General features: G+C 70.1%; 53 protein-coding genes and 1 tRNA gene (1 of these 54 running past the window's edge). 27 read left to right on the top strand and 27 right to left on the bottom strand.

Going from position 1 to position 56,480, the window contains the following annotated elements; genetic code table 11:
* The 6 genes in view from clpB to BLV57_RS39125 are tightly spaced (at most 13 nt apart) and all read left to right on the top strand, a layout consistent with a single transcriptional unit that may run on beyond the window.
* On the top strand, positions 1-1,998 hold the 3' portion of the coding sequence (gene clpB, locus BLV57_RS39150; protein WP_091298828.1) for an ATP-dependent chaperone ClpB. The gene continues 633 nt to the left of window position 1, outside the view; 1,998 of the gene's 2,631 nt are visible here — the last part of the coding sequence; its start codon lies off the left edge, out of view; its stop codon occupies positions 1,996-1,998.
* Positions 1,995-2,468, top strand: a complete 474-nt coding sequence (gene trxA, locus BLV57_RS39145; protein ID WP_091298824.1) for a thioredoxin — start codon at positions 1,995-1,997, stop codon at positions 2,466-2,468. Before clpB ends, trxA begins: the two co-directional genes overlap by 4 nt.
* Positions 2,465-2,728, top strand: coding sequence for a ubiquitin carboxyl-terminal hydrolase 14 (locus BLV57_RS39140; RefSeq protein WP_091298822.1), 264 nt, complete (start codon positions 2,465-2,467; stop codon positions 2,726-2,728). The genes trxA and BLV57_RS39140 overlap by 4 nt, the downstream gene beginning before the upstream one ends.
* Positions 2,725-4,416, top strand: coding sequence for an FAD-dependent oxidoreductase (locus BLV57_RS39135; protein WP_091298819.1), 1,692 nt, complete (start codon positions 2,725-2,727; stop codon positions 4,414-4,416). Before BLV57_RS39140 ends, BLV57_RS39135 begins: the two co-directional genes overlap by 4 nt.
* A complete protein-coding gene (locus BLV57_RS39130) occupies positions 4,416-4,865 on the top strand; it encodes a DUF1931 family protein (RefSeq protein WP_091298816.1) in 450 nt (149 codons plus the stop codon). Before BLV57_RS39135 ends, BLV57_RS39130 begins: the two co-directional genes overlap by 1 nt.
* A 13-nt stretch (positions 4,866-4,878) precedes the next feature.
* Positions 4,879-5,838, top strand: a complete 960-nt coding sequence (locus BLV57_RS39125) for a PrsW family intramembrane metalloprotease (RefSeq protein WP_245757706.1) — start codon at positions 4,879-4,881, stop codon at positions 5,836-5,838.
* A 14-nt stretch (positions 5,839-5,852) separates the two neighbouring features.
* Here the strand turns inward: BLV57_RS39125 and selD are convergent, their stop codons facing one another.
* Positions 5,853-6,845: a selenide, water dikinase SelD gene (gene selD / locus BLV57_RS39120; protein WP_091298813.1), complete on the bottom strand. Its 993-nt coding sequence runs from the start codon at positions 6,843-6,845 to the stop codon at positions 5,853-5,855.
* A 63-nt stretch (positions 6,846-6,908) separates the two neighbouring features.
* Between selD and BLV57_RS39115 the strand changes: the two genes are divergently transcribed.
* From BLV57_RS39115 to nrfD, 6 genes are all read left to right on the top strand, one after another.
* Positions 6,909-7,003, top strand: a tRNA-Sec gene (locus BLV57_RS39115).
* A 12-nt stretch (positions 7,004-7,015) separates the two neighbouring features.
* On the top strand, positions 7,016-8,305 hold the full coding sequence (gene selA, locus BLV57_RS39110) for an L-seryl-tRNA(Sec) selenium transferase (protein ID WP_091298810.1): 1,290 nt from the start codon (positions 7,016-7,018) through the stop codon (positions 8,303-8,305).
* Complete coding sequence (gene selB, locus BLV57_RS39105; RefSeq protein WP_091298809.1) at positions 8,296-10,023, top strand: selenocysteine-specific translation elongation factor; 1,728 nt, start codon at positions 8,296-8,298, stop codon at positions 10,021-10,023. Before selA ends, selB begins: the two co-directional genes overlap by 10 nt.
* Positions 10,024-10,378: 355 nt before the next feature.
* Entirely contained in the window at positions 10,379-13,603 is a 3,225-nt protein-coding gene (fdh, locus tag BLV57_RS39095) for a formate dehydrogenase (RefSeq protein ID WP_176969006.1), read from the top strand.
* Positions 13,596-14,366, top strand: a complete 771-nt coding sequence (locus BLV57_RS39090; protein ID WP_091298802.1) for a 4Fe-4S dicluster domain-containing protein — start codon at positions 13,596-13,598, stop codon at positions 14,364-14,366. The genes fdh and BLV57_RS39090 overlap by 8 nt, the downstream gene beginning before the upstream one ends.
* The gene (gene nrfD / locus BLV57_RS39085) at positions 14,363-15,298 is read left to right on the top strand and encodes an NrfD/PsrC family molybdoenzyme membrane anchor subunit (protein WP_091298799.1); all 936 of its coding nucleotides are present in this window, start codon (positions 14,363-14,365) and stop codon (positions 15,296-15,298) included. Before BLV57_RS39090 ends, nrfD begins: the two co-directional genes overlap by 4 nt.
* Positions 15,299-15,307: 9 nt before the next feature.
* On the opposite strand, the gene BLV57_RS39080 is transcribed toward nrfD, so the two are convergent.
* Entirely contained in the window at positions 15,308-16,801 is a 1,494-nt protein-coding gene (locus BLV57_RS39080) for an FAD-dependent oxidoreductase (protein ID WP_091298797.1), read from the bottom strand.
* A gap of 72 nt (positions 16,802-16,873) precedes the next feature.
* On the opposite strand from BLV57_RS39080, the gene BLV57_RS39075 reads away from it, so the two are divergent.
* A complete protein-coding gene (locus tag BLV57_RS39075) occupies positions 16,874-17,323 on the top strand; it encodes an SRPBCC family protein (RefSeq protein ID WP_091298795.1) in 450 nt (149 codons plus the stop codon).
* Here the strand turns inward: BLV57_RS39075 and BLV57_RS39070 are convergent.
* The 3 genes from BLV57_RS39070 to BLV57_RS39060 are packed head-to-tail and all read right to left on the bottom strand — an operon-like array spanning position 17,320 to position 21,150.
* On the bottom strand, positions 17,320-18,915 hold the full coding sequence (locus BLV57_RS39070) for a phytoene desaturase family protein (protein WP_091298793.1): 1,596 nt from the start codon (positions 18,913-18,915) through the stop codon (positions 17,320-17,322). The two genes, BLV57_RS39075 and BLV57_RS39070, sit on opposite strands and share 4 nt — an antisense overlap.
* Positions 18,912-19,985: an NAD-dependent epimerase/dehydratase family protein gene (locus BLV57_RS39065; protein ID WP_091298790.1), complete on the bottom strand. Its 1,074-nt coding sequence runs from the start codon at positions 19,983-19,985 to the stop codon at positions 18,912-18,914. The genes BLV57_RS39070 and BLV57_RS39065 overlap by 4 nt, the downstream gene beginning before the upstream one ends.
* A gap of 34 nt (positions 19,986-20,019) precedes the next feature.
* Complete coding sequence (locus BLV57_RS39060) at positions 20,020-21,150, bottom strand: hypothetical protein (protein ID WP_091298789.1); 1,131 nt, start codon at positions 21,148-21,150, stop codon at positions 20,020-20,022.
* Between the two features lie 248 nt (positions 21,151-21,398).
* Here BLV57_RS39060 and BLV57_RS39055 point away from each other — a divergent pair, with 248 nt between their 5' ends.
* Positions 21,399-21,623, top strand: a complete 225-nt coding sequence (locus tag BLV57_RS39055; protein ID WP_245757705.1) for a CDGSH iron-sulfur domain-containing protein — start codon at positions 21,399-21,401, stop codon at positions 21,621-21,623.
* A gap of 5 nt (positions 21,624-21,628) precedes the next feature.
* Here the strand turns inward: BLV57_RS39055 and BLV57_RS39050 are convergent, their stop codons facing one another.
* Entirely contained in the window at positions 21,629-22,636 is a 1,008-nt protein-coding gene (locus BLV57_RS39050) for an iron-containing redox enzyme family protein (protein WP_091298785.1), read from the bottom strand.
* Positions 22,637-22,779: 143 nt separating this feature from the next.
* Between BLV57_RS39050 and BLV57_RS39045 the strand changes: the two genes are divergently transcribed.
* Complete coding sequence (locus BLV57_RS39045) at positions 22,780-23,676, top strand: SDR family oxidoreductase (RefSeq protein WP_091298782.1); 897 nt, start codon at positions 22,780-22,782, stop codon at positions 23,674-23,676.
* A 46-nt stretch (positions 23,677-23,722) separates the two neighbouring features.
* Here BLV57_RS39045 and BLV57_RS39040 read toward each other — a convergent pair whose 3' ends face one another.
* From BLV57_RS39040 to BLV57_RS38995, 10 genes are all read right to left on the bottom strand, one after another.
* Positions 23,723-25,201 (bottom strand): GH25 family lysozyme, encoded by a 1,479-nt coding sequence (locus tag BLV57_RS39040; RefSeq protein ID WP_091298781.1) that lies wholly within the window; start codon positions 25,199-25,201, stop codon positions 23,723-23,725.
* A 10-nt stretch (positions 25,202-25,211) separates the two neighbouring features.
* A complete protein-coding gene (locus BLV57_RS39035) occupies positions 25,212-26,534 on the bottom strand; it encodes an FG-GAP repeat domain-containing protein (protein WP_091298778.1) in 1,323 nt (440 codons plus the stop codon).
* Positions 26,535-26,546: 12 nt separating this feature from the next.
* Positions 26,547-27,833 carry a VCBS repeat domain-containing M23 family metallopeptidase gene (locus tag BLV57_RS39030; protein ID WP_091298777.1) on the bottom strand — a complete coding sequence of 429 codons (1,287 nt, stop codon included), beginning with the start codon at positions 27,831-27,833 and terminating at the stop codon, positions 26,547-26,549.
* A gap of 69 nt (positions 27,834-27,902) precedes the next feature.
* Positions 27,903-28,412 carry a C39 family peptidase gene (locus BLV57_RS39025; protein ID WP_091298774.1) on the bottom strand — a complete coding sequence of 170 codons (510 nt, stop codon included), beginning with the start codon at positions 28,410-28,412 and terminating at the stop codon, positions 27,903-27,905.
* 95 nt (positions 28,413-28,507) lie between these two features.
* Positions 28,508-31,366, bottom strand: a complete 2,859-nt coding sequence (locus BLV57_RS39020; protein WP_091298771.1) for an AfsR/SARP family transcriptional regulator — start codon at positions 31,364-31,366, stop codon at positions 28,508-28,510.
* 66 nt (positions 31,367-31,432) lie between these two features.
* Positions 31,433-31,729 (bottom strand): DUF1330 domain-containing protein, encoded by a 297-nt coding sequence (locus tag BLV57_RS39015; protein ID WP_091298768.1) that lies wholly within the window; start codon positions 31,727-31,729, stop codon positions 31,433-31,435.
* A gap of 47 nt (positions 31,730-31,776) precedes the next feature.
* Positions 31,777-32,556, bottom strand: coding sequence for an inositol monophosphatase family protein (locus BLV57_RS39010; protein ID WP_091298765.1), 780 nt, complete (start codon positions 32,554-32,556; stop codon positions 31,777-31,779).
* A gap of 27 nt (positions 32,557-32,583) precedes the next feature.
* A complete protein-coding gene (locus BLV57_RS39005; RefSeq protein WP_091298761.1) occupies positions 32,584-33,579 on the bottom strand; it encodes an NAD-dependent epimerase/dehydratase family protein in 996 nt (331 codons plus the stop codon).
* A gap of 311 nt (positions 33,580-33,890) precedes the next feature.
* Complete coding sequence (cysC, locus tag BLV57_RS39000) at positions 33,891-34,448, bottom strand: adenylyl-sulfate kinase (RefSeq protein ID WP_091298758.1); 558 nt, start codon at positions 34,446-34,448, stop codon at positions 33,891-33,893.
* 1 nt (position 34,449) lies between these two features.
* Positions 34,450-35,382, bottom strand: a complete 933-nt coding sequence (locus tag BLV57_RS38995) for an ATP-grasp domain-containing protein (RefSeq protein ID WP_143047272.1) — start codon at positions 35,380-35,382, stop codon at positions 34,450-34,452.
* A gap of 197 nt (positions 35,383-35,579) precedes the next feature.
* Here BLV57_RS38995 and BLV57_RS38990 point away from each other — a divergent pair, with 197 nt between their 5' ends.
* The 7 genes from BLV57_RS38990 (at position 35,580) to BLV57_RS38960 (ending at position 43,811) form a co-directional block, all read left to right on the top strand.
* Positions 35,580-37,229, top strand: a complete 1,650-nt coding sequence (locus BLV57_RS38990; RefSeq protein ID WP_143047271.1) for an AMP-binding protein — start codon at positions 35,580-35,582, stop codon at positions 37,227-37,229.
* Positions 37,226-38,677 carry an MFS transporter gene (locus BLV57_RS38985; protein WP_091298750.1) on the top strand — a complete coding sequence of 484 codons (1,452 nt, stop codon included), beginning with the start codon at positions 37,226-37,228 and terminating at the stop codon, positions 38,675-38,677. Before BLV57_RS38990 ends, BLV57_RS38985 begins: the two co-directional genes overlap by 4 nt.
* A 195-nt stretch (positions 38,678-38,872) precedes the next feature.
* Entirely contained in the window at positions 38,873-40,057 is a 1,185-nt protein-coding gene (locus BLV57_RS38980) for a radical SAM protein (RefSeq protein WP_091298747.1), read from the top strand.
* 26 nt (positions 40,058-40,083) lie between these two features.
* Entirely contained in the window at positions 40,084-40,965 is an 882-nt protein-coding gene (locus BLV57_RS38975) for a sulfotransferase (RefSeq protein WP_218134979.1), read from the top strand.
* Positions 40,965-41,735 (top strand): SDR family oxidoreductase, encoded by a 771-nt coding sequence (locus BLV57_RS38970; RefSeq protein ID WP_091298739.1) that lies wholly within the window; start codon positions 40,965-40,967, stop codon positions 41,733-41,735. The genes BLV57_RS38975 and BLV57_RS38970 overlap by 1 nt, the downstream gene beginning before the upstream one ends.
* A gap of 25 nt (positions 41,736-41,760) precedes the next feature.
* The gene (locus BLV57_RS38965) at positions 41,761-43,005 is read left to right on the top strand and encodes a DegT/DnrJ/EryC1/StrS family aminotransferase (protein WP_218134978.1); all 1,245 of its coding nucleotides are present in this window, start codon (positions 41,761-41,763) and stop codon (positions 43,003-43,005) included.
* Positions 43,002-43,811 (top strand): family 3 encapsulin nanocompartment shell protein, encoded by an 810-nt coding sequence (locus tag BLV57_RS38960; RefSeq protein ID WP_218134977.1) that lies wholly within the window; start codon positions 43,002-43,004, stop codon positions 43,809-43,811. The genes BLV57_RS38965 and BLV57_RS38960 overlap by 4 nt, the downstream gene beginning before the upstream one ends.
* 39 nt (positions 43,812-43,850) lie before the next feature.
* Here the strand turns inward: BLV57_RS38960 and BLV57_RS38955 are convergent, their stop codons facing one another.
* The 3 genes from BLV57_RS38955 to BLV57_RS38945 form a co-directional block, all read right to left on the bottom strand.
* Positions 43,851-44,507, bottom strand: a complete 657-nt coding sequence (locus BLV57_RS38955; RefSeq protein ID WP_143047270.1) for a G1 family glutamic endopeptidase — start codon at positions 44,505-44,507, stop codon at positions 43,851-43,853.
* A gap of 147 nt (positions 44,508-44,654) precedes the next feature.
* The gene (locus tag BLV57_RS38950; RefSeq protein WP_091298730.1) at positions 44,655-45,122 is read right to left on the bottom strand and encodes a TspO/MBR family protein; all 468 of its coding nucleotides are present in this window, start codon (positions 45,120-45,122) and stop codon (positions 44,655-44,657) included.
* A 466-nt stretch (positions 45,123-45,588) separates the two neighbouring features.
* Positions 45,589-46,185 carry a helix-turn-helix domain-containing protein gene (locus tag BLV57_RS38945; RefSeq protein WP_176969005.1) on the bottom strand — a complete coding sequence of 199 codons (597 nt, stop codon included), beginning with the start codon at positions 46,183-46,185 and terminating at the stop codon, positions 45,589-45,591.
* Between the two features lie 100 nt (positions 46,186-46,285).
* Here BLV57_RS38945 and BLV57_RS38940 point away from each other — a divergent pair, with 100 nt between their 5' ends.
* Positions 46,286-47,131: an MBL fold metallo-hydrolase gene (locus tag BLV57_RS38940; RefSeq protein WP_091298724.1), complete on the top strand. Its 846-nt coding sequence runs from the start codon at positions 46,286-46,288 to the stop codon at positions 47,129-47,131.
* On the opposite strand, the gene BLV57_RS38935 is transcribed toward BLV57_RS38940, so the two are convergent.
* From BLV57_RS38935 to BLV57_RS38915, 5 genes are read right to left on the bottom strand one after another with little or no spacing between them, the layout of a single operon-like run.
* Complete coding sequence (locus BLV57_RS38935; protein WP_091298721.1) at positions 47,121-47,807, bottom strand: lysoplasmalogenase; 687 nt, start codon at positions 47,805-47,807, stop codon at positions 47,121-47,123. The two genes, BLV57_RS38940 and BLV57_RS38935, sit on opposite strands and share 11 nt — an antisense overlap.
* A 44-nt stretch (positions 47,808-47,851) precedes the next feature.
* Positions 47,852-49,039 carry an amidohydrolase gene (locus tag BLV57_RS38930; protein WP_091298718.1) on the bottom strand — a complete coding sequence of 396 codons (1,188 nt, stop codon included), beginning with the start codon at positions 49,037-49,039 and terminating at the stop codon, positions 47,852-47,854.
* Positions 49,036-49,368, bottom strand: a complete 333-nt coding sequence (locus BLV57_RS38925) for an antibiotic biosynthesis monooxygenase family protein (protein ID WP_091298715.1) — start codon at positions 49,366-49,368, stop codon at positions 49,036-49,038. Before BLV57_RS38925 ends, BLV57_RS38930 begins: the two co-directional genes overlap by 4 nt.
* Entirely contained in the window at positions 49,365-50,351 is a 987-nt protein-coding gene (locus BLV57_RS38920) for an ornithine cyclodeaminase family protein (RefSeq protein WP_091298712.1), read from the bottom strand. Before BLV57_RS38920 ends, BLV57_RS38925 begins: the two co-directional genes overlap by 4 nt.
* Complete coding sequence (locus BLV57_RS38915) at positions 50,348-51,265, bottom strand: PhzF family phenazine biosynthesis protein (RefSeq protein WP_091298708.1); 918 nt, start codon at positions 51,263-51,265, stop codon at positions 50,348-50,350. Before BLV57_RS38915 ends, BLV57_RS38920 begins: the two co-directional genes overlap by 4 nt.
* A gap of 70 nt (positions 51,266-51,335) precedes the next feature.
* On the opposite strand from BLV57_RS38915, the gene BLV57_RS38910 reads away from it, so the two are divergent.
* On the top strand, positions 51,336-52,217 hold the full coding sequence (locus BLV57_RS38910; protein WP_091298704.1) for a LysR family transcriptional regulator: 882 nt from the start codon (positions 51,336-51,338) through the stop codon (positions 52,215-52,217).
* On the opposite strand, the gene BLV57_RS38905 is transcribed toward BLV57_RS38910, so the two are convergent.
* Positions 52,189-53,238, bottom strand: a complete 1,050-nt coding sequence (locus BLV57_RS38905; RefSeq protein ID WP_091298699.1) for an LLM class flavin-dependent oxidoreductase — start codon at positions 53,236-53,238, stop codon at positions 52,189-52,191. The genes BLV57_RS38910 and BLV57_RS38905 overlap by 29 nt on opposite strands.
* Positions 53,235-53,591: a VOC family protein gene (locus BLV57_RS38900; RefSeq protein ID WP_245757704.1), complete on the bottom strand. Its 357-nt coding sequence runs from the start codon at positions 53,589-53,591 to the stop codon at positions 53,235-53,237. The genes BLV57_RS38905 and BLV57_RS38900 overlap by 4 nt, the downstream gene beginning before the upstream one ends.
* A gap of 59 nt (positions 53,592-53,650) precedes the next feature.
* Here BLV57_RS38900 and BLV57_RS38895 point away from each other — a divergent pair, with 59 nt between their 5' ends.
* Complete coding sequence (locus BLV57_RS38895) at positions 53,651-54,253, top strand: TetR/AcrR family transcriptional regulator (protein ID WP_245757703.1); 603 nt, start codon at positions 53,651-53,653, stop codon at positions 54,251-54,253.
* An 87-nt stretch (positions 54,254-54,340) separates the two neighbouring features.
* Here BLV57_RS38895 and BLV57_RS38890 read toward each other — a convergent pair whose 3' ends face one another.
* Positions 54,341-54,925 (bottom strand): DUF3885 domain-containing protein, encoded by a 585-nt coding sequence (locus BLV57_RS38890; RefSeq protein ID WP_091298689.1) that lies wholly within the window; start codon positions 54,923-54,925, stop codon positions 54,341-54,343.
* 186 nt (positions 54,926-55,111) lie between these two features.
* Between BLV57_RS38890 and BLV57_RS38885 the strand changes: the two genes are divergently transcribed.
* Entirely contained in the window at positions 55,112-56,116 is a 1,005-nt protein-coding gene (locus BLV57_RS38885) for a hypothetical protein (RefSeq protein ID WP_091298687.1), read from the top strand.
* Positions 56,117-56,289: 173 nt separating this feature from the next.
* The coding region (locus BLV57_RS38880; RefSeq protein WP_218134942.1) for a helix-turn-helix domain-containing protein at positions 56,290-56,480 on the top strand (191 nt) is incomplete at its 3' end.

Below are 56,480 nucleotides of genomic sequence, written 5' to 3'. Positions count from 1 at the left end.
GATCCGGGCGTCGGCAAGACCGCGATCGTCGAGGGCCTCGCCCAGCGGGTCGTGCGCGGCGACGTGCCGGAAGGCTTGCGGGACAAGACGATCTTCTCGCTCGACATGGGCGCGCTCGTCGCGGGCGCCAAGTACCGCGGCGAGTTCGAGGAGCGGCTCAAGGCCGTGCTGGCCGAGGTCAAAGCCGAAGAGGGACGCATCCTGCTCTTCGTCGACGAGCTGCACACGGTCGTCGGCGCGGGCGCCACCGAAGGCGCGATGGACGCCGGGAACATGCTCAAGCCGATGCTGGCCCGCGGCGAGCTCCACATGATCGGGGCGACGACGCTCGACGAGTACCGCAAGCACATCGAGAAGGACGCCGCGCTGGAGCGCCGGTTCCAGCCGATCGTGGTCGACGAACCGTCCGTCGAGGACACCATCTCGATCCTGCGCGGGCTGCGGGAGCGGCTCGAGGTGTTCCACGGGGTCAAGATCCAGGACGGCGCGCTGGTCGCCGCCGCGACCCTGTCCCACCGCTACATCACCGACCGGTTCCTGCCGGACAAGGCGATCGACCTGGTCGACGAGGCGTGCGCGCGGCTGCGCACGGAGATCGACTCCATGCCCGCCGAACTCGACGAGCTCACCCGGCGCGTGACGCGGCTGGAGATCGAGCAAGCCGCGCTGTCCAAGGAATCCGACCCGGCCAGCAAGGCGCGGCTGGCGGACCTCGAGCGGGAACTCGCCGATCTCCGCGCCGAAGCGGACTCGAAGAAGGCGCAGTGGGATGCCGAGCGGCAGGGGATCCGGCGGGTCCAGGAACTGCGGTCCCGGCTGGAGCAGCTGCGCCACGAAGCCGAAGAGGCGGAACGGAACTACGACCTCAACCGCGCGGCCGAGCTGCGCTACGGGGAGATCACCGAAGCCGAACGGCGGCTCGCCGCGGAGGAGGAACAGCTGGCGGGCAAGCAGGGCCGGAAACGGCTGCTGCACGAGGTCGTCACCGAGGAGGAGATCGCCGAGATCGTGGCGGCGTGGACCGGAATCCCGGTTTCCCGGCTGCAGGAAGGCGAGCGGGAAAAGCTGCTGCGGCTCGACGAGATCCTGCACGAGCGGGTGATCGGCCAGGACGAGGCCGTCCGGCTGGTCGCCGACGCGGTCATCAGGGCGCGGTCGGGGATCCGCGATCCGCGCAAGCCGATCGGGTCGTTCATCTTCCTCGGCCCGACCGGGGTCGGGAAGACCGAATTGGCCAAGACCCTCGCGTCGGCCTTGTTCGACAGCGAGGAGAACATGGTCCGGCTCGACATGAGCGAATACCAGGAGCGGCACACCGTCTCGAGGCTGCTGGGCGCCCCGCCGGGATACGTCGGCTACGACGAGGGCGGGCAGCTCACCGAAGCCGTGCGGCGCAAGCCTTACTCGGTCGTGCTGTTCGACGAGATCGAGAAGGCGCACCCGGACGTGTTCAACACGCTGCTCCAGGTCCTCGACGACGGGCGGATCACCGACGCGCAGGGCCGGACGGTCGACTTCCGCAACACGGTGATCATCATGACCTCGAACATCGGCTCGCAGCACCTGCTCGACGGGGTCACCTCCACCGGCGAGATCAAGCCGGACGCCCGTGACGCCGTGCTCGGTGAGCTGCGGCACCACTTCCGGCCGGAGTTCCTCAACCGCGTCGACGACATCGTGCTGTTCACCCCGCTCGGGCGGTCCGAGATCGAGCGGATCGTCGAGCTGCAGTTCGACGAACTGCGCCACCGGCTGGCCGAGCAGGGCATCACGGTCGAGCTGACCGCGGAAGCGAGGAAACTCATCGCCCAGCACGGGTTCGACCCCGTGTACGGCGCCCGGCCGCTGCGCCGCTACATCTCCCACGAGGTCGAGACCAAGATCGGCCGCACGCTGCTGCGCGGTGAACCGACCGAGGGACTGGTGATCACCGTCGACGCCAAGGACGGCGAACTCACCGTCACCTACGCCGGGAGCGAAGGAAGGTCCGCGGCATGAGCACCACCACCGGAACCGCCGGCGTGGTCGTCTGCGCGCACTGCGGCCACAAGAACCGCGTCCCGGCTGCCGCCGCGGGCACACCGAAATGCGGGCACTGCCACGAGCCGCTGCCCTGGATCGTCGACGCAGGCGACCACGACTTCGCGGAAGTCGCGGAGCGGGCGACGATGCCGGTGCTGGTCGATCTCTGGGCCACCTGGTGCGGGCCCTGCCGCCAGGTCAGCCCCGCGCTGGCTCAGCTGGCGAAGGAGCGGGCCGGGAAGGTCAAGCTCGTGAAAGTCGACGTGGACCAGGCACCCCGGCTGTCCCAGCGGTTCGACGTGAAAGCCGTGCCGACGCTCATGGTGCTGCGCGACGGCGAGGTCGTCGCGCGGCAACCGGGCGCGGCGCCCGTGCACGTGCTGCGCGAGTGGCTCGATCAGGCGCTGGCCCGGCCGAATCCGACCAGGGAAGGTGAACTGCGATGACCAGTGTCGTCGACCGGCATCTCGCGCTCGTCCGGGACGTGGTGCCGCGAACCCCGCAAGGCTGTGAGGAGTGCCTGGTCGCCGGCACGCCGTGGGTGCACCTGCGGCTGTGCCTGACCTGCGGGCACATCGGCTGCTGCGACTCGTCGCCGATGAAGCACGCCAGCAAGCACGCCCACGCCATCGGGCACCCGATCGTGCGCTCGTTCGAGCCGGGGGAGACCTGGCGCTGGTGCTACGTCGACCAGGCCTTCGTATGACCGCCACGGCCGGCATCGACCTCGGCGCGCCGCTGACCGAGACCCCGGACACCTCGGGCGCGTTCCCCCGGCTCACCGACGAGCAGATCCGCGCGCTCGGCGAAGCGGGGGAACGCCGTCCGGTCCGGGCCGGTGAGGTGCTGTACGAGCAGGGCGACCGGCCGTCCGAGTTCTTCGTGATCTTGAGCGGCAAGGTCGCCGTCACCGAAGGGACCGGGGACGACGTGAAGGTCGTCCGCGTGCACGGGCCCCGCCGGTTCCTGGGCGAGCTCGGACTGCTCGAAGGACAGCCCGCGTTCGTCGGCGCCGTGGCCGCAGGCCCCGGCGAGATGCTCGCCATCCCGGTGAGCGCGGTGCTGCGCCTGGTGCGCGGCGACCCGGTGCTCGGCGACCTGATCCTGCGTGCCTACCTCGTCCGCCGGACGCTGCTCATCGGCGCGGGCAACGGGCTGCGGATCGTCGGCTCGTGCTATTCCCCGGACACCAGGCGGCTGCTGGACTTCGTCGCGCGCAACCGGCTTCCTTACCGGCTTGTCGACGTCGACAAGGACCAGCAGGCCGAGGCGCTGCTGAAGCGCTTCGCCGTCGCCGTCGCGGACACGCCGGTGGTCGTGGTGAACGGCGCCGAAGTGCTGCGGAACCCGAGCACCGCCGAGCTGGCCGAGAAAATCGGGCTGCGGGCGCCGGAACCGGACAGCGGTGTGCGGGACCTGGTCGTGATCGGCGCCGGGCCCGGCGGGCTGGCCGCCGTGGTCTACGGCGCGTCCGACGGGGTGCGGCTGTCGGCGTTCGACGCGCTGGCACCGGGCGGCCAGGCCGGGACGACGTCGCGCATCGAGAACTACCTCGGCTTCCCGCCGGGGATCTCCGGCGCGGAACTGGCCGAGCGGTCGGTGATCCAGGCGGCCAAGTTCGGAGCCAGGGTCGCCGTGCCGGCGCGGGCGCACACCCTCGAAGTACGCGATGGCCACTACGCTGTCGGGTTCGAATACGGCATCGAGATCGTTTCCCGGACCGTCGTGATCGCGTCAGGTGCCCACTACCGCAGGCTCGTCGTGCCCGGCATCGAGAGGTTCGAACCGACCAGCGTGTATTACGCCGCGACGGTGCACGAAGCGCGTCGCTGCCTGGCTTCCCCGGTGGCCGTGGTCGGCGGCGGCAACTCGGCGGGCCAGGCGGCGGTGTTCCTCGCGGAGGGCTCGCCGGAGGTCCATCTGCTGGTGCGCGGCGGCGACCTCGCCGCGAACATGTCCCGCTATCTCGTCGACCAGGTCGAACGGCATCCGCGGATCACCGTGCGCACCCACACCGAAGTCCGTGAGCTCGTCGGCGGCGACGACCTCGAAGCGGTGGTCGCCGAGAACAACCGCACCGGCGAGCGCCGCGTGCTCAGCGCCCGCGCGTTGTTCGTCTTCATCGGAGCTTCCCCGCACACCGCCTGGCTTTCGGGGCTGGTCGCACTCGACGAGGACGGGTTCGTGCTCACCGGGGCCGACGCCGCGCGCTTCCGGGACGCCGAGGTGTGGCGCGGGGTGCATCGCGCGCCGCAGGTGCTGGAAACGAGCAGACCCGGCGTGTTCGCGGTGGGGGACGTCCGCCGCGGCTCGGTCAAACGGGTGGCCTCGGCGATCGGGGAAGGCGCCATGGCCGTCCGGTTCGTCCACGAACATCTCACACAGGAGGCCTGATGCCGGTCATGGGTGCGGCGCGGTTCGAACGGTTCTTCCGGATGGCCGCGAGCCTGGACGTCGACAAGAGCGATCTGAAACGGTACGACGAATTCCTGGACGCCAAGATCCACGATCTCTTCGTGGTCGCCAAGGCCACGGCCAAAGCGAACGGGCGGGATGTCATCGAGCCGAGCGACCTGCCGGTCACCAAGGGCCTGCAGGAGCGCATGCACGAGTTCCACAAGCTCGACGAGGACCTGGACGTGGCGCCGCTGATCGAGCAGCTGCTGGCGCGTCCCGCGCTCGAGATCACGATCTCCGAAGACACCGAGGCTCGGCTCCCGGCCATCGCGGGCGGTCTCAGCGTGGCGCTCGCCCAGGCGTTCAAGATCATCGACCCGCGCGTGAAGAACCCGGGCTCGGCCGAATGGGACCACGTCTTCCGGATGTTCGAACTGCTCCTCTGAAAGGACGTCAGGTATGGCCGACAGACTCTCACCCTCGATCGCCGAACGCCCGAAACGCCGCATGTGGCTCAGGATGTTCGGAGCGGGCCTGGTCCTGTGGATCCTGTCCGTGCTCGTCACTTATCTGACCGGGAACCCGAACCTCCTCCCCACGCTGGTGCTGCTCGGCAGCTTCCTGGTGCCGGTGACCTTCGTGGCGTGGGCGTTCGAGCGCCGCGACTCCGGCGAGATCACCGCCGAGCTCGTGTTCCGCACGTTCATCGTCGGCGGGGTGCTCGGCGTGCTCGGCGCGTCGGTGCTGGAAACCTATCTGCTGCACCCCTCGGCGTGGCTCTATGTCGGCGTCGGACTCATCGAGGAAGCGGTCAAGCTGGGCGCGCTGGCCCTGCTGACCAGGCGCCTGGCCGTGAAGTCGATGCGCGATGGCTTGATACTGGGCGCCGCGGTCGGATTCGGGTTCGCCGCCTTCGAGTCGGCGGGGTACGCGTTGACCGCGCTGTTCACCCCTCAGGGACTGTCACTGGCGGACCTGGTGACCACCGAGTTGCTGCGCGGGCTTCTCGCCCCGGTGGGGCATGGACTGTGGACCGCCGTGCTCGGCGGGCTCCTGTTCGCGTGGAGCACCCGCGACCACTTCGTCCTCACCGCCCGGCTCGCACTGGCCTACCTCGGCATTTCGCTGCTGCACGCGCTGTGGGACTCGATGTCCGTGATTTCGCTGTACGTCACGCTGCTGCTCACCGGCAGGCCGTGGCAGTACGAACTGCTGCTGCGCGGCCTGCCAGCCGAGCCGACCGGCGCCCAAGTTGGGCTGTACACGACGCTGACCTGGGTGGGCCAGGGGCTGATCGCGGCGATCGGGGTGGCGTGGCTGCTGGTGCTCCTCGCGCGGGCACGCCGGGAGCGTCACGGCACGCCACCGGCGCGGGCCTACCGCGTCGCGACGTCCCGGCATCCGGCTTTCCCGCACTGACCGGCTGTCCGGCCCTAGCCGACGACGATCGTGTGGTGCCCGCGCGGGAGCAGTTCGCCGATGACCGGGTGGCCGGGTATCTCGCCCGCGATGAGGAGCCCGCCGGAGGTCTGGGCGTCGGCGAGCAGGAGCGCTTCGTCTTCGGAGATCCGGGTGAGGTCGGCGTGCGGGCGGACCCAGTCGAGGTTGCGCCGGGTGCCGCCACTGACGTGGCCGTCGCGGAGCGCCTCCCGCGCGCCGTCGAGGTAGGGCACCGCCGACGGGTCGAGCCGCGCGGTCACGCCACTGGCCCTGGCGAGCTTGTGCAGGTGACCGAGCAGGCCGAAGCCGGTGACGTCGGTGGCGCAGACGGCGCCCGCGGCGAGGGTTGCGCGGGCCGCGCCGGCGTTCAAGGTGGTCATCGACTCGATGGCGTGGGCGAACCGCTCGCCGGTCGCCTTGTGGCGCGAGTTCAGCACGCCGACGCCGAGCGGTTTCGTCAGCGTCAACGGCATGCCGGGGCGGCCGGAGTCGTTGCGCAGCAAGCGTTCCGGGTCGGCGATGCCGGTGACCGCGAGGCCGTACTTGGGCTCGGGGTCGTCGACGCTGTGCCCGCCCGCGAGGTGGCAGCCCGCCTTGCCGCAGACGTCCAGGCCGCCGCGCAGCACCTCGGCGGCCAGCTCGAACGGGAGCTTCCCGCGTGGCCAGCCCAGCAGATTGACCGCGACCACCGGCGTGCCGCCCATGGCGTAGACGTCGGAGAGCGCGTTGGCGGCGGCGATGCGGCCCCAGTCGTAGGCGTCGTCGACCACCGGGGTGAAGAAGTCCGTCGTGGCGATCAGCGCGACGTCGCCGGAGATGCGCACCGCGGCGGCGTCGTCGCCGTCGTCCAGCCCGACCAGCAGCTCGCCGGGCGGGTCGGCTGGCGCGGCGCCGGTGAGGCCGCGCACGACCTCCTCGAGCTCGCCTGGCGGGATCTTGCACGCGCAGCCACCGCCGTGCGCGTACTGCGTCAGCCGGTAGTCCATCCACCTCATCTTGCCCGCGCTGCGTGCGGGCCGCGACCTTGGCAGGATGACGGCATGGTGCAGGGAGGCGTATCCGGCCTGGTGACCGGCGCGGTCTTCAAAACCGTGGAACGGCAGGCACTGCCGCTGGCGGGTTCGATTCCCGTCCGCCTCCGCCACCGGGGCCCGCGATGACCGACCCGCGCCGGGCCATCCCGCGCACCGACGCGGTGCTGGCCGAGCCACGGTTGGCGAAGGCGGCCGAGTCGCTCGGCCGTGAGCTGGTCAAGTCGCTCACGCTGGCCGCGCAGGAGCGCGCGAGGGCGGGCGAGATCGGCGGTGCGGACGTCGTCGACGAGGTGCTGAGGACGCTGCCCGAGACCGGCGCTTCGCTGCGGCCGGTGCTCAACGCGACCGGCGTGGTCGTGCACACCAACCTCGGCCGCGCGCCGCTGTCCGGCGCCGCGCTCGACGCGGTGGTCGCGGCGGGTGCCGCGACCGACGTCGAATTCGACCTGGCCACCGGCGGCAGGGCCCGGCGAGGACGGGGCGCGCTGGCGGCGCTGGCGGCCGCCGTGCCTCGCGCGGGCGGCGTGCACGTCGTCAACAACAACGCGGCAGCGTTGCTGCTGGCGGCCTTGGTTTTGGCGCAGGGCAAGGAGATCGTGGTCAGCCGCGGCGAGCTGGTCGAGATCGGCGACGGGTTCCGCATCCCGGACCTGCTCACCTCGGCCGGGGCGCGGCTGCGTGAGGTCGGCACCACCAACCGGACTGCGCTCCGCGACTACGCCGACGCGATCGGGCCCGACACCGGCTTCGTGCTGAAGGTGCATCCGTCGAACTACCGGGTCACCGGGTTCACGTCGGAGGCGGCCGTGGCCGAGCTGGCCGGGCTCGGCGTGCCGCTGATCGTCGACATCGGCTCCGGGCTGCTGACGCCCCATGAGCTGTTGCCCGCGGAGCCGGACGCGGCGAGTGCGCTCGCGGCGGGCGCGACCGTGGTGACCGCGAGCGGCGACAAGCTGCTCGGCGGACCGCAGGCCGGGCTCATCCTTGGCGACGCGGCGGTCGTCGAGCGGCTGCGACGCCATCCCGCGGCCAGGGCGTTGCGGGTCGACAAGCTGACGCTCGCCGCGCTCGAGGCCACCCTGCGCGGACCTGAACCGCCTGTGCGCCAAGCACTCTCGGCCACGGCAGGCGGGCTCTCGGCGCGCGCCGAGGCGCTGTCGGACGCCTTGCGGGCGGACGGGGTGGACGCGCGGGCGGTCGAGTCGGCGGCCGCGGTCGGCGGCGGGGGAGCGCCCGGTGTCGAGCTGCCGAGCGCGGCGGTCAGCCTGCCCGCGCGCTACGCGGAGGCGTTGCGGCTCGGTGACCCCGCGGTCGTCGGCCGGATCGCGCGGGACCGGTGCCTGCTCGACCTGCGGACCGTCCGCCCGGACGAGGACACGCGGCTGCTGGAGGCCGTCCGCCGATGCGGGTGATCGCCACCGCCGGGCATTTCGACCATGGCAAGTCCACCCTGATCCGCCGGTTGACCGGGATGGAGCCGGACCGCTGGGCCGAGGAACGCCGCCGTGGGCTGACCATCGATCTCGGGTTCGCGTGGACCCGGATCGGCGGCGAGGAGTTCGCGTTCGTCGACGTGCCTGGCCACGAACGGTTCGTGCCGAACATGCTGGCCGGCGCCGGTCCGGTGCCCGCGGTGCTGTTCGTGGTCGCCGCCGACGAGGGCTGGATGCCGCAGTCCGCCGAGCACCTGGCGGCGCTGGACGCCTTCGGTGTCGAGCACGGGCTGCTGGTGGTGACCAAGGCGGACCGCGCGGATCCGGCCGCCGCGACCGCTCAGGCGTCGCGGGAGATCGCGGCGACCTCGCTCGGCGAGGTGGCCTCGGTGCACGTCAGCGGCACCACCGGGCAGGGCTTGGACGAGTTGCGCGCGGCGCTGGAGGCGGTCACCGCGACCATGCCTAGGCCGGACACCGGCGCCGACGTCCGGCTGTGGATCGACCGGGCGTTCACCGTGCGGGGCGCGGGCACGGTCGTCACCGGCACGCTGGCCGAGGGCACGATCGCCACGGGCGACGAACTCGACCTCGGCGGCACGCGGGTCAAAGTCCGTGGCTTACAGGCACTCGGGCAGGCCCGTGACCGCGTCGAAGGGGTGGCGCGGGTGGCCGTGAACCTGCGTGGCACCCCGCGCGGCGATGCCGGCCGCGGCGACGTGCTGCTGACACCGGGGGCATGGCTCGGCACGGCCGAGATCGACGTGCGTCTGCGTCCGGCGGCGGAGTTGCCCCGGGAACTGGTGCTCCACCTCGGCGCGGCGGCGGTCCCGGCGCGGGTCCGCCCGCTCGGGAAGGACGCCGCGCGGCTGACGCTCGCACGGCCGTTGCCGGTGCGCGTCGGGGACCGGGGACTGCTGCGCGACCCCGGCGCGCACCGGATCTCCGCGGGGATCTCCGTGCTGGACGTCCGCCCGCCGTCGTTGACCCGCCGCGGCGCGGCGAAAGCGCGCGCCGAGGAGCTGGCCGAGCCCGATCTCCCCAGGGATTACCTACGCCGCAACGGCTTTGTGCCGGTCACCGAGTTCCGTGCGATGGGCTTGCCCGAGGTGGGCGAGCGGATCGGGGACTGGCTCGCCGACCCTGGACGGGTGGCCCGGCTGCGTGCGGAGGTTCCTGGCGTGGTCGCCGCTTGGAGCCGGGACCACGCCGTCGCGGCGGGCATGCCGGTCGAGACGCTCAGGCGGCTTCTGGACCTGCCGTCGCTCGACCTCGTCGCCCCGCTGCTGCGCGACACCGGCCTCGAGCTGGCGGGCGGCCTCGTGAGCGCGCCGGGCGCCGGGCTCGGCCCCGCGGTCGACCGGGCGGTGCGGGCGCTCGAAGAGCGGTTCGGCACACGGCCGTTCCACGCGCCCGAAGCGGATGAACTACGCGAACTCGGCTTGGGCAGAAAGGAACTCGCCGCCGCGGTCCGGCTCGGCAGGCTGACCGCGATCGCCGACGGCGTCGTGCTGGGCCCGCGCGCCGAAGAGCGGGCCGCGGCGGCGTTGGCTGGCGTCGACCAGCCGTTCACGGTCTCGCAGGCCCGCCGTGCGCTCGACAGCACCCGCCGCGTGATGATCCCGCTGCTGGAACGCCTCGACGCACTCGGCCTGACCGAACCCCGCCCCGACGGCACCCGCCACACCACCTCGTGAGTGTTTTGACCGGTTAGAACCGGCCATACCACTCACGACCCCTTGCCCTGGACGACATGAACGGGGCGTTCGCAACGTTGAACGTAATGAACGTGGCGTTCATGCGGATCGATCGCCCGGCCCGGTGCCACGCGAGCCTCAGGAGTCACACCTGCCCCTGCAGCAACTCCGGCATCACGCGCGGGTCGCGCATCGGGGGTCGTGCGCGTTGCGGGCGGTTCTAACCGCCCGCAACGCGCACGACCCAGGTCCCCAGCGCAGGGGGTCGTGAGTGTTCCGGCCGGTTAGAACCGGCCGGAACACTCACGAGTCGTTTGCTCTGCGAAGCGGGGCGGGCGGGACTACCTTGGCTGGTATGGGTGTGCGGCGGTGGATCGAAGGCTGGCCGGTGTACCGGCAGCTGACCGGTCCTGACCGGCTCGCCCGCGGGCAGGCCGCCAAATCGCGGGAGTGGCACGCGCGCACCGAGGACGCGGACAAGGTGGTCCGGTCGATCTGTCCCTATTGCGCCGTCGGCTGCGGGCAGAAGGTGTACGTCAAGGACGGCAAGGTCACGCAGATCGAGGGTGACCCGGATTCGCCGATCTCCCGTGGCCGCCTGTGTCCCAAGGGCTCGGCCAGCAAACAGCTGGTGACCAGCCCGACCCGGGTGACCGAGGTGCTCTACCGGCGCCCGTTCGGCAAGGACTGGGAACGCCTGCCGCTCGACCGGGCGATGGACATGATCGCCGATCGCGTGCTGAAGACGCGCCGCGAGACCTGGCAGGACGTCGACGACGAGGGCAGGCGGCTCAACCGGACACTCGGGATCGCCAGCCTCGGCGGCGCGACGCTGGACAACGAAGAGAACTACCTGATGAAGAAGCTGTACACCGCGCTCGGCGCGATACAGATCGAGAATCAGGCCCGTATTTGACACTCCGCCACGGTTCCCGGTCTGGGGACCTCCTTCGGTCGTGGAGGCGCCACGACGTTCCAGCAAGATCTCGCCAACGCCGACTGCATCGTCATCCAGGGCTCCAACATGGCCGAATGTCACCCGGTCGGATTCCAGTGGGTGATGGAGGCGAAGGCACGCGGGGCGAAGATCATTCACGTCGACCCGCGGTTCACCAGGACCAGCGCGGTCTCGCACGTTCACGCGGCGCTGCGGGCGGGCACCGACATCGCGTTCCTCGGCGGGCTGATCAACTACGTGCTGGAGAACGAAAAGGATTTCCGCGAGTACGTGCTGGCGTACACCAACGCTTCGGCGATCCTGCAGGACGGGTTCGCCGACACGGAGGATCTCGACGGCCTGTTCTCGGGCTTTGACAAGGAAAAGCGTCAGTACGACGTCTCGAGCTGGGCCTACGAAGGGGTGGACGCGACGCCTTCCGCGGGCTCCGGCGAGCCCGAACAGACCGGCGAGCACCACCACGGCGGCGAGGAGCACCGGAGCACGGCGCGAGCGGAGTCCTACGGCAGCGGAGGCGCCTCGGTCGACGCCAAGCCGAAGACCGACGAGACCCTGCGTCATCCGCGCTGTGTCTACCAGGTCCTCAAGCGGCACTTCTCGCGCTATACCCCGGAAGTGGTCGCCGACGTCTGCGGCATGCCGGTGGAGCAGTTCGCCGAGATCGCCGAGGCGATCACCGCGAACTCCGGGCGCGAGCGGACGACGGCCTGGGTGTACTCCGTCGGCTGGACGCAGCACACGGTGGGCGCGCAGTACATCCGCGCCGCGTCGATCCTGCAGACGCTGCTGGGCAACATCGGCAGGCCGGGCGGTGGCATCCTCGCCCTGCGCGGGCACGCGAGCATCCAGGGCTCGACCGACATCCCGACGCTGTTCAACATCCTGCCCGGCTACATCCCGATGCCGCACGCGCACCAGCATCTGGACCTGGACGGCTTCGTCGCGGCGGACGCCGGGAAGACCGGCTTCTGGGGCAACATGCGGTCCTATGTGGTCAGTCTGCTCAAGGCGTACTGGGGTGAAAGCGCCCAGGCGGGCAACGACTTCCGGTTCGACTACCTGCCACGGCTGACCGGAGACCACGGCACGTACGCCACGGTGCAGAAGCAGATCGAGGGTGAGTGCAAGGGCTACTTCCTGGTGGGCGAGAACCCCGCGGTCGGCTCGGCCAACGGGAAGTTCCAGCGGCTCGGCCTCGCCAACCTCGACTGGCTCGTCGTGCGCGACTTCCAGCTGATCGAAAGCGCGACGTTCTGGAAGGACGGTCCCGAGATCGAGACCGGGGAACTGGCCACCGAAGAGATCGGCACCGAGGTCTTCTTCCTGCCCGCCGCCGCGCACACCGAGAAGGACGGCAGCTTCACCAACACCCAGCGGCTGCTGCAGTGGCACCACAAGGCCGTCGAACCACCCGGCGAGGCACGCAGCGACCTGTGGTTCTACTACCACCTCGGCAGGCTGATCCGGGAGCGGATCGGCGACGACCCGCGCGATGCCCCACTTCGCGACCTCACCTGGAGCTATCCGGCCGAAGGCGCGATCGCCGAACCGCGGGCGGAGTCCGTGCTGGCCGAGATCAACGGGCACGGCCCCCGAGGACCGCTTTCGGCGTACACCGAGCTGAAGGACGACGGCTCGACGTCGTGCGGCTGCTGGATTTACTGCGGGGTCCGCGCGGACGGGCACAACCACGCCGCCGACCGGAAACCGGGCTCCGAACAGGACTGGGTGGCGAGCGGCTGGGCCTGGGCGTGGCCCGCGAACCGGCGGATACTCTACAACCGCGCGTCGGCGGATCCGGACGGAAAACCGTGGAGTGACCGCAAGAAGCTGCTCAGCTGGGACCCGGAGCAGGGCAAGTGGGTCGGCCCGGACGTGCCGGACTTCGAGCCAACGAAGCCGCCCGACTACGAGCCGCCCGACGGAGCCAAGGCGCAGGACGCGCTGGGCGGCCGGGATCCGTTCGTCATGCAGACCGACGGCAAGGCGTGGCTGTTCGTGCCCGCTGGGCTGGCCGACGGTCCGCTGCCCACGCACTACGAGCCGTTCGAAAGTCCGGTCAGCAACGCGCTTTACGGTGTGCAGGAGTCGCCGGTCCGGCAGACGCTGGACGCCCCGTCGAACCCGTACAACCCGGCGCGCAGCCCCGTTTTCCCTTACGTGTTCACGACTTACCGCCTGACCGAGCATCACACGGCCGGGGGCATGAGCCGGACGCTGCCGTATCTGTCCGAGCTGCAGCCGGAGTTCTTCTGCGAGGTGTCCCCGGCTCTCGCCGCCGAGCGTGGCCTCGAGCATCTGGGCTGGGCGACGATCATCTCGGCGCGCACGGCGATCGAGGCCAGGGTGCTCGTCACCGAGCGCGTCAAACCGCTGAAGGTGCGTGGCCGGGTCATCCATCAGATCGGCCTGCCGTATCACTGGGGCCCCAACGGGCTGAGCCGCGGCGACGCGGCCAACGACCTGCTCTCCGTGGTGATGGACCCGAACGTGCACATCCAGGAGGCCAAGGCCGCCACCTGCGACATCCGGCCGGGCAGGCGCCCGCGCGGGCGCGACCTGCCGGCACTGGTGGCGGAGTACCGGACGAAGGCCGAGGAAGGGAAACCGACCGATGGATGACCAGCCGCGGATGGGGTTCTTCACCGACACCTCGGTGTGCATCGGCTGCAAGGCGTGCGAGGTCGCGTGCAAGGAGTGGAACGGCGTGCCCGAAGCGGGCGGGCTGGACCTGCTCGGCATGTCCTACGACAACACCGGGGACCTGGGCGCGAACACCTGGCGGCACGTGGCCTTCATCGAGCAGCCCGAAGACTCGGGTGTGCGCTGGCTGATGTCGAGTGACGTCTGCAAGCACTGCACGCACGCCGCCTGTCTCGACGTCTGCCCGACGGGTTCGTTGTTCCGCACCGAGTTCGGCACGGTGGTGGTGCAGGAGGACATCTGCAACGGGTGCGGCTATTGCGTCCCGGCCTGCCCGTACGGGGTGATCGAGAAGCGGGAAAGTGACGGCAGGGCCTTCAAGTGCACGCTCTGCTACGACCGGCTCGGCACCGGGCTCGAACCGGCCTGCGCGAAAGCCTGCCCGACCGATTCGATCCAATTCGGCGAGCTCGGCGAACTACGCGAGCGCGCGGACGCGCGCGTGACGGAGTTGCACGACACCGGCGTTGAGGAGGCCCGGCTCTACGGCCACGATCCCGGTGACGGTGTCGGCGGCGACGGCGCGTTCTTCCTGCTGCTGGACGAACCCGAGGTCTATGGCCTGCCACCGGATCCGGTGGTCACGACCAGGGACCTGCCCGGGATGTGGAAGCGCGCGGCGGCCACGGCGGCGGGTGTCGCGGCGGCGCTCGCGGTCTCCTTCCTGGGGCGGCGCCGATGAGCCCGCGCCGCGAGCGGGCGATGGTCGACCCCGCGGAATTCGAGTCTTACTACGGAAAACCCATCCTCAAAGAGCCCGCGTGGAAGCAGCCGGACGTGCCGCTGTACCTGTTCCTCGGCGGTGCGGCCGGCGCTTCGGCGTCGATGGCCGCGCTGGCCGAGCTGACCGGACGGCCGCACTTGGCCAGGGCAGGCAGGCTGGTCGCCTCGGGCGGCTCGATCGCCAGTGTCGTCGCGCTGATCCACGATCTCGGGAAACCGACGCGGTTCCTGCACATGCTCCGGGTGTTCAAGCCGACGTCGCCGCTATCGGTCGGTTCCTGGATCCTCGCGCCGTTCTCGGGGCTGGCCGCGGTGGCCGCCGGTTCCGAGCTGACCGGGATCCTGCCGCGCGTGGGCAGACTGGCGGGTGCGGCGGCGGGACTGCTCGGGCCCGCGATGTGCACCTACACGGCGGTTCTCCTGTCCGACACCGCGACGCCATCGTGGCACGAGGGCCGTGAGGTGCTGCCGATCCTGTTCGCCGGGAGCGCGGTGACCAGTGGCGCGGGCGCGGCGTTGCTCGTGATCCCGGCGGGGGAGACCGGTCCCGTCGTCCGGGCGGCCCTGGCGGGCGCCGTCGCGGAGCTGATCGCCGAGCGCAGGCTGGAGACCGGGCTGGGGCTCGTGTCCGAGCCGTATCGGATCGGACGGTCGGGCAAACTCCTCAAGGCCGCGCGAGCACTCACCGCGGCGGGCGCGGGATTTTCCTTGCTAGCGCGGCGGAACCGGGCCGCGCGGGTGCTCGCGGGCGCGGCTTATCTCGGGGCCGGGTTGTGCACGCGGTTCGGGGTGTACGCGGCGGGCGTCGAGTCCACCCGGGACCCGAAGTACGTCGTGGTGCCGCAACGCGAGCGGCTCGAACGCGCTCAAAGCCAACGGAGGACGCCGTAGCCGCCGCGGTCACTCCTCAAGTGCGGGCGGGCACCATTTCCGCAGCGGCTTGACGGCCGGGCCGTGCAGCACCTCGCCGTCGACGCCGAACCTCGACCCGTGGCAAGGGCAGTCCCAGCTCTTCTCGGCGTTGTTGAACGCGACCAGGCAGCCCAGGTGCGTGCAGTGCGCGCCCACGGTGTGCAGCTCACCGGCGGGATCGCGGTACGCCGCCACGAGGTCGCCGCCCGCGCGGGTCACCTCGGCCTGACCCGGTGCGAGCCGGTCGAGCGCCGGGTGCTTGCGCAGCGCGCCGAGGTGATCGCCGACCAGATGCTTGGCGACCGTGAGGTTGTTGCTCGCGAGCGACACCGCGGAGCGCAGATCGAAGCGGTTCGGGTCGTAGAGGTCTTTGGCTGGATTGTCGTTGCCCAGCAGCAGATCGCGCAGCAGCATGCCGGCGGCGGGCCCGCCGGTCATGCCCCATTGGCCGAATCCGGTCGCCACCCAGAGGTGCTTCGAGCCGGGGTGGTAGCGGCCGACGTACGGCACGGAGTCCAAAGTGGACAGGTCGTGAGCGGACCAGCGATGGCTGACCGATCGCAGCCCGGCACGGGCACCCGCCCAGTCGGCCAGCTTCCGGTAGCGGCCTTCGACGTCGGCCTTCGCGCCGACACGGTAGTGCTCGCCGCCGACGATCGTGTACGCCTGGCCGTCCTCGACGTGCCCGCGCACCGAATGGTGGGTGTCGGCGTCGAGGTACATCGCGTCGATCGCGGACGAGCCGGGTCCGGCCACCACCAGGTCGCGGACGGGATCGAGCCTGGCGAAGTACAAACCACGGTCGAACAGCGGGTAGTGGGTGGCCACTACGACGTCCTTGGCCCGTACGTCGCCTGCCGAGGTGCGCACGGTCGGCGAGCCGGACTCGTCGAGCGACAGCGCCCGCACCTGTTCGATGATCACGCCGCCTGCCTTCTCCAGCAGCCCTGCCACGCCGAGCAGCCACTTGCGGGGATGGAACCGGGCTTGCGCGCTGACCCGGACGGCGCTGAGCGCGGGCACGTCGAGATCGATGTCCTGGACCAGCTTGGCGGGCAGCCCGGCCTCCTCGGCGGCCTCCGCTTCCTTTTCGATCTGGGGCACGGTGTCGCGGTTGACCGTGTAGACGACGCTGTCGCAGCGGGTGAAGTCACAGTCGATGGGGAGCCCGGCCATCCATTCGAGTGCCCGAGTCTGACTCGACGCGTACAGTGCCGCCGCTCCGGCGCCTTTGCGTGAGCGCAGCGCGTCGTATTTCAGGCCGTGCTGGGCGGTCACCTTGGCGGTGGTGTTGCCCGAGACCCCGGCGGCGAGCCGGTCCGCCTCCAGCACCAGCACCGAACGGCCCGCCTCCGCGAGAAGATAGGCGGTGACCAGGCCCGCGATACCGCCGCCGAGCACGACGACGTCGGCGGACTCGGGCAGCGGCCGCCCGCCGCGGTCCGGTGCGGCGGTGGTGTCGAGCCAGAGCGAACCGGTCATACCGAGCGGATCCCCGGTCCTCCTGACCGGTAAACCCCGGTTCGAAGCGCGCGAGGCGGGTATTCGCCGACCATGACACGTGTCGAGCGAACGGTTCCGGCCAAGGCCGATGACGTCTTCGCCGTGCTGGCCGACGGCTGGTCCTACGCGGCGTGGGTGGTGGGCAACTCCCACGTCCGCGACGTCGATCCCGAGTGGCCCGCGGTGGGGTCACGGCTGCATCATCGGACGGGGGCGTGGCCGCTGCAGGTGCAGGACATCACCGTGGTCCGTGCCATCGAGCCGGGCCGCTACCTCGGGCTGGAGGCGAGGCTGTGGGTGTTCGGGGCAGCCTGCATCGAGCTGACGCTGGAGCCGGTGCCGGGCGGCGGCACGCGGGTGGTGATGGAGGAGCGCGCGATCAGCGGGCCGATCAAGGCGATCCCGCACCCGGCGCTGGCGGCTGTGCTGAAGCCACGCAACAAGGAGGCGCTCGCCAGGCTGGCCGACTTGGCCACCGGACGGGGCACGACGTTGCGCTAACGGCCGTGAACGAGTCGCTGAGCCGCTTTGACCGTCGTGGAGTAGAGCGCGCCGGCGTGCCCGGCGCGGGCCAGCGCCGCCCGTGCCGCGTTCGAGCCGGGGCCACCGTGGACGGCGCCGCCGGGGTGCGCCGACGCGCTCGCCAGGAAGAGCCGGTCGATCGGGGTGTCGGCGCGGCCGAGTCCCGGGGTCGGCCGGAGGAAGAGCTGCTGGTGGATGGCGGTGGTGCCCGCGTTGATCGCCCCGCCGACCAGGCTGGGGTCGTGCTGCTCGAGTGAGGCCGGGCCGTGCACGAGCCGGTCGAGGATGAGCCCGGTGAAGCCGGGCGCGTGCTTCTCGATCCGTTCTTCGATGCGCTGGACGTGATGGGCGAGCGCGCTCTCGGAGCGGCAGGAACCGCGTGGCACATGGGTGTAGGCCCACACGCTGGCGGTGCCAGCCGGTGACCGCGCGGGGTCGGCCGTGGTCATCTGACCCAGCAGCAGGAACGGGTTCCGCGGAATGCGCCCGGTGACGAGATCGGTGGAGAACCGGCTGAGGCCGTTGAGGTCCGCTCCCAAGTGGAGGGTGCCCGCTTCGCGAGCCTCCTCGGCGGTCCAGGGCACCGGACCGGACAATGCCCAGTCCACCTTCACGGTCGAACTGTCCCATTCGAACACTTCCAGGTCGCCGACCAGCCGCGAGGGCAGCTGCTCGGCGCCGACGAGGTCGAGGTAGAGCGTGGGCGCGGGGACATCGGCCAGCACCGCCTTGCCCGCGCGGACCAGTACGCCTTCGTGATCGCGGACGCCCAGCGCGCGTCCGTTCGCGACGAGCACGCCGGTGACGCGCCTGCCGCATTCGATCCGCCCGCCGCGTGAGGCCAGCCGCCGAACGAGCGCGGCGGTGATCTCGGACGCGCCGCCTTCGGGCACCGGGAACCCGACGTCCTGCGCGAGCATCGCCAGCAGCCAGCCGAAGACACCGCTGCCCGCGTTGTCGATGCCGACATCGGCGTGCAGCGCGTTACCGGCGAGCAGCAACCGGGCGCCGTCACCGCGAAAGGCCTCCATGCCGAGCCTCCTGGCGGGCAGCATGAGCATGCGCGCGAGTCGTAACGCCTCGGCCGTGCCGGTCGAGCGCAGCAGCCGGGCGCCGGCCCGTACCGGCGGGAACGGGGTGAGCAGCGAGTCGACTAGAGCGTCACGAATGCGTTGCCACTGCTGGAACATCGCCTCCCACGCGTCGGCGTCTTCCGGCGCGAAGGCGGCGACGGAGGCTTGCGTGCGTTTGAGATCCCGCGATAGCAGCGCGCAGCGGTCGTCGGGGAAGATGTGCGCGAGCACTTCGGGCGCGTGCCGCCACCGCAGGCCATGGCGTTCGAGTTCGAGTGCCTTCATCGCGGGGGAGACCGCCGAGAGAGGGAAGAAAGCACTGCACAGGTCGGTGGAGAATCCTGGCACGGGCAGCGGAGCGCTGCGTACCGCTCCACCCGGCTCGCCGGTGGCTTCGAGCACGAGCACGCTCCAGCCCGCGTCGGTCAGCAGGTTCGCCGCGACCAGCCCGTTGTGCCCGGCGCCGATCACCACGGCGTCGGCCGTCTCCACGCTCATGCCTGCGACTGGTGACTCGGCTGCCCCGGACGCACCGCGCCGATCCGATCGGCCAGTCCCAGCTCCGGGCGCGCGGCGAGAGGCGGGCTCGCCGTTCCGGCCCGTTCGGCCATCCCGGCCACCAGCGCCGAGATGGCGGCCGCCGAGTCGTACCGCGGACGCCAGCCGAGTTCGTCCCGCGCGCGGGTGGTGTCGATCAGCGGCGCCTGGTCGGCGAGCGTGAGCCAGCCGGGATGCACGGGTTGCAGGCCCCCTCGCCAGGTCACCCACGCGGCGGCCCGCAAGGCCGTGCGCGGCACCGGGATCCGGGGTCCGCCGATCGCGTCGGCCAGCGCCCCGGCGTCGAGCACCTGCGCACTGGCGAGGTTGAACGCGCCCTCCGCCTTGCGGAACAGGATGGTGTGCAGTGCGTCGGCCACGTCCTCGGCGTGCACGGCCTGCGCACGCAGCCGCGGCCAGAGCGGCAGCGGCAGCCAGCGGGAGCCGACCAGCCGTTCCGGCAGCAGCGAGCTGAGCAGCCAGTCCGAGAACTCTCCGGCGGCGTCGTGCTGCACGACGGCGCAGGGACGGATCCGCGTGACCTTGACCGCCGGATGACGGTCGGCGAACTCGTCGAGCTGACGTTCCAGCAGCGCTTTGCCCCGGCTGTAGGCGCTCGTGTCGATGCCCGTGCGCGGCCAGTCCTCGGCGACCTTGGTCCAGCGCGGCGCCTTGCCGTACGCGGCGACCGAGGAGGCGCACACCACGTGCCCCACACCCGCGTCGGCCGCCGCGGCGAGTACCTGGGCGGTGCCTGTCTCGTTGGTCCTCGCCATGGGAGGTTCGCCGGCCGGCGGGTGGATGCTCCAAGCCAGATGGACGACGGCGTCGGCGCCCTCGAACGCCTCCGCGAGCACTCGCGGGGCTTCCGGCGAGCCGACGTCGCAGGCGACCCAGCGCACCTTGCCGTGGTCTTCGCGCGGGGGCACGCGGCGGGCTATGCCGGTCAGGTCGAGTGCGGGGTCGGCGCCGTAGCGGCGCAGGAACGCGGTCCCGATATTGCCGGTGAGCCCGGTGATGACGACCTTCATGCCCGGAGGGCTACCCACTAACCGGCGATACCACTCACCGCGCTTGTTCGTCGCGGGACGCCTGCTCTTCCCGCCGACGCCGGTTCCGTTCCTGGCGTTCCTGCTCGCGCCGTCCGTAGGTCGCGTTGCGGACGGTCTCCTCGTCTTCCAGGCTCGAGCCGAGCGCGCCGGCGACGATGCCCACCGAGCTGCACAGCCACACCAGGTTCAGGTACGAACCCACGCCGACCGGGTGCCCCAGTGCCTGGGCGAAGTAGCCGCTGTCGATCAGCACGGCCGCGGCGAGCAGCGCGAGCACGTACAGGATGACGTACATGCACACCACCCCGATCGCCAGCGTGGTCGCCGTGGAAACGTTGTACAGCAGCGCTTTGCGGCGCTCGGCGGCGTCGGAAGGCCGGTCCCACAGGTGGTTGTACAACGTCAGCCACACGGTCATGACCACGACGGTGACCACCGTGATCGCCGTCAGCCGCAGCGGGGACAGCGCGTCCGCGAGCTTCCAGAACGAACTGGTGATGATGCCGTAGGCCGCGGTGCCCGCCGCCGCCGCGGTGGCGCCCGCGAGGTGCGGGACGAGCCGCCACGGACGGTTGTCCCGCACCATCCCGGCCAGCAGCCGCAGCCGGCCACGCAGCCCGACCAGCGCCAGGTGCGTCGCGGATGACGGGCGTTCACCGGGCATCCGCCGCGTCGGCGCCAGCACTTCCCGCAGCCGGGCCAGCGTTCCCCGCCCGCGGTGCTCGCCGTCGATCTTGAGCCGGTGTGAGACCAGTTGCCGCACCACGCGGACCAGCATCCTCTTCGCCCGGCGCCGCACCCGCACGGCGCCGAGTGCGGGCAGCGAGATCATCGCGACACCGTGCTCGACGTCGACTCCGGCGACGACGGGGTCGGTTCCCGCGCGCCGGGGCAGGTCCGTGACCAGTACCAGCAGGTCCCAGCCCCGGTCCTGCCGGTGCCGCCGCGAGAGCGTCCGCATCGGGATGTCACCGTCTTCGTCCAGCGGGAGCTCGCCGGCCTCGTGCTCCACCCGCCACCGTGTCTGCCCGTTCACCCGGGTGGCGAAGAGCTCGGGCAGGTCGTCGGCGATCGTGGTGATCACCTGCTCCGGCAGCCCGCCGTCGACCAGCACCCCGACGGCCACCTCGCTGGGCGCGTTCATGTGGTTCCCCTGATTCGTGAGGCGGCGGACACAGCGGCCTTGCCGCTGCCGATCAAGACCTGGCTCATGCCGAGGGGGTAACCGGACCGGCGGGAGGGAAACATCCGGCGGATGCCGCGGTCCATCCGGCGAGCGGGCTCGCGCGGGAATAGCCTGGGGCTGTCGCTTTCGCTTGTGGAGGTTCTGATGGTCGCGTTTCCCGGTGTCGTCAAGCGCACTGCGGGCAGCCGGTGACCGGGGAGGCCGCGGTGACGATCACGCCGTGCGAGGACGGGCCGCTGCTGGTGCGAGGTCCGGTCAGGCTGGTCGCTCAGGACGGGACGGAGATCGACGCCGGGCGTGAGACGATCGCGTTGTGCCGGTGCGGGCGATCGGCGATCAAGCCGTTCTGCGATGGCACCCACAAGGTCGCCAAGTTCCGTGCGGCCAGCGGGCCGCGTAACGATCCACTGCGTCCGTCCGAAGAGGACTGAGCCGTTCAGGCGACGTCGGTTTCGAGCACGCCATGCAGAGCGCTGCGGCCGGATTCCCAGCGCTGTAACAAGAATTCCGCCATAGCGTTGTCGGCCGCCAGTGCGCACGCGGCACCGAACAGGAGCTTGCCGGTGTCTTCGGGGTGGTCCTCGAGGTAGCCGCCGCACAGGTCGTGCATGGCTATTTGTTCGTGCACGGCATCGGCTTCGACATGCTCGTCGTAGAACCGGGTGGTCCCCGTGCCGTGGCCGAGGCGGCGCAAACCGTTGCCATAGCGGCGGTTGGGCAGCGAAGACGTCATTTCGAACACGGCCAGGTGCCCGAGCAGCGCCGGTGTCCACGCGCGGTGCAGGCCGAACAGCGACATCGTGTTGCTCACCGCGAGCGTCACGGCAGGCACCTGGTCGAGGTAGGCGCCGTAGGTGTCGTCGAGGCCCAGGTCGCGCATCATGGCGCGGAACAGTTCCGAGTGCATCCGCTCCAGCCTGCCCGCGCCGTACTCATCGGACTGAATCTCGACCAGTGCCGCCTTCGCGCGGCCACTGATGCGGGGAATGGCCCAGCTGTGGGGATCGGCTTCCTTGAGGTGGTAGATGGAGCGGTGCGCGACGAACTCGGCGAATTGCCCGGCGGTCGCGTGCCGCTGCAGGTACAGCGCCAGGCCGGGCCCGTCGTCGGCGTCGATCATCGCTTTCAGCGCGGCGGGAGCGTTGGTAGCCCGTGGCGGGGGAGAGGTGAGGTCGCGCAGTGAGGCGAGCATGCGTTTTTCCAGTGCCGCGCGCACGGCCAGCAGGGATGGCTCGGTTTCCCAGTCTTCGTCGACGTCGCTGAATCCGCGGTAGCTCAGCTCGTAGCAGATCCAGAGGCTGACCTGCAGGTCCTCATCGGACAGAGCGAAGCCGCCAGGCCGTTGAGCGTGGTCGAGCACGGAGGAAGGCAGCGCGTGGGGCGACCCGCGCAACGCGGTCCCGAGGGCCGCGCTGATCGGTCCACGAGGGCGGGGCAAGTGCATGGCGAACCTCTTTCGTGCTGTTCCCGCGTCCGTCGCGGTGATCTCCGTGATACCCCGGGGACACCTCGTTCACTCATTCGCCGCAGCAGGTCACAGCGGCGAGCCGGTCGTTTGGGTCGTCCCAAAACGGGAATCGCCTAGTCATGAGCGCTGATCAGTACGGCATCCAGGACCCGCGTGCGCAGTACCCCGCTCCGGACCGCCAACAGGGCCAAGAGCAGGAACATCCCGGCACCGGCGGTGAGATGAGCCCGGAACCGGATCACGGGGAGCGGACCTACCGCGGCTGCGGCCGGTTGACCGGCCGCTCGGCGGTGATCACCGGCGGTGACTCCGGCATCGGCCGGGCGGTCGCACTCGCTTTCGCGCGGGAGGGCGCGGACGTCCTGTTGTCCTTTTTGGACGCCGAGGAGGCCGACGCTCGGAAGACCGCCGCCCTCGTCGAGGAGGCTGGGCGGCGGGCGGTCACCGTGCCGGGCGACGTCCGCGACGAGGCGCACTGCGAGCAGATCGTGCGTCGCGCGGTCGAGGAGTTCGGGCAGATCGACATCCTCGTCAACAACGCGGCGTACCAGATGTCGAGTGGCGGCATTCTCGACATCGACACCGAGCAGCTCGACCGGGTGTTCAAGACCAACATCCACGCCATGTTCTGGCTCTGCAAAGCCGCGATCCCGCGGATGCCGCCGGGGTCGGCGATCATCAACACCTCGTCGATCCAGGCGTTCCAGCCCGCACCCGAGCTGATGGACTACGCGATGACCAAGGCCGCGATCGTGAACTTCACCAAAAGCCTGGCGAGCGAGCTGGCGGACAAGGGGATCCGCGTCAATTCGGTGGCGCCCGGTCCGGTGTGGACGCCGCTCATCCCGGCCACCCTCCCCGCGGAGAAGGTCGGGGACTTCGGCGCGGACACCCCGCTCGGCCGGGCCGGGCAACCCGCCGAGCTGGCACCGCCCTATGTGTTCCTCGCATCGCAGGAGTCGAGTTACATCACCGGGGAGATCATCGGTGTCACCGGCGGCAAACCGATCACCTGAGCACCGGAGAGGCGGCGGGCAGGAAGCCCGCCGCCCCTCGCGCGACTTATGACTGGAAGAGATCCATACCGTTCCAACCGGTGCCGAGCGGACGGGCGGCGCCGAGGCCGGTACCTGTGCTCGGGTAGAGATTCAGGGTGCCGTCGGCGGTGCGGCCCGCGATGTCGGTGCGGCCGTCGTGGTCGAAGTCACCAGGGATCAGGGCGGTGAGCGCGGCCGCGTCGCCGAACTTCACCGGTGCGCTGAATTGGGCGTCGCCGTAGCCGCGGTAGAGATTCAAGGTGCCATCGGTCGTGCGGCCGACCAGGTCCGCGTGGCCGTCGTGGTCGAAGTCGCCCGCGACGAGCGCGGTCTGGCCACCCCAGCCGGAGGCGAGCTTGCGTGGTGCCGCGAACGTGCTACCGGTGCCGGCGTAGAAGTACAGGTCGCCGGTGTCTTTCTGGATGCCGATGAGGTCGTCGTGGCCGCTGGTGGTGAAGGCGCCCGCGACGATCGAACGCTGGGAGTTCCAGCCGGTGCCGAGTTTGCGCGGCGCCGCGAACGTGCCGCCGCTTCCCGCGTAGACGTTCAGCTCGCCATCTACGTTGACGCCGAGGAGGTCCGCCTGGCCGTCGCCGGTGAACTCGCCCGTCATGACGGCGGTCGTGCCACCCCAGCCGGAGCCGATTTTCCTGGGCGCCGCGAGCTTTCCGTCGGCGAAACCGTCGTAGAGGTAGAGGTTTCCGTCGGAGGCGTTGCGGGCGACGATGTCGTCCCAGCCGTTGCCCGTCACGTCGCGGGTGAACCCGCCGTCGAGGCCCGCGAGCCTGCGGAGGTCGGTCAGCGAGCCGTTGAACCAGTTGCGGTCGGCGCGGGTGGGGATGCCGGGCACGGTCGCGCTCGCCGTGTACTGCCAGAACGTCCAGGTGCTCCAGCCCGTGGGCACGGGCGCCGAGCTCGAGACGTAGTCGGCGATCCACAGATAGGTGGACGGAGCGAAGCGGCGGGCGTCGAGGCCGCACTGGCTCAGGAAATTCTTGTTGGTGTAGATGATCGGCGTGCGGTGGAACGAGGCGCGCATTGTGTCCACAAAGGATTTGACGCCGTCACTGGTCACGCCGGACGGGCAGGAACCGTCGCGGTAGTCCCATTCCAGGTCGAGCACCGGCGGCAGCTCGCCGGGAGTGTTGCCCGCGTACCCGGCGGCACGGGCCGCCGACACGAAGTGCGCGGCCTGCGCGGCGACCGAGCCGTCCTTGGTGGGCAGCAGGAAGTGGTAGGGCGCGCGCGGGATGTTCACCCGTTCCATCTGCGGCCACGCGGACTTGAAGTAGTCGCTGGTGTAGCCGTCGCCTTCGGTCGCTTTGATGAACGCGAACTGCTCGTTCGCGGCGACCGTGGTCCAGTTGATCGTGGCGCCGCCGGTGATGTTGTTGCCGGACACGTCGACGCCGTGCACGCCGGTCTGTGCCTGTGCGCTTCCGGTGATCGCCAGCGGCGCCAACGCCAGCGCCGCGGTGACCAGCACCCTTGTGAGCTTCTTCATGGCTTGACTCCTAGCTCTGGTAGAGGTTGTGGCCGTTCCAGCCGGTGCCGAGCGCGACCCCGGAACCGAGCGTGGTGCCGTAACTGGGATAGAGGTTCAGCGTTCCGTCGGCGGTGCGGCCGGCGATGTCGGTTTTGCCGTCGCCGGTGAAGTCGCCGGGGATCAAGGCAGTGATGCCGTTCCAGCCGTTGCTGAACTTCGCTGGGGCGCTGAATTGGGCGTTTCCGTAGCCGCGGTACTGATTGAGGTCGCCGTTGGCGGCTCGGCCGACGAGATCGCCGTGGTTGTCGTCATCGAAGTCGCCTGCGACGAGCGCGGTCTGGCCGCCCCACCCTGAGGCGAGTTTGCGAGGCGCGGAGAACGTGCCGTTTCCATTGCCCGCGTAGAAGTACAGATCACCGGAACCTTCCTGGATGCCGATGAGGTCGTTGGTGCCCTCGCCGGTGAAGTCCGCGGTGACGACGAACTTCATGCTGTTCCAGCCGGTCCCGACGAGCTTGGGCGCGGAGAACGTGCTGCCGTTCCCGGTGTAGAGGTTCATGTCGCCCGCCGTGGTGATCCCGAGCAGGTCGCCCTCGGTGTCGCCGGTGAAGTCGCCGGTCAGCACGATCCGGGTGGCGCCCCAGCCGGTGCCCATCGCGCGGGGGCTGGCGAGCTTGCCTGGCGCGAAACCGTCGTAGAGGTAGAGCTTGTCGTCGGAGGCGTTGCGGGCGAGGATGTCGTCCCAGCCATTGCCGGTGACGTCACGCGACACCCCGCCGCCGGACCACACGGCGTCGACGATGAGCTGGGCGTCGTGGACCTGCACCTGGTAGCGGTCGGGGAACGCGGAGACCTGCACGGCCTGGCACACCTCGCCGATCGGGGCGCTACGCCAGCTCTGGTCCGGGTAGAGCGCGGCCATCTTGCGCAGGAACGCGCCGGTCGCCCACGCCGGGTTGGTGCGCTCGGCCGCGCTGCCCCAGGACGCGCGCTGCTCGAACAGGCCGAGGCTGTCGTGGTCGGTCGACTCGGTGTGGTTGATCAGCGTCGACTCGACGATCGCCGTGGTCACCGCGATGACCGCGGCCTGCTTGCCGTAGGGCTTCGTGAACGCCGTCGCGGCCGTCGCCCTGGCGATGGCGCTGGCGCAGGAAACCCGTTCCCCGGTCAGGCTTCCCCGGAGCTGACCGGTCAAGGACGGGTTGACTCTCGCGGCGATCGCGTTGTCCTGAGTGGACGGTCCGCCTGCCCGGCACTGGCTGTACGCGACTTCGGTGCTCGCACTCGCTGCGGCGGGCAGCGCGCTCATCGAGAGGGCGGCGGCGACGAAGGCACTGAGGATCTTTCGCATGATGAGGACCTTTCAGCTCTGGTAGAGGTTGTGGCCGTTCCAGCCGGTGCCGAGCGCGACGCCCGAGCCGAGCGTGGTGCCGTAACTGGGGTAGAGGTTCAGCGTTCCGTCGGAGGTGCGACCCGCGATGTCGGTCTTGCCGTCACCGGTGAAGTCGCCGGGGATCAGTGCGGTGATGCCGTTCCAGCCGTTGCTGAATTTGGCCGGGGCGCTGAATTGGGCGTTTCCGTAGCCGCGGTACAGATTGAGGTCGCCGTTGGCGGCGCGGCCGACGAGGTCGCCGTGGTTGTCGTTGTCGAAGTCGCCTGCGACGAGCGCGGTCTGGCCACCCCATCCTGAAGCGAGTTTGCGGGGAGCGGAGAAGGTGCCGTTTCCGTTGCCCGCGTACAGGTAGAGGTCGCCGCTGCCTTCTTGGATGCCGATGAGGTCGTTGGTGCCCTCGCCGGTGAAGTCCGCGGTGACGACGGATTTCATGCTGTTCCAGCCGGTTCCGACGAGCTTGGGGGCGGAGAACGCGGTCCCGTTCCCGGCGTAGAGGTTCATGTCGCCGTCGGTGTTGATGCCGAGGATGTCGCCGTCGGCGTCGCCGGTGAACTCACCGGTCAGCACGATCCGGGTGCCGCCCCAGCCGGTGCCGATGGCTCTGGGACTGGCGAGCTTCCCCGGTGCGAAGCCGTCGTAGAGGTAGAGCTTGTCGTCGCTGGAGTTGCGGGCGAGGATGTCGTCCCAGCCGTTGCCGGTCAGGTCGCGAGCCGCACCGCCCGCCGCGCCAGGCTTGTTCTGGCTGGTCAGCTGCTTCCCGGTGACCGAGCCGTTGTCGAGCGAGCCGCTGTACTCGACGAAGGACCAGGTCTCCGCGAGCCCGGTCGCGCAGTTCTCCACCTTGAAGTCCAGGTGCGGACCGGTCACGTGGCCGGTCGCGCCGGACAGGCCGATTTGCTGGCCCTGCCCGACCTTCGCGCCGACGTCCACCGAGCGCACGGACAGGTGCGAGTACCGCGTGCACCGCCCGCCGGGATGCTTCACGACGACCGTGTTGCCCCAGCCGTCGCTGAGATAGGAGTCCTGGACGACGCCGGGCGCGCTCGCGCTGATCGTGGTGCCTGTCGGCATCCCGAAGTCGACGGCGTACCGGGTATAGCTGCCGTTGTGGCTCGAACCGTCCCAGCCTTGGGTGACGGTGTGCGTGACGCCCGCCGGATACGGAAGGAAGAAGCGATCGGTGACCGCCTGAGCCGGGCTTGCCATGGTGCCGGCCATCGCCGCGATGACCAGTCCGCTGATGAGTGTCTTTCGCAAGGTCTTTCTCCTGCCCCAGAGTCGCTGAGTGGTTGAGAAGGACTCTGGAGCGGACCGCTTTCGCGGCGCCTACAGCAGGCTTGCGAGCGCTAGGTAAGTCTTCTCGACCAGTTCGAGAAACGTCGGCGCGGGAATGGCGTAAACGGGTCGCGGATTGAAGCCTTCACGGCCCGAAGCCGGATCGCAGATCAGCAGCCTGCTCGCCGAGATGCCGACGAGCGCCACCCAGTGATCGGTGATCCCCGTGCGCGGAGCCCACCCCGGCGGCCGGGGGCCGCCTGGGCGGACCACGATGTTGACGGGCAGGGGACGCCCGATCGCCAGTGCTTTCGCGGCGTCGGCGAGCAGATCGTCCCCGGTGGAACGCACGGTGTACAGCGGATTCCCGAGCACCTGGTGCAGGCCGCGCTGAACGCCGTACCGGCTGGTGCCGTCCTCGGCGCTGGTGTCACAGAGTTCGGCGAGCTTCTCCTGGCTCGGCAGCGGCACGTCGAAGGCCGACAGCACGATCCGCGCCGCGGCCGGCCCGCAGAAATAGCCCGTGGCCTGCTGCTGCCATCGGGTGGGGACATAGCTCATGCGCTGGATCCTCTGCGGCTTGGCCCCCTGCTGGTGAAGTCCGGCCACCTTGCCGGACCGCGCCTACAGCACGCTTACAGCCGCTTTCAGATCATTCAGATCAGCATCGCGCTTGCCAGATAAGCACTCTCGATCAGCTCGTCGAGGTCACCCGGCTCGGCTTCGGGGACCTCCACCGAGAGCGGGGCGAACCCGGTCGGGTCCGGGAGTCCCAGCGCGAGGCGTTTCGCCGTCCAGCGTGCGCCGAGGTCGAGATCGCCGTCGGCCGCGGCGAGGTTGGCGGCGACGAGCACGCCGCTGAACGCGCTCTGGTAGTCGGCGACCGTCGACAACGCGACGGTCAAGGCGGCGCGGGCGTCGTCGAGGTGGCCGAGCGCTCGATGTGCTTCGGCGAGCAGGATCGTCAGCTGGGCGGACCGTCGTTGCGTCCGGGGGTAGGCGGCCGTCAGCGCGGCGACGCTCTCGCTGAGGAACTCCACGGCCTCCGCCGCGCGGCCTTCGATGAGCAACGCCTTGGCCAGCACGGCATGCGCGGGTTCCTGCTCGACCGGATCGCTCGCCGGGTCGAGTCGTCCTTTAACCAGTGCGAGCCATCTCGCGGCGGCTGTGGCGTCACCGCGGCCTAGCGCGATTTCAGCGCGTAGCACGAGCTGGGGCATCGAGGTCGGCTTGTGCAGCCTGCCGTTGCGGAGCTCGTAGCGCTGGCAGAGCGTGCGTGCCTCGGTCCAACGGCCCCAGGTGGCGAAGACCCAGCCCGCAGCGGTCAGCGCCGTCGACGTTTCGCCGCCTCCCTCGGCGTCGAGCCTGCTTACCTCGGCGACCACCGCTTCGCAGTCGTCGAGTACGTCAGGGCGGAGCATGTAGCGCCTCGTCGTCAAGGCGAAGCTCTGCGCTGTGAGGTACTCGCGGGGACGGAGCGACGGCTTGACGGCTTGCATTTCGGCGAGCGCGCCCGCGTAGTCGCCGTCGAGACGGGTCAGCCAGGCACGATGGAAGCGCAGCAGAGCTGCGGTTTCGGCGGAGCACTCGTCGAGAACGCGCCAGGCCGCGTCGAAGAAGGGGCGGGACGCGGGGAGCAGCGCCGCGTGCGACCACCAGAACTCCGCACACAATGCGACGATTCCGGCCGCGCGCACGGCCAGGCCGTGCTCGTCCGCCATCGCGAGTGCGCTGTGCAGCCTCGGCGCGTCGACGACGAGCGCCGCCATCGCCTCGCCGCGGTCCCAGGTGCTCTCGAGGCTGTCGATCCCGGCGAACACCTCTCGCCAGCGATCCAGGTGCCGTTCCAGCACGGTGACCAGCTCGCCGGAGTCGCTCAAGGCTTTGCGCGCGTGTTCCCTGACCGGCGCCAGCACCCGGTATCGCAGGGGAGTGGTGGCCAGTGGGTGCACCAGTGAGCGGGCGACCAGGTCCGCGAGGTCGTCGGCGTCGAGGCCGCAGACCCGCTCGGCGTCCGCGAGGGTGAACGGGCCGTCGAAGATCGCGAGGCGGGTGAGCGGACCCGGCTGGGGCAGCGCGTCGAAGGACCAGCTGATCGCCGCGTTGAGGGTGTTCGCCTTGGCCAGCAGGGTGGTGAGCCGCCGGGCCAGTTCCTCGACGCCGAGCGAGCGCACCCAGCCCGCGGCGAGTTCCACCGCGAGCGGCAGGCCGTCGAGACGGGCGCAGATCGACGCGATCGCTTCGCGTTCCCCGGCGGTCAGCGCGAGTTCGGGCGAGGTCGCCCGCACGCGTCTCAGGAACAACGCGATCGACGGATTGCCCTCGTCGAACCGGGTGGGCACCGGCAGCGGATCGAGGATGAGCACCTGCTCGCCGTCGAGCCCGAGCGCCTGCTGGGAGGTGGCGAGCACCCGCAGACCCGCGCAGGCACGGAGCAGGTGGTGCGTGATCTCGGCGGCCACCGGCAGCACGCGCTCGCACCCGTCGAGGATCAGCAGGGTGGGCGCCTGGCCGATGGTCTTGGCGACCTCCGGCAGCACCCCGTCCGAGTCGTCGGTGCCGACGGCGAAGACCGTGCCCAGCTCGGCGAGCGCGGTGACCCGGTCCGTCGCGCCGCCGAGTTCGACGACGGCGCCGTTGCCGGTGCTCTCGGCCTGCCACGCGAGCGCCGTCTTGCCGACGCCGGTCGGCCCGGTGATCGTCACCAGCCTCTCGGCGGCCAGGTAGTCCGCGAGGTTCGGCTTTTCCCGCCCCAGCAAGGGAATCGGGCGAGGCCGGATGCCCCACCAGGTGTGCGCGCGTTCCGGCGGTGCGACGACTTCGCCGCGCAGGATCTCCAGCTGCGCCGTCGCCAGCGCCTCGCCGGGGTCGACGCCGAGCTCGTCGGCCAGCCGCTTCCGGATCCGGTCGAGCACGGCGATCGCTTCGGCCTGCCCTCCGGTCGCGGCGTAGGCGCGCGCCAGCGAGGCGTGGACGTCTTCGGCGTACGGGTCCTCGGCGGCGATCGCCTCGAGCATCGGCGTGGCCTCGGCAGGCGCCAGTTCGGCGAACTCCCTGACGGCCTGCCGGTACTCCCGCCCGATGGCCACGGCCTGCGCGGATTCGCGCAGCTCACCCGAGATGTCGGCGAGCAACCGCCCTCGCCAGCACGCCAGCGCCTGCCGGTACAGCCCGCCCTCCTTGGCGTGCCTGGCCTGCGTGACGCACCGGCGGAACTCCCGCAGGTCCACCCGCGCGCCCGTGACGTCCAGCGAGTAGCCGGCGGCCGAAAGCCGGATCTCGCCCCGGTCACCGAGCCACTTCCGCAGCCGCGAAACGGCCACCTGCAACGCGGCCTTCTCCTCGGCGGGCCGGTCGTCACCCCACAGCCAGCCTGCCAGGACCTCCCCCGAGACGGGCGCACCATCGGCCAGCAGCAACCCCGCGAGCAGCGTCGCCTGATGACGGCTGCGCGGCACGGCCGCCGTGCCGTCCCGCAGGACGGAAACGGGCCCCAGCACCGTGAACTCCACCACGAGATCACGGTAGCGGCGCGATCACCCGCTGTGGTCCGTTTTCGGCGATCGCGACGCGATATGCCGTCAGTCGAGCCCTTCGACGATGCGGAAGTCGCGCTCGAAGCCGTCGGGGAGCGCGGCCAGTGCCTTCTGGTAGGCCTCGCTCTCGTATGCGGCGACCGCCTGTTCGAAGCTGTCGAACTCGATCAGGACGACGCGCTCGGCGACTCCGGCTTCGCGGGCGACGACCCGGCTGCCGCCGCGAGCGAAGGTCCGCCCGCCCGCGGCCTTGACGGCCAGGCGGGCCAGTTCGTTGTAGCCATCGAGCCCCTCGGGGTCTGTGATGGTGGGATAAACGCTGACCCAGTAGCCCTTGGCCATGGAACCTCCAGTGTTGGGACGTGCTCACCGGCTCGCTCGGTGGATGCTCAGTGGATCACGTGCTGGAGCTGGGCATGCAGCCCGGGTGCGGCGGCGCAGACCGTGAAGTTCGTGTCGACGGCCCGGGTGAGCGGGGTGTAGCGGATCGGGGCTCCGGCGAAATCGGTGTAGGTGATCCCGGCCTCCTCCAGCAGCACGTGCGGCGCCACGCTGTCCCAGATCCGTGTCGCCCGGTTGAGCGAGGCGCCGTAAGCGCCGGTCGCCACCTGGACGAGGTCGAAGCAGCTGTTGGCCATGCGCAGGCCGCGGCAGCGGGTGGCCAGCGCGGCCGCGATCGTGAAGTCCTCCTGCGCGAATTCGCTGTCGCCGTCGATGCCGTAGGCGATCAGGGCCGTGCCCAGGCCGGTAGCGGTCGGCGCCCGGAACCTGGCGCCGTTGCGGAAGGCGCCTTCGCCGCGCTGGGCGAGATAGAACTCGCCCAGCGCGGGCAACGCGATGCCGCCCGCCACCGGCACGCCGCCGACCAGCAGACCGGCCATGATCCCGAACAGCGGGCTGCCGGCCGCGTAGTTGCTGGTGCCGTCGATGGGGTCGAGCACCCAGACGGCGTCCGCGTTTTCGCCATGGAGGCCGGTTTCCTCGCCGAGGATCCCGTAGCCGGGGTAGGCGGCGCTGATGCGGGCGGTCAGCAGCTCCTCGATCTCGTGGTCGGCGGCGGTCACCACCTGGCTCGGCTCGCCCGGCTTGGTCGTCGAGGCGCCGGGCGAGCCGGGCAGCCGCGCGGCGGCCTCACGCAGCACCGAGTCGAGGAAGGGCAGGTGGTTCACGGGGTGCCGTCCTTGCGGTGGTGCCGTTCAGCTCGCCAGCCGGGTCACGGCGGCGAGCATCTGGCGCACGATCAGGAAGTCGCTGTACCGCGTGCTGGTGAAGTCCCGGTATTCGCCTGCCCGCACGGCGTTCTTGATCTCGCGGATGCCGTCGATGAGGCGATGATTCGGGCGGAACCCCAGCGCTCGTTCGGTCTTGGCGAAGCCGACGCGGTAGTCGCGGGGATCCTGGATCCCTTCGAGGATGTCGAGTTCGACGTCACCGACCTCCTGCTGGATCGTCCAGCCGACCTCGGCGAGCGAGTAGTTCTCCGCGTCGGAGCCACAGTTGTGGATTTCGGCCTCACGCGCCGGTTTCGCGGCCAGCGCCAGTGTCGCCGCCGCGGCCGCGTCACGCACATGGACGAAAGGACGCCATTGCCTTCCGCCGTGCACGGTGACTTTCCGTTCCAGCACCGCTTGCGCGGTCATGATGTTCACGGCGAGGTCGAACCGCATCCGCGGCGACAGGCCATAGACGGTGGCGAAGCGCAGAATGCTCGGAGCGAAATCGTCACTCCGCCGCGAGAGCAGATAATGCTCGGCCCTGACCTTCGTCTCCGCGTAGACGGACCGCGGGCGCAAGGGGGAGAGCACATCCGCGGTCTCACCCCGCGAAACGCCGTAGGTGCCGCAGGTCGACGCGAACACCAGCCGCCGGACTCCGGCCCGCCCGCACGCCTCGGCCAGCCGGATCGTGCCGAGATAGTTGGTGTCCCAGGCCAGTTCGTGGTCCAGGTCGCACGCGGGGTCACCGACGATGGCCGCCAGGTGCACGACACCGCTCGCGCCGCGCAGCGCCTCTTCCCATTCGGCGGGTTCGCGGACGTCACCGTAGACATGGCGGATTCGCTCGGTGTCCGAAGGCATCCGCCTGACCAGCCCGTTGTCCACGACGACCACCTCGTTGCCCCGGTCGGCGAGGTGCTTGACCAGCACGGAGCCGAGGTAGCCCAGTCCGCCGGTGACAACGATTTTGGACATGCGCAAACCCCCTCGGGTTGATGAGAATGAAGAAACCCGGCGAATTCGCCTCGCGCCTTTCCCGCTTCGAACGGTAGCGGCTCGGTCGCGCACCGGGCAACTCGTCCAGCAAGATCGGAGAGCGATGGTCGTGAGTGTTTACGCCGGTTAGGGTGACAAGGGGCGCCCTTGTCACCCAGAGCGTGACAAGGGCGCCCCTTGTCACGTGCCACGGTGGACGAGCCGCGCGAGTGGAAGAATTTCTGCACCCAACGGAGCAAACCTTCCACTCGCACCGACACTCGGGCGACGGGTAGCCAAGTAGCGGTCCGCTAGAACCGGCCGGAACACTCACGACCACCGTGGGGGCTTGAAAGGACGGGGCCGTGGAGGATGAAGTCCACCAGCCTGGCCGCCGACTCGCCGACGTCCTCGAGCGTGGTGTCGATGCGCAGGTCGGGGGTGAGTGGCTCCTCGTAGACGGCGTCGACCCCGGTCAGCCCGGTGATCTCGCCGCGCGCCTGCCGGGCGTACAGCCCCTTGACGTCGCGGCGGCGGCACACCTCGACCGGCGTGGCGACGTGCACCTCGGCGAAGGGGACGCCGGCGTGCGCGGCGCGCAGTGCCGCCCGGCTGTGGGCGTACGGCGCGATGGCGGCGACGATGGTGATGATCCCGTTGCGCGCCAACAGAAGCGCGACGGAGCCGATGCGCGTCAGGTTGCGTTCGCGGTCTTCGGGGGACAGCCCGAGCTCGGGCCAGAGCTCACGGCGGACGACGTCGCCGTCCAGCACCTCGACCCGGTGGCCTGCCGCCAGCAACGCCGCGCGCGCGGCCGTCGCCAGGCTGGTCTTGCCCGCGCTCGGCAGGCCGGTCAGCAGCACGGTCATCTCAGGCGGCCTGCTTCTCGACCCAGTCGTACACGCCGTCCAGGATCGCGTGGTGGGTTTCCTCGCCGAAGACGTTCAGCCCGCCCGTGACGGGGTTCGCCTCCAGGATCACGAAACCGTCCGCCGTCGGCAGGATGTCGAGGCCGGTCAGGGTCAACCCCAGCACGCGAGCGGCGCGCAGCGCGAGTTCTTCCAGCCCGGGTGGCGGGTCGATCAGCTCGAAGCTGCCGCCCAGCTTGACGTGGGGGCGCCACTGGCCTGGCGCGGGCAGCTTGAGCGACACCTCGGGAACGGCCTCGCCCGCCACCATGACCCGGTATTCACCCCATTGGGTCGAATAGTACGGAACGCACACCAGGGTGCCGTGTTCGTCCAGCCGGTCCTGGATCTCGGACTTCTGGGCGGCGAAATCGGTGATGCGTGTGACGCCCTTGCCGCGATATCCGTAGGACGGCTTGATGATGACGTCGTCCCATTCCTGGCAGGCCAATTCGACGTCCGACGGCGTGGTGGCCGATCGGCACGGTGGCACGGGCAACCCGGCCAGCGCGAGCTTGCGCATGGTGAGGAACTTGCTGTAGGAGGTCTGCCAGACCTCGGCCGAGTCGAACATGCGCAGGCCGGGGGTTTCGCTGACCATGGTCAGCCGCTCGACCCGGTCGCGCCAGTCGAGCCCGCGGTCACGCCAGTCGGCCCCGAAGAGCTTGGCGCGCGAGATGATCGCGTCGAAGGAACCGCAGGAATGCTTGCCCAGCCTGACGTCCATGCCCTGCTCGCCTGGCGCGTAGGTGACGTCTTCGAGGGTGAACAACGCCGTCTCGTGGCCTCGGCGCCTGCCGTGCTCGACGAGCACCGGGCCGTCCGGATCGTATTCGCCGCCGGGGGTGTCGGGGCCCAGCACGCCGTCGTCCCAGCCGAGAATTCCGATCTTCATCTTGGGCCTCCCCGTCTCGGCGCCGCGGACATCAGCTGACTTTCCCCGGTCGGCGACCGGCTGTCACCGGACGAAAGGGCCGACTTGGGCTGCCCGAAAGGGCCGCGAACAGGGTGCCGCCCCGAATCGGGGTACCGGAATCCGGCGGGTGGTGCTTAAAGTTCGCCGGACGAAATGTGGCACGGGGGGAGTTGACTGTGACCATTGGGGACACCTTTGGGGACACCATTGCCGAACCGGTGCGATTCCAGGACGAGGGCTGGTGGCGGAGTACGACATTTCTGGACGATCTCGCGGCCGCGGCCCGCGACCGCGGTGATCATCCCGCGCTGATCGCCCACGACGAAGCGGGAAACGCCACGGCGTTGAGCTACACCGAACTCGCGGGCACCGTCGAACGCTTCGCGTCGGCACTGCGTGAACTCGGGGTCGGGCGGGGAGACGTGGTCGCCTGCTATCTGCCCAACTTGTGGTTGCTGGCGCCGCTTTACCTTGCCTGTCACAGGGTCGGCGCAGTCAGTTCGCCTATTTTCCCCGTGGTCGGCAGCCGCGAACTCGGCCACGTCCTCGAAGTCACCAGCGCCAAGATCTGTGTGACAGTCGACAAATACGGCGAACACGACTGCGCTGCCTTGCTCGCCGAGGCCGCTCCGGAAACCTTGGTGCACCGGGTCGTGGTGGGTGACGCGGTGGCGACCGGCGCGCTCGACTTCGACCAGTTCTTCGTCCGCACACCGTGGGAAGAGCGCACGCCGGTTCCCGAGGCCGACCGGCTCGGGCCGGACGAACCGGCGCAGCTGCTGCACACCTCCGGCACGACCGGCAAGATGAAACTGGTCGTGCACAGCCAGAACACGCTCTACGCCGCGGTGCGGGCGGTGTCCGAGCCGCACCGGCTGACCCCGGACGACGTCATCTCGCTCCCCGGCATCGGCACCGCCATGGCGGGCTTGACCTACGGCCTCTACCTGCCGCTGTTCCTCGGCGCCACCGGCGTCGTCCAGAAGCAGACCAACGACATGGATCTGCTGCGCGACCTGATCGAGGCCCACCGGGTCAGCTGGCTCTACACCCCGCCGATTTTCCTGGTCAACCTTCTCGCGTCACAACGAAAAGAAGCGCGGGACACGTCCAGCCTGAAGCAGATCGTCACGGGGTCGGCGCCGGTCCATCCGCAACTGAGCGCGGACGTGCGCGAGGTCTTTGACGTCGAGCTGCACGCGCTCTGGGGAATGACCGAGAACGGCGCGGTCACGGTCACCAGGCCGGACGATCCGCCCGGCTGGGCCGCGCACAGCGATGGCAGTCCGACGCCGTGGATGGACGTCCGCATCGACGCCGAGCCCGGCGAGGAAGCGGGACGGCTGCTGGTGCGTGGCGCGTCGCAGTGCCTCGGCTACCTGGGCCAGCGTGAGGTCTATGACTCCTGTGTGGACGCTGACGGCTGGTTCGACACCGGCGACCTCGCCCGGCCCGACGGCCGCGGCGGCATCCGGATCGTGGGGCGGCGCGCCGACATCATCACCAGGCCGGACGGCATGCAGGTGTCGACGCTCGAGGTCGAATCCTTGCTGCAACGCCACCCCGGCATCACCGAGGTGGTACTGGTCGGCTATCCACACCCGGAGATTCCCGGCGGAAGCAAGGTCTGCGCGGTCGTCGTACCGGTGTTCCCGGTGCTCTCACTGGCCGAGCTGCACGCGTACCTCGCGAGCGAGGGCGTGGCGAAGGCGTTCTGGCCGGACCGGGTGCAGTTCGTCGGCATGCTGCCCAAGAACTCACTGGGGAAGGTGCTCCGGCGGCCACTGCGCGAACGCCTCGAACTCGCGGCGGCGCCACGCCCATGACGAAGACGCTCGAACCGGACCGCGCGGTGAAGCCCGGCATCGCACTGGCGGTCATCTCCGCCGCGACGCTGATGTCCCAAGTGGACACGACGATCGTGAACGTCGCGCTGCCCGGCATCCAGCGCTCACTGGGGTTCTCCGGCTCCGGGCTCGAATGGGTCGTCACGGCGTACGCCCTGGCTTTCGGGGGTCTCCTGCTGCTCGGCGGCCGGGCCGGGGACCTGCTCGGCCACCGGCGGGTCTTCCTGTCCGGCATCTTCGTCTTCACGGTGGCTTCCGCCGCCGGGGGATTCGCGACCGCACCGTGGTGGTTGATCCTTTGCCGTGCGCTGCAAGGGATCGGTGGCGCGGCGGCGGTGCCCACGGCGCTGGCGCTGATCGCGGTGACCTTTCCCGAAGGCCCGCCACGGGCCCGCGCGATCGGTGTCTACTCGGCGGTCGTCACCGCCGGGGGCGGGCTCGGGTTGCTCGCGGGCGGTCTGGTCAGCACGTACCTGTCGTGGCACTGGGTGATGTGGGTGAACGTGCCGGTCGGGGTGGCCGTCGTGCTGATCGGCGGGCGCGTGCTCGCCGAGACCGAGGGTGTTGGCGGCCGCCTGGACCTGCCGGGGGCGCTCACCGGCACACTCGGCATCACCTTGCTGGTCTACGGTTTGATCACCGGCGCCACGGACCACTCGGGAGTGGCGCACTGGCAGGACGGAACGGTCGTCGCCGCGCTGGTGTGCGCGGTCGTGGTGCTCGCTGCTTTCGTCGTCATCGAGAATCGCACTCCGCATGCTTTGGTGCCCTTGAGAATCTTTGCCGACCGGGTCCGTTCCGGTGTTCTCGTCGTGTCGGTGCTGACCACGACGGCGACATTCGGCCTCTATTTCTTCCTTACCATTTTCCTGCAGGACGTCTGGCATTTCAGCCCGTTTCAGACCGCTCTGGTGTACCTCCCGCTGACCGGTGCGGTGATGGCCGGGATCCGGCTCGGTTCGTGGTCGCTGACCAGGACCGGACCGTTCCGGCTGATCATCGCCGGGGAGGCGGTCGCCGCGGCCGGACTGTGCTGGCTTTCCTGGCTCGGCGGCGCGACCGGCGACCTGACGGGATTGCTCGTTCCCGCGTTGCTGACCCACGTGGGGCTCGGTTTCAGCAGCGTCCCGATGACGGTACTGGCGTTGCGCGGGGTGGCTCCGGGGGAGTCCGGGCTGGTGTCGGGACTCCTGAGCGCCGCCAAACAGGTCGGCGGCGCCACCGGCCTGGCCGTGCTGGGCACGGTCATCTGGGCGACGGCGGTGAGCAGCCCCGGCGCGATCGCGAACCAGGCGCTGGCCGTTGGCGTGAGCCGCGGGATCGCCGTCGCCTGTGGACTGATGGTGCTTGCCACGCTCATCGCGGTGGCGACGATGCGGCGTGGTGGAAAAACCGCGCGACACAACGGAATCCGAGAGGAGGAATGACCATGGAGAACGAAATCGAGGTCTTCGAGTTCGAATCGCAGGAAGCTTGCTCCTGCGACCGGATCGCGGGCTGAGCACGAGCCGGGCGGCACCAGGAAGCCGGCCGGCCGCACCGCCGGGCGAGGGAGGCGGCACGTCTCCCTCGCCCGGACCGGGCACGACCATCACCTCGTACGGAAAGCTGGCGGTCCTGATATGCGCTTGATCCAAGGAGAATCCCAGTACTGGGCGGTGGGCAGGAACTTCGTGGCGCGCGTGCCGTCGGACCGTCTCGGCGCGGACGGGCGCCCGACGCCCGAAGTCGCCGCGTCGCTCGAGGCGCGCGACCACACCATGGCACCGGCTTCCGATGTCTTCGGGCTGACCGTGCTGGTGACGACGAAGTGCAACCTCGCCTGCTCGTACTGCTTCCAGAACGCCGAACTGCCCAAGCCGGGCGCCGGCAGTCCACTTCGGATCCCCGGTTCGACCGTCGACGACACCAAGGTCGCCGACATCATGGCCTTCACACGGAGGCGGATGGCCGAACTGGACAAGACCTCGGTCAACCTGATGCTCTTCGGCGGCGAGCCGACGATGTACCTCGACTCCTGCGTGAAGCTGTTGGACGGATGCCGCGACATCGGGCTCGCCGGCGCCGCGATGATCTCGAACGGCACGTTGCTCACCGCACCGGCCGCGGTCGCGCTGGAAAACGCCGGCCTGCAGTGGGTGCAGATCACGCTCGACGGCGACAAGGCGGAACACGACCGGTCACGGATCACCATCGGCGGCCGGGGCACGTTCGAGCAGATCCTGCGCAACGTCGAGGAGGCCTCGGCGAAGACCGCGCTGAAGTGGCATCTGCGTGTCATCCTCAACGGCGACTCGATCAAGGGCGTCGACGGGCTCGTCGGCAGGCTCGCCGACCGGCTCGAGCCGGACAAGTTCATGATGACCTTCAGCCTCGTCTACGACGTGGGCCTCGGCTACGACAAGTCGATGCGGCACTCGGCGGATCTCGGGCACCGGCTCGCCGGGCTGCACCGGCAGGCGATCGACGCGGGCTTCACCGTCGGCGCGCCCCGGGTCGTCGACTGCCAGTTCTGCGAGGAGGTCGGCGGCACGACCGGCGCCGTGGTCAACTCCGACGGGAGCCTCTACAGCTGCTATCACTCCGCGGGCCAGCCCGGATACGACCTGGGCACGGTCACCGCCGGGTACGAGCCCGACAAGGTCGCCTCGCGCTGGGTGAACTGCGGGTACGAGACCGAGGGCGTCGACAAGGCGGCCGCGCGGCTGCAGGGCGACATCGTGGACGCCGCCATTCTCGACCACCTCTACGCCAAGGGTCAGCTCGGCAAGGTCACCAGCGGCCAGCCCGCGCCGGCGGGGCACTGACCATGGCCGGGCCACGGGTGTTGTACGTGACGGGCTGGTGCCGCAGCGGGACCACCATGATCGGCAACCTGCTCAACGAACTCGACGGCGTCGTGCACGTCGGCGAGCTGCGTTACCTGTGGCGCAACGGCGTGCTGGGCGACGGCACGAACACGTCCTGCGGCTGCGCCGAGCCGGTCGTCGACTGTCCCTTGTGGAGCAAGGTGCTCGGCCTGACGGGCGGCGCCGACGTGCTCGCCACGGCCCGGCTCTGGGCCGAGGCGCAGGACCTGCTGGTGCGCACCAGGCATACCGCGCGCAGGCTGGCCGCGAGGCAATCACCCGCCGCGTGCGAACTGGCGGCCCGGATGGCCGAGCTGTACGCCGCCATCGCGGCGGTCTCCGGCGCGCACACCATTGTGGACAGTTCGAAGTTCCCCGCCGAGGCGGCCTTGCTCTCCGGCACGGACCTCCGGATCCTGCACGTGGTCCGCGACCCCCGCGCGGTCGCTCACTCCTGGCTGCGGCCCAAGGACTACATCCCCGCGATGAGCCCGGCACGCAGCACGGTCTACTGGACGGGCTTCAACGCGGCGTCGGAACTGGTCTGCCTGCGCAACCCGGCGACCTCGATGCGGCTGCGGTACGAGGACTTCGTCCGCGACCCCCGTGGCGGCCTCGCGGACATCCTGCGGCTGCTCGGCCTGCGCGCCGAACCCCCGATCGGCGCGGATGGGCTGGCCACGCTCGGCGTGAACCACACGGTCACGGGCAATCCCGACCGGTTCGCGCAGGGCCGGGTCCGGGTGCGCCCGGACGACCGGTGGCGCCGCGACCTGCCCCGGCGAGCCGGGGCGACGGCCACCGCGCTCGCGTTTCCCCTGCTCGGCCGCTACGGCTATCCGGTTCGCACGGCGGCGGTGGCGTGATGGACCTGGGATTGAGCGGCAAGGTGGCGCTGGTGGCCGCGGGCACCAGCGGGCTCGGGCTCGGCACCGCGCTGGCGCTCGCGGGCGAAGGCGCGGACGTGTCACTCTGCGGCCGCGACCCGGATCGCCTGGCAGAGGCCGCCGCGGCAGTCGACGCCGCCGGCCCCGGTCGGGTGCTCGCGTCGGCGGTCGACGTCACCGACGAAGCGGCAGTCGCGGCCTGGGTCGACACGACGTCGGCCGAACTCGGCGGGGTGCACGTCGTCGTGACGAACGGCGCGGGCCCGCCGCCGGGGCCCGTGACGGCGTTCGGGCTGGCGGACTACCGGTCCGCGCTGGAGACCAGCCTGCTGCCGCACATCGGGCTCGCGCTGGCGGCGCTCCCACACCTGCGGGGGGCGGGCCGGGGACGGCTGCTGATGATCGCTTCGGAGACCGTGAAGCAGCCGATTCCCCACTATGGACTGTCCAATGTGGTGCGAGTCGGGCTGGTCGGGTTCGCCAAGTCGCTCGTGCACGAGCTCGGCGCCGCGGGCGTCACGGTGAACGTCCTCGCGCCCGGGTACCACCGCACCCCGGCGGTGGAGCGCCAGCTCGGCACCGACCCGGCCGCCACGCTCGCCGGGTTCGTGGCGGGCATCCCGCTCGGCAGGCTCGGTGACGCGGCCGATTTCGGCGCCGTGGCCGCCTTTCTCGCCGGTGACCAGGCCGGTTTCGTCACCGGTGAAGTGCTACTCGTTGATGGGGGTTCCTACCGTGGTCTCGATTGATCCTCTGGAAGCTTCGATTCCCGCCGTGGAGACGCTCGCGATCGACGGCGGCGTCCCCGTGCGGACGGCGGGCTGGCCGACCTACGATCGCGGCGACGTCTTCATCAGCGGCGCCGACGAGCAGGCTGGCATCGACGCCATCCGGCGGCGGCTGTACTTCCGGTACGACCACCGGCCGTTCGGGGAGACCGAGGCTGGCCGGTTCGAGGCCGCGCTGTGTGCGTACTTCGGCACGAAGCACGCGCTCGGCTGCACCAGCGGCACCACCGCGATCACGCTCGCGCTGCTGGGCCTCGGCCTGCCGCCGGGGTCGAAGGTGCTGTGTCCCGCCTTCACCTTCGCCGCGACGCCGTCCGCGATCCGGCTCGCCGGGCACGAACCGGTGCTCGTCGAGTGCGACGCGGACCTCAACCTGGACATCGCGGACCTGGCGGGCAAGCTGACCGAGGACATCGGCGCCGTCGTGGTGGTCCACATGCGGGGCTTCGCCAGCGACGTCGACGCGGTGCGCGCGCTGACCGACCCGCGCGGCATCCCGGTCGTCGAGGACGCGGTGCCCGCGCTCGGCGCCCGGTTGCGCGGCAGGCTGCTCGGCACACTCGGCGCGGCTGGCGCGTTCTCCACCCAGTCGGACAAGTCGATCAACACGGGGGAGGGCGGGTTCCTGATCACGGACGCCGCCGCGCTGTTCGCCCGCGCGACGGTCCACTGTGGAGCGTACGAGGGCAGGATGGACCGGCACTTCGACACCCCCGACGCGCCACCGGGTCACGTCAGCGACCTCGACTACCCGATCTTCGGCTGGCGGCTCGACGAGATCCGCGCCGCCTTGGCCACCTCGATGCTCACCCGGCTGGACGAACGCGTCGCCCGGCACCAGCGCAACCACGCGGTGGTCGCCGCCGGCCTGGCGGGGGAGTCCCGCATCGCGGTGCGGAAACCCGTAGCGCCCGGCGCGCTGCTCGGCGAGTCGCTGATGTTCCGCGTGCTCGACCCCGGCCCGGCGGCTGGCGCCCGGTTCGCGCGTGCCCTGTGCGCGGAGGGTGTCTCCGCACGCAACATCGGCGACCCCGTCGACCACAACGTCCGCGCGTTCTGGAACTGGCGCTTCTGCTTCCCCGACCCGGCCGCCGCCAAGCGCGCGCTGCCCAGGTCCGCGCGATTCCTGGAGCAGGCGGTGGACATCCCGCTGTCCGCCAACCTGACGCACGCGGACTGCGCCGACGTCGTGCGCGCCGTCCGCAAGGTGATCGCGGGGCTGCCGCGATGACCACCACCCCCGGCGAAACCTTCGTCTCGGCGCTGACCGGGTCGGGCGACGTGGAAGTGCCGCTGCGTGTCGCGCTTCCCGCGACCTTCCCGCTGGCGGCGACCCGGCCGAGATACACCGTGCGGCACCTGCTCAAGACGCGTGAGGTGGCGGGCCCGACGGCCTACCTGCGCGAGGAACACCACGGTTCGGACACCTCGGGCACCTCGTACGGCTCGACCCCCGAGTCGCGTTTCACGACGTCACTCGCGACCGCGGGGATCACGACGGTGACCGCGTCGCTGTCGGTGCCCGCCGAACTCACCGCGCACCCCGCGATGCTCGCGACGGTGATCGACCACCGGCTGATCGTCCGCCTGTGCACGCGGGAGAACGACGCGCTGCTCAACGGCAGTTCCGACGGCGTGGTCCCCGGAATCCGGGCGCTACCGGCGCTGCGCCGCTTCGACGAGCCGATCGACGCCGAACGCGTGGCCGCCGAAACCTGTGCTCTCGTCGAGGAAACCGGCGGTTCGTGCGATGGCATCGTGACGCATCCCAGGCTGTACTGGGAACTGGTGCGCCTCGGCCAGCTGACCCGGTTGACCGAGGCCGGTGTCCGGGTGTCGCGCACCAGGATGCTGGCCGCGGACGAGGCGATCTTCGCCGACTTCCGCGCGGCGTTCACCTTGATGGACACTGTGGACTCCGCGATCGGACTGCGCCGGGGAGCCGGAGCCGACGGGCAAGATCTGTTGTGGGCCTCGGTGCGGCTCGGGCTCGCTGTCCACTTGCCACAACACGTGGTGATCCGCACGGTCAAGTGAAGTGTGTGGCCCCGCCTGTCCGGCGGGGCCACACACGGTCTACGCGTGAATGAACTTGGGGCTGAAATTCTTGTTGTCCGTCAGCGTGCCGGGAATCACCTGAGTCGCATCGATAATCCCGAAAGCGGCGGTCGCGGCGTAAGGGGAATATTCGCCGATCGGGTGGCCGTCCTGGAGCACATTCGTGAATGGGACCGAACCGAAATCGGAGAACCGGCCGAACGGCCGCTCCACCCCGACCTGCGTGCCTTGCGGCGTCCGCGGTCCGGCGGCCAGACTTTCCTTACGCCAGCCGCGGGTCAGGTTCTCGAGGGTGAATCGGTACAACTTGTCGCCCTGATAATCCATGGTGCCGCGGAAAACGTCACCGGGAGCCACCTGGCCGTCCCACCGGACCCGGCTGTCGTACCCGGTCACCTCGTACCAGGCCGAGTAGACTGGGCTGCCGGAAGCGCAGTCCGCGTTGGTGCCGACCCCGGCGTACAGGTTGGGCCCGTGCAGGTCATAGCTGTAGATGTTCACTTCGAAGTCGACCGCGCCGCGTCCGCCCGCGCAGTTCGCCGCCGGTTGCGTCCAGGTCCCGGTCACCTGCCGGACATCGCTCGATTTGGACACGCTGTATCCCGCGAACGGATCGTCCGAGAACATGCAGCACAGCGCCGACGCCGAGGCGGGTGCCGCCGCACCGGTCAGCAACGCCACACCTCCGAGCGCTGCCGCTATCGTTGGCAGAAAACGTCTTCCCACGATGATTCCCTTTCCTTCGAAAGAGAATTCAGGCTATCGACGCGGACGGCCGGTCGTCGCGGACCGAAGGGCAGACAAAAAGGTGGACCGCGGCGCTCAGTTCAGCGCGAGGATGGCGATGTTGAGCGCGGTCGCGTACAGGATCCAAGCCAGGTAGGGAAACTGGAGCCACCCGGCCGGGCGCCGGAACAAGACGATGGTGACGATCACCGTGATGTCCAGCAGGACGATGTCGGCCAGCGCGAGCCCGTAAGCCCCGCCCGCGAAGAACAACGGCGTCCAGGCCGCGTTGACCACCAGGCCGATGCCGTAGACCGCGAGGCCGACGGCGCCGCCGTTGTCGCGCCAGTACAGCCAGCCCGACACCGCGAGCATCAGGTACAGCACCGTCCACACGGGACCGAAGAGCCAGGCGGGCGGCGCCCAGGGCGGCTGGTCGAGCGCGCCGTAGATCTCCTTGGCGTCGGCGGCGGCGACGGCGCCGATGACGGCGACGACCGCCACCGCCACGATGAACCCGGCGAGTGCCAACCAGGAGTATTTGCGCTGCGTGACGGTGGTCATGGAAGACAATGCTATTTGAGGGGAACGGCAAATGTCGCGGCCGTTGAACTGACGATGTGGCGTTTGGGCCGCCAGATTGCCCAAACGCCACATCGTCGCGCCCCGCAGCCGCGAACTCCCGCTGGGCAGCGGGGTCGTGAGCGAGGGGTTCCCCTGCTGCGTTCAATGCAGCAGGGGATCCCCTCGCTCCAGCCTGACAAGGCTTGCGCGAGTGGTACCTCTGCTCCGTTAGATGCAGCAGAGGTACCACTCGCGCGGGCACAGTCCCCTGCTCTGAGTTTGGTCAGGCAGCGAGGGGACCCCCGAGTGCTTACCACGCACTCAAGGGCACCCTCGCTTCACTGCGCAACCACCTCGAACCCGGCCAAGGAAATCCAGCCCGGCCAGCCTCGGAACACACCCTATTTGACCTGCCCCTCGTTAAAGCGGCGCAGGCCCGGACGCCGGATGACCGGAGACGTCCCGATCAGGTTCTGCGCGAGATGACCATGAGGTACTCGCAGGGAGCGTTCGTCCGATTGGCGAAGCCGTGGTCAGCGTCGGCTTGAAAGAACAGGGAATCGCCCTTGCCCAGTGTCTCGCTGATCCCGCCGAGCGCGACCGTGAGGGTGCCTTCGAGTACCACGAGCTGTTTCTCCGTACCCGGCGGATAGGCGGGCAGCAGCCCGGTGGAGACCTGCGCGGGCAGGTGGTGGAAGACCATCTCGGCACCTCCCGCGCCCGGGGCCGCCGACACGATGTGCCGCTCGAAGCCGGTTTCCATGTCGCGGAACACGGGGCGATCGTTCTTACGCAGCACGACGGCGACACCGGACGCCGCGGCGGCCGGCGCACCGATCAGGTCCGAGAGTGACACCTCGAGCGCGTGGGCGATCCTGGACGCGACGCCGATCGTCGGGCTCTTCTCGCCGCGTTCGACCTTGGACAGCATCGCCCGGCTGACCGAGGACCGGGTGGACAGCTGCTCCAGCGTCAGGCCGGCCTCCTCGCGGTGTCGCCGCACGTTGACGCCGAAAGCGCCCGCCAGATCATCGTCCTGAGCGTTTCCGTCTTGCTCGATCACCGTGCTCCTCGATCGATGAATATCCCGTCGCGCACAGCGTAGACTTTCTCCTATAGTAGATGACATCTTCCATGGGAGAACAACACGACGGAGGGGCTCCATGCGTTTGATCTCGAGTGGCAGGCACCATGCCACGTTCGAATTCGGCGAGCTGCGGGTGATCTCGTTGCGGGACGGGTACCTCGACATGCCGCCGACCCGGCTCCGTGACGAGGACGGGCGCACGCTCGCCGCGGTCCCGGCCGCCGTCCCGCTGGCGGGCGGCAATCTGCGGCTGTCGGTCAACGCCTTCTTCGTCACCGACGGCACGCGGTCGGTTCTCGTCGACACCGGCGCGTCCGACGTCTGGCCCGACCCCACCATGGGATTGATCTACGACGCGCTCGACGAAGCGGGAATCGACCGCGGACAGGTCACCGACGTGGCCATCACCCACAGGCACGAAGACCACGTGAGCGGCCTGATCGCGCCGGACGGTTCGGAAGCGTTCGCCGGACTCGAGCGCGTGTGGATCGGCGCGGGCGACGCCTCGGTGTTCACGGGGCGGCTCGAGCCGCTCCGCGACCGGGTCGTGCCGGTGTCGGAGAAGGTCGCGATCAACGACTGGGCGACCGCGGTCCCCACGCCGGGTCACACGCCCGGCCACACCGTCTACGAGATCAGGAGCAGCGCGGGCCACCTTCTCGTCTGGGGCGACACCGTGCACGTTCCCACGCTTCAATTCGATCAGCCGAAGGTGTCCTGGGAGTTCGACGGCGACCAGTCCCAGGCCCGCGTCGCGCGAGCGGCTCTTCTCGCGCAACTTGCCCGGCCGGACCACTTCGTGGCCGGTGCGCACCTCGACTCACCCGGCATCGCCCGCGTAACGCCGTCCGGGGACGGGTACTCGCTGGAATACCTCGCACCGCCGATTGGCGTCGGTCAAGGCGGCCAGGTCATCCGCTGATCGCCGCACCGGCGGCGATCAGGCCCTGCCCCGCCGTGTAGGTGGCCATCACGGCCGCGTCCACCGCGGGGCTTGGCTGGTCGAGCACGAACTCGCGGATGCCCAGGATCGTGTCGGAGATCAGGAAGAGGCTGGTGCCCGCCACGATGGCCCGACGGCTTTCGGCGGGCAGCGCGGGATCGAGCCTGGTCGACGCGGCGAACATGGTCGCCAGAACACACGTGTACGCGGCGACCGGTATCCGCATCCGGGCGTCTTTACGGCCCGCCGCCACGACCATCGCCGGCCCGGCGACCGCGAGCAGCGCGGCGGCCGCCTGGGTGCCCGGGGTGCGCAGGGGAGCGGAGCGATCGCGGGCGCTGCCGAACGCGGCGATGTAGCCGACGTGGCCGACGAAGAACGAGCCGAGTCCGGCCAGGAACGCCCGCCCGCCCTTGCCGAGCAACGCGACGTCACCGGCCCACGAGCAGGCCTGTGCCACGAGGACGCCCTTGGTCAGCCGGGTCGCTTGGCCTGCCGTCCTCGAGCCCAGCGCGACGGCCAGCGTGGGCATCAGCAGCGGCTTGGTCGCCGCCCGCGCCCGGCGCGCGGCGGTTCCCCGACGGGCGGCGAGCAGGGTGTCGGCGATCGCCAGAGCGAGATACCCGACCGCCGGCCGGGCCGATCTTGTGCGCATGGCGCCGAGTTTCGCACGCGGGTCGGCCGACGCCGACGGTGCGGCTACGCGAGCGCCTCGGCGACGCCGTTGTCGCGATGGACCTCCTGTCCGTTGATGAAGACCCGTCGAACCCGGCTCAGCACGTCGAGCGGGTCGCCGGACCAGAGCACGACGTCGCCGTCGCGGCCGGGGCGCAGGCTGCCGACCCGGTCGTCCAGCCCGAGGATCTCGGCGGGGGTGAGGGTGATCGACCGCAGAGCCGTGTCGCGGTCGAGTCCTTCCCGGACGGCGAGCATCGCTTGGAGCGCGAGGAAGGTGACGGGCACCTCGTTGTGGTCGGTGGTGATCGCCACCCGCACACCCGCCTGGGCGAGCAGCGCCGGGTTGCGCAGTGTCCGGTGGCGCAGTTCGACCTTGGACCGGCCGGTGGTCAACGGCCCGCTGATCACCGGAATGCCGCGCCGCGCGATCAGTTCGGCCATCAGGTGGGCCTCGGTGCCGTGGTTGATCACCAGCCGGTAGCCGAATTCATCGGCCAGCCGGATGGCCGTGGCGATGTCGTCCGCGCGGTGTACGTGCTGCAACCAGGGAAGCTCCCCGTCGAGCACGCGGACCAGTGTCTCGAGGGTGGGATCCCGGTCGAACGGCGCCTGCTCGGCGGCCGCGTGGTCTCGCTTGTAACGGTAGTCCTGGGCCCGGATGAACGCGTCGCGGATCACCGCGGCCACCCCGAGCCGGGTGGAGGGCAGCTTGTTCTGGTCGCCGTAGACCCGTTTCGGGTTCTCCCCGAGCGCGCTCTTCACGCCGATCGGGTCGCGCAGCACCATCTCGTCAGCGGTCCGGCCCCAGCACTTGACCGCGACGGCCTGCCCGCCGATCGGGTTGGCGGACCCCGGCAACACCACCGCCGTGGTCACGCCGCCCGCCAGTGCGTCCAGGAACCCGGGGTCGGCCGGGTTGATCCCGTCCAGCGCCCGCAGCCGCGCGCCGTTGGGATCGTTCTTCTCGTTCAGGTCGTCGCCCGCCCACCCGGCGCCTTCCTCGTCGATGCCCAGATGCGAGTGCGCTTCGACCAGACCTGGCAGCACCCAGTACCCGGACGCGTCGACGACCGGCACGCCGTCCGGCACCTGGACTTGGTCATGCGGTCCGACCGCGGTGATCGTGCCGTCGCGGATGACGACCGTGCCCTTGGCTATGGGATCGCTGTGGATGGGCAGGACGCGCCCGCCGATGATGGCGACGTTCATGCCGCATCAGGCCTTTCGGTGAGGGGATGGCCAAAACTGACGAGATGGTGTCGCACGGTCGTGCCGGGGATGAGTTCGTAGGCTTCGTCGCCGGGATAGAGCACGGCGGCGGTCAGTTCTTCGCCCGCGAAGCGCCGGATCGCGGCCCAGTCGTCCCAATAGGTGATCAGCCGGAATTCGACGTGGCCGTTCGCCTCGTCGCGCAGGATCTGTGCTCCCGCGTAGCCGGCCAGCCGGGCCGCTTCGGCGACTCCGGTGGCGAGCAGGTGCCGCTCGAAGCCGTCGGCGTGGTGGGCGGGAACCCGCCCGTTCCAGGTGCGGGCGATCAACCGGCACTCTCCTTCGGTCGTGGGGTGGCTGCCAGGCCGCGCATCGCGGTTTCGGCGGCGACCAGGTCCTGGACGCCGAGCCCGACGAGTTTGGCGACGCTGATCTCGGCCGCGTCCCGGCGCCCGGGATGGCGGCCGAGCACGAGGTCGCCGACCTCCGCGTCCACATCGGACGGGGTGATGGCACCGGCTTCGATGGCGCGGCGCAGGTCACCGGCGAACCGCGGGGTGTCCAGCAGGCTGTCCACCACCAGCAGGTCAGCCCGCTGGAAACAGGCCGGATCGAGTTCGGCCTTGCCCGGATCGTCCGCGCCGACGGCGGTGACGTGCTGGCCCGGCCGCAGCCACGAACCGTGCAGGATCGGCTGCCTGCTGCCGGTCGCCGTCACGACGATGTCCGCTTCCCGCACCGCGAGCTCCGCGCTGTCCGCCACGGAGACGGACAGTTCCGGCGCCGTGCCGACGATCGTCTCGCGCAGCAGCCCGGCCGCGTCGCGCCGCCTGCCCCAGATCAGCACGCGGTCGATGGCGCGCACGGCTCGGACCGCCAGCACCTGCAGGTGCGCCTGGACGCCGGTGCCGAGCACGGCCACGGTCCGCGCGTCCGGCCGGGCCAGCATCCGGGTCGCGACCGCCCCGGCCGCCGCCGTGCGGACATCGGTGAGGTAGTGCTCGTCGCGGAGCAACGCGAGCAGATCCCCGGTGGTCGCGTCGTGGATCGCGACGTATCCGCTGCTGGCTTGCTCGCCGCCTGCCGCTCGCGCGGCGAACGACGCGGCGACCTTCACGGTGAACATGGGGTGGTCCGGCAGCCACGCGCATTTGACGTGCACATCGCCGTGCGGCCCGGCAGGCGCGAACACCGTCATCGGGGCTTCACCCAGTCCGCGGCTGAAGTCCGCGAACGCGCGCGCCACCGGCTCGATGAGGTCCGTCAGCCCGACCGCCCGCCGGATCGACGATGCCCGGAAGACCCGGGTCACAGGCCTTCCCCGGCAGGCAGGGTGAGCAAGCGGCCGGTTCCCACCACGGTCACGTCGCCGCCGACGGTCACCCGCTCGACCAGCTCCGGCTTGCCGTACGCGGTGATGGCGATCCGCGACGGACGCCCGACGAACCGGCCTTGGGCGAGGGAGAGCTCAACGCCATGGCTGGCCCGGCCGTGCCGCAGCAGGTAGGCCGCGACACAGCCGGCCGCGCTTCCGGTGGCGACGTCCTCGAGCACGCCGTCGTTGTTCCAGTGCCTGCCCTCGACCGCGGCCGCGTCGAGCACGTAGGCGAATTGCGCGCCCAGACCGGCCAGGAACCGGTCGAAGGCGGGATGGCTGATCCTCGCCGCCGCCAGCGCGGCACCGTCGCGGACCGGCACCACCAGGTACCGCAGGCCGGTCGACAGCACCTCCGGTGGCAACGCCGGGTCCAGGTCGGCGCTGGTCAGCCCCAGCGCCTCGGCGATCGCGGGCAGGTCGGCCGGTGCCGGCTCGCTCACCAGCTCCGGCCGTCCCTGGTCGAGCAGGGCCGACACATGGCCGCCGGCGTGCCCACGGGTGCTGACCGACACGGTCCCGGCCGCGAGCGTGAACGTCCACCGGCGCTCCACACCCGGCGGCGTGCCGCCGAGGCCGTGCAGGACCGCGGCGGCGCCGAGCACCGGGTGCCCGGCGAAGTCCAGTTCGTCCAGCAGGTCGAACACCCTGGCATGGACGGTGTCCGCACCGGTGCTGACGAAGATGGTCTCGAAGTGCCGCAGCTCGCCGGTGATTCGGCGCAGCTGCGAGGTGGTCAGCGGCGGCGGGTCCACGAACACGGCCAGGCTGTTGCCGGCGTACGCGGACGCCGAGAAGACGTCGACGTGATGGAACTCGGCCGTGCTGTCCGGCTCGTGGGTGGTAGGCATGGAGGCATCGTATGAACGGCCGGAGGTATTTACTACGGCAATGTTTCGATGCCCGATATAATGAATCCTTATGGAGGGTGATCTCCGGATTTCGGACCTGCGCTCGTTCACCGCGACCGTTCGCGCGGGCAGCATCAGCCGCGGCGCGGTGGCGCTCGGGCTGACCCAACCGGCGGTGACCCAGCGCATCCGCCGTCTGGAAAGTGCCGCAGGCGAACAGATACTGCTCAGGGAACCGCGAGGCGTGCGGGTCACCCCGGCGGGGGAGAAGCTGCTTGCCTACGCCGAGCGGATACTGGCGCTGCACGACGACGCCCGCGCCTCGGTCAAGGGGCAGCGCACGGCACCGCAGGGGCATCGCGCGATAGCACTGCTCGAAGACCTGGCGCTCACCACGTTGCCGACGGCGCTCGCGGACTTCGCGAAGATGCACCCGCTCGTCGACCTCGAGGTCATCGTGGGCTCGGCACGGGCACTCCGCGGACTCGCCGACCGTGGCCGCCTCGACCTCGTGTTCGGCGACCCGTCGGTGATGGGGGATGCGTCGATCCGCTGGCGTCATCAGGCACCGCTGACCTGGGCCTACGCCCCATCCTTCGACCCGGCGACCGAACCGCTGCCGCTCGTGCTCTTCTCTCACCCCTGCCAGTGGCGTCAACCCGTGCTCGACGCGATCACCCGGCACGGGCGCCAGTGGCGAACGGCCTTTCAGAGCACCAGCGTGCACGCCGTCCAAGCCGCGATCTCCGCGGGCATCGGCGTCGGCGCGCTGCTGACCTCCAACGTCCCGCCGGACGCGGTACGCCCGGCCGCCCACCGGGAACTGCCGGAACCACCCATGGTCGAAGTGGTCCTCTCCCGAAAAGCGGCGACCGAAACCGATCCAGCCCTCGACGACCTGGAGCGACTCCTCAAACGAGCACTCACCGCCGACACCCACGGCCCGGCATGAGGCTGCTCGAAGCCCGGCTCGGCCCATCACCGTAGAAGCCGCCGAGCGCCTCGGCGTACGCGGTGAGTTCCGACGTGACGTCGGGCGAGGTGGGGACGTAGACGATCTCGGTCACACCGGCCGCGGCGGCCTGTGTCGCCTTGTCGCGCAGCTGGTCCGGGGTGCCGGTCCAGCCGACCGTGAGCAGGGCGGGGCCCGCGGCGGTGGCCAGGTCGCGATCTCGGGCGGTCAGCGTGGTCATGTGGCCCTGGTGCACGTCGAGGTGTCGTTCTCGTTCCGGTCGGCTGGCTTCGATGTCGGCGCGCCAGCGTTCGCCACCCGGCAGGTCGTCGACCGCGGTCGGGGTGCCTTCCCAGGCGGCGTGGATGATGCTGGCCCAGCCGGGCCCGGCCGCGTCGATGACGCGTGGGGTGGTGTGATCCTCGCCGGGTCGCAGCACGGTCCCGAACCGCAGCAGGGCATGTTCCGGCCATGCCCGGCCGGGCACGCTGGTCGCCAGCACGCCTGGCACATCGAGGTCGATGGCGGCCGCGGTGGCCCGCGGGCCCGAGGCGGCCAGCCACACCGGGACATCCACCGGCCGGGCCGGGCCGAAACCCGGCAGTTGCCGCATCTGGCAGTGTTTTCCGTCGATCTCCACCACCTCACCGGCGAGCAGCGACCGCACCTGCCGGACCTCACGGACGAGGTCATCGACAGGGACCGGCCGTTGCCCGATGGCGTAGCGGGCGGTGTGGCCGGTTCCGAACGCCAGCGTCAATCGCCCGGGCGCCAGGTCGGCCACCGCCGCGGCCGCGGCTGCGGTCACCATCGGGTGGCGCAGACCGGCGACGGCGACACCGGTGCCCAGTCCGACCCGCTCGGTCGCCGCCGCGACCTGCGCCAGCGCGATCCACAGATCTCCGTGCAGCGCGGGCGAGTCGAACACCCACACTCGGTGATAGCCGAGCCGCTCGGCCTCGCGGGCCTGCTCGGCGATCGCGGCCGAGGGCGGCAGCGCACACGACAAGCGCACGCTCATGCCTGACGATCCGCGGGCTGCCACAACGCGAGCGTGGCGCCACCGGGCTCGTCGACGACCACCACCGAACCCGGCGGCAGATCGGTCCGCGGCCTGACGATTCGCCCGCCCAGCGCAACCGCCCGCCGAGCAGCGGCGTCCACATCGGCCACCGGGACGTAGGGAATCCATTGCGGGTGGCGCGCATCGCCGTCGGTGAGCGGGGTGAACCCGCCCCAGACACCACTGTCGTCGCCGAGCATCGGCCCGGCGGGGGTTTCGGTGACCTGCCAGCCGAACAGCTCGGTGTAGAAGCGGCGCGAAGCTGCCAGATCCGCCGTGCGGACGTCATGGAACACAAATTTTTGGGACATGCGTCCCGAGTTTAGGTTGCGTGTCCCAACTTGGCAATCGAGCGAGTAGATTCACCCGGGTGACATCGACCAGACCCGTGATCGAAGCCAACCGGCGCGGCAAGCGCGAGCAGATCATCGACGCCGCCAAACAGGTACTCGCCCGCGACGGGCTGGCGGCATGCACCGCACGCGCGGTCGCCGACGCGAGCCCACTGAGCAAAAGCGCGGTGCACTACTACTTCGACGACATCCACCAGATCGTCGACATCGCGATGCGAGAACACGTGGCGGCGATGCTGGCCGAGCTGCGCCGGGCCGCCGACGGTCAGGACGACCCCGCCGAGAAACTGTGGGCGGTCGTGCACGCTTACCTCGCCACGTTCGCCGCCCAGCCCGACGCCGCGTTCCTGTGGTTCGAGTACTGGATCGACACCAGCCGCCGACAGTCGGCCGACACCACCGCCGCCACCCTGGAAGATGTGCGCGCCCTGCTCGGGGAACTCACCGCGCGACTGCCGGTCGACGACCCCGCGGGCATCGCCAACGCGCTGCTGTCCTGGCTGCTGGGAACCGTGGTGCAGCAGCAAATACGCCCACAGCCCGTGACCCGACTCCGGCAAGAATTGGACTCCATCGTCGAGAAGCACGCCGGACCAAGCCGGTCAGAACAACAACGCTGACAGACGGCGACCGTCGATCGGCCTGCCGCGGACGACCGCTCATCGGCATGAGCGCGCGTGTCGCAGTAGGGCGATGAGCGGATGGTGCTAGAAGCCCAGGGGTTGGCCGGGCAGCCAATCGATGTGCTGGTGTCTCGTCGCGTCACGCTCGCGCGTCGTAGGCAGCAGGACGTCAGCGCCTCCGTCGTAGGGGTGGTGGATCTTGTCGAAGGACAGGCTCGTGATCATCACTCGGTTGGTTTCGTCATCGGCCACGGCGCGGAGCAGGTCGTCGATCGAACCCGCCCGCCATGGCATGCGGCTGACGTACAGATGAGCGTAGATGTCGAAGGCCGGTTCTGTTTCGTCCCCTTCGGTGCGGACGGACGTCCAGTATCGGGCGCCGGGGTGCCAGTGTGCGTGACGCTCTGACAGGTCCGGCGGCTCGAGGCCATTCGACCAGTCGGCTGTGACGATCCGGACCTCCTGGCCTCGGAACAGCCCGTCCAGGACCACGTTGTAGCGGTGGAGCACGATGTCGTACTCGGCGTCGCGGTCGGGATACCGTTGGGACTCGGGCAGGCTGTGGAAACGCACCCATCGGTCGTGGTAGGCGTGCGGCAGCTCTTCAGCCAACGGAGGACACTCGGGCCACTGTTTCAGCCACAGCGCCGACAAGTCGTCGTCTGACACGTGATCCTTCTTTCTGTGGGTTCACTGAAGGGGCTTGCGCAATCGTTCCATCTTGCCTGGCGGGGTGCCGGAGCTGGCGCTGTCCGGTTTCAGCTATGCCTGAAACCGTTGGCGGATAAGGCTTGTCGCCGTTGCTTGTTGGTAGGCTCCTGTCGCCCGAATGGGGCGGGAAACTGGGGAGGACAGGTGCTGGGAAAGATCACGGTCATGTCGGCTGCCGCCGTGCTGGTGGGGACGGCGGTGCTGAGCGCACCCGCGGCGCAGGCGGCGGGCTGCACGTGGGCGGAGACCACACTGGCTACCCCGCCGGGGTATCTGGTGCAGTCGCTGGACTCCGGCGACGGCGCAGGCTCGATCGCGGGCACGGTTTGGGATCAAACCGCGTACAAGAGCGTCGGTGCCATCTGGCAGAACGGTATCGCGACGGTACTGGGAGCGGCGTTCGGGCAGCAAACCGAACTCGCCGACGTCAATCGGGCCGGAGTCGCGGTCGGCTTCTACTACGAGGGTTCCCTGCGGCACGCGGTGCGGTCTGTGAACGGCGCGTATGAGCGACTGCCGGACCCACCCGGGTACCGGGGCTCGGCGGCGTTCGGGATCAACGACCGCGGCGACATCATGGGAATGGTCGGAACCAGCGACTTCCTGAGCCGCACGGTCGTGTGGCCCGCGGACGCACCCGGCACCGTCAAGGTGCTGCCTGTCCCACTCCAGCGACTCGACAACGTTGCGGACATCGACGAGCAGGGCAATGTGGGCGCCTCGGTCTACGGCACCACACCGGCGGTCAACTGGCAGGGTTACGTCTGGCCGGCGGACGGCGGCCCGGCCGTGCACCTGACTCCGGGCTCCGAAGACCCCGTGTACCTCCACGCGGTGCGCGGTGGCCGGGCCGCGGGCAACGACTACCAAAACGGCTACGTGTGGAACCTCGACGGAACCATCGCCCGCACCTTGCCCGGCGCGCAGAACGTCACGGTCATGGACTCGGCAGGCGCGGTGGTCGCCACGTTCGACGACGGCTCGATCAAGCTCCTCCCCGCGGACGGCGGCGAGGCGCAGGTGGTCGCCGGGCCCAATACCTGGGATTCGCTGCGGGTCGCCGACATCACCGACGACGGCGACATCTACGGCCTCCGCTCGACCGAGTCGCCGTACAGCACCGCTGTCGTCAAGGCGCAGTGCCGCTGACTTACCGCAGGTCAGGACTCGTGAGTGGTAATGCCGGTTAGAACCGGCTGTCTTCGTTCAGGACTTACCCGACAGTTGATGTTTCAGGACCTCACAGACACTGACCGGCCTGTCGGTGTGGTGACCAGGGGTGTTGTGGTGATCATGCGGCGATGGGCAGAGCAGGGTTTTCGATGGATCCTGAGTTCGTCGCTATGGTCGCGCGGGTCGCGGCGGGCGAGAAGATCAACGTGACGCGGTTCTGCCGTGACCACGACGTCAAACGTGACCGGTTCTACCACTATGTGAACCGGTTCCGGACCGAAGGAGCGGCGGGGTTCACCCGGCGCAGCACCGCCCCGAAACACCACCCGACCGCGTTGCC

It is taken from the genome of Amycolatopsis xylanica, assembly GCF_900107045.1.
GTDB lineage: Bacteria > Actinomycetota > Actinomycetes > Mycobacteriales > Pseudonocardiaceae > Amycolatopsis > Amycolatopsis xylanica.
The sequence above is the reverse complement of the archived record's forward strand: the minus strand, read 5'-3'. Positions and strand labels throughout refer to the sequence as shown.

Excerpts from the sequence above, each read along its gene's own strand:
- BLV57_RS39075 (WP_091298795.1), top strand. The coding sequence starts at position 16,874 with ATGACACGTGTCGAGCGAACGGTTCCGGCCAAGGCCGATGACGTCTTC.
- BLV57_RS38915 (WP_091298708.1), bottom strand. The coding sequence starts at position 51,265 with ATGCCTACCACCCACGAGCCGGACAGCACGGCCGAGTTCCATCACGTC.
- selA (WP_091298810.1), top strand. The coding sequence starts at position 7,016 with ATGACCGACCCGCGCCGGGCCATCCCGCGCACCGACGCGGTGCTGGCC.
- BLV57_RS39140 (WP_091298822.1), top strand. The coding sequence starts at position 2,465 with ATGACCAGTGTCGTCGACCGGCATCTCGCGCTCGTCCGGGACGTGGTG.
- cysC (WP_091298758.1), bottom strand. The coding sequence starts at position 34,448 with ATGACCGTGCTGCTGACCGGCCTGCCGAGCGCGGGCAAGACCAGCCTG.
- BLV57_RS38935 (WP_091298721.1), bottom strand. The coding sequence starts at position 47,807 with ATGCGCACAAGATCGGCCCGGCCGGCGGTCGGGTATCTCGCTCTGGCG.
- BLV57_RS38950 (WP_091298730.1), bottom strand. The coding sequence starts at position 45,122 with ATGACCACCGTCACGCAGCGCAAATACTCCTGGTTGGCACTCGCCGGG.
- nrfD (WP_091298799.1), top strand. The coding sequence starts at position 14,363 with ATGAGCCCGCGCCGCGAGCGGGCGATGGTCGACCCCGCGGAATTCGAG.
- BLV57_RS39040 (WP_091298781.1), bottom strand. The coding sequence starts at position 25,201 with ATGAAGAAGCTCACAAGGGTGCTGGTCACCGCGGCGCTGGCGTTGGCG.
- BLV57_RS39135 (WP_091298819.1), top strand. The coding sequence starts at position 2,725 with ATGACCGCCACGGCCGGCATCGACCTCGGCGCGCCGCTGACCGAGACC.
- BLV57_RS39130 (WP_091298816.1), top strand. The coding sequence starts at position 4,416 with ATGCCGGTCATGGGTGCGGCGCGGTTCGAACGGTTCTTCCGGATGGCC.
- BLV57_RS38910 (WP_091298704.1), top strand. The coding sequence starts at position 51,336 with ATGGAGGGTGATCTCCGGATTTCGGACCTGCGCTCGTTCACCGCGACC.
- BLV57_RS39070 (WP_091298793.1), bottom strand. The coding sequence starts at position 18,915 with ATGAGCGTGGAGACGGCCGACGCCGTGGTGATCGGCGCCGGGCACAAC.
- BLV57_RS39050 (WP_091298785.1), bottom strand. The coding sequence starts at position 22,636 with ATGCACTTGCCCCGCCCTCGTGGACCGATCAGCGCGGCCCTCGGGACC.
- BLV57_RS39090 (WP_091298802.1), top strand. The coding sequence starts at position 13,596 with ATGGATGACCAGCCGCGGATGGGGTTCTTCACCGACACCTCGGTGTGC.
- BLV57_RS39035 (WP_091298778.1), bottom strand. The coding sequence starts at position 26,534 with ATGCGAAAGATCCTCAGTGCCTTCGTCGCCGCCGCCCTCTCGATGAGC.
- BLV57_RS38980 (WP_091298747.1), top strand. The coding sequence starts at position 38,873 with ATGCGCTTGATCCAAGGAGAATCCCAGTACTGGGCGGTGGGCAGGAAC.
- BLV57_RS39125 (WP_245757706.1), top strand. The coding sequence starts at position 4,879 with ATGGCCGACAGACTCTCACCCTCGATCGCCGAACGCCCGAAACGCCGC.
- BLV57_RS39080 (WP_091298797.1), bottom strand. The coding sequence starts at position 16,801 with ATGACCGGTTCGCTCTGGCTCGACACCACCGCCGCACCGGACCGCGGC.
- selB (WP_091298809.1), top strand. The coding sequence starts at position 8,296 with ATGCGGGTGATCGCCACCGCCGGGCATTTCGACCATGGCAAGTCCACC.
- BLV57_RS39015 (WP_091298768.1), bottom strand. The coding sequence starts at position 31,729 with ATGGCCAAGGGCTACTGGGTCAGCGTTTATCCCACCATCACAGACCCC.
- BLV57_RS39065 (WP_091298790.1), bottom strand. The coding sequence starts at position 19,985 with ATGAAGGTCGTCATCACCGGGCTCACCGGCAATATCGGGACCGCGTTC.
- BLV57_RS38960 (WP_218134977.1), top strand. The coding sequence starts at position 43,002 with ATGACCACCACCCCCGGCGAAACCTTCGTCTCGGCGCTGACCGGGTCG.
- BLV57_RS38930 (WP_091298718.1), bottom strand. The coding sequence starts at position 49,039 with ATGAACGTCGCCATCATCGGCGGGCGCGTCCTGCCCATCCACAGCGAT.
- BLV57_RS39025 (WP_091298774.1), bottom strand. The coding sequence starts at position 28,412 with ATGAGCTATGTCCCCACCCGATGGCAGCAGCAGGCCACGGGCTATTTC.
- BLV57_RS38905 (WP_091298699.1), bottom strand. The coding sequence starts at position 53,238 with ATGAGCGTGCGCTTGTCGTGTGCGCTGCCGCCCTCGGCCGCGATCGCC.
- BLV57_RS39045 (WP_091298782.1), top strand. The coding sequence starts at position 22,780 with ATGAGCGCTGATCAGTACGGCATCCAGGACCCGCGTGCGCAGTACCCC.
- selD (WP_091298813.1), bottom strand. The coding sequence starts at position 6,845 with ATGGACTACCGGCTGACGCAGTACGCGCACGGCGGTGGCTGCGCGTGC.
- BLV57_RS38995 (WP_143047272.1), bottom strand. The coding sequence starts at position 35,382 with ATGAAGATCGGAATTCTCGGCTGGGACGACGGCGTGCTGGGCCCCGAC.
- trxA (WP_091298824.1), top strand. The coding sequence starts at position 1,995 with ATGAGCACCACCACCGGAACCGCCGGCGTGGTCGTCTGCGCGCACTGC.
- BLV57_RS38970 (WP_091298739.1), top strand. The coding sequence starts at position 40,965 with ATGGACCTGGGATTGAGCGGCAAGGTGGCGCTGGTGGCCGCGGGCACC.
- BLV57_RS39060 (WP_091298789.1), bottom strand. The coding sequence starts at position 21,150 with ATGAACGCGCCCAGCGAGGTGGCCGTCGGGGTGCTGGTCGACGGCGGG.
- BLV57_RS38900 (WP_245757704.1), bottom strand. The coding sequence starts at position 53,591 with ATGTCCCAAAAATTTGTGTTCCATGACGTCCGCACGGCGGATCTGGCA.
- BLV57_RS38985 (WP_091298750.1), top strand. The coding sequence starts at position 37,226 with ATGACGAAGACGCTCGAACCGGACCGCGCGGTGAAGCCCGGCATCGCA.
- BLV57_RS39005 (WP_091298761.1), bottom strand. The coding sequence starts at position 33,579 with ATGTCCAAAATCGTTGTCACCGGCGGACTGGGCTACCTCGGCTCCGTG.
- BLV57_RS38940 (WP_091298724.1), top strand. The coding sequence starts at position 46,286 with ATGCGTTTGATCTCGAGTGGCAGGCACCATGCCACGTTCGAATTCGGC.